Origin of the sequence: Staphylococcus simulans, assembly GCF_047037175.1 — a bacterium.
GTDB classification, from domain to species: domain Bacteria; phylum Bacillota; class Bacilli; order Staphylococcales; family Staphylococcaceae; genus Staphylococcus; species Staphylococcus simulans_C.
In genome coordinates this window covers 922,741-977,065 of the sequence record NZ_CP178241.1, presented here as the reverse complement: position 1 = coordinate 977,065, position 54,325 = coordinate 922,741, and the positions used below count along the sequence as shown (strand labels likewise).

78 protein-coding genes, 8 tRNA genes, 2 pseudogenes and 1 riboswitch (2 of these 89 running past the window's edge) are annotated in these 54,325 nt (G+C 35.2%); of the genes and pseudogenes, 79 read left to right on the top strand and 9 right to left on the bottom strand.

The annotated features are described in order from the left end of the window. The 10 genes from ACFCT9_RS04805 to ACFCT9_RS04760 all read left to right on the top strand — a co-directional run. Window positions 1–716: the 3' portion of a cysteine desulfurase family protein gene (locus ACFCT9_RS04805; RefSeq protein ID WP_412521296.1), read on the top strand. The gene continues 403 nt to the left of window position 1, outside the view; 716 of the gene's 1,119 nt are visible here — the last part of the coding sequence; its start codon lies off the left edge, out of view; its stop codon occupies window positions 714–716. After that, a complete protein-coding gene (locus ACFCT9_RS04800) occupies window positions 688–1,221 on the top strand; it encodes a transcription repressor NadR (protein ID WP_412521295.1) in 534 nt (177 codons plus the stop codon). The genes ACFCT9_RS04805 and ACFCT9_RS04800 overlap by 29 nt, the downstream gene beginning before the upstream one ends. 407 nt (window positions 1,222–1,628) lie before the next feature. Further along, a tRNA-Met gene (locus tag ACFCT9_RS04795) sits at window positions 1,629–1,702 on the top strand. 19 nt (window positions 1,703–1,721) lie between these two features. Beyond that, a tRNA-Asp gene (locus tag ACFCT9_RS04790) sits at window positions 1,722–1,797 on the top strand. A gap of 10 nt (window positions 1,798–1,807) precedes the next feature. Continuing rightward, a tRNA-Phe gene (locus ACFCT9_RS04785) sits at window positions 1,808–1,880 on the top strand. Window positions 1,881–1,902: 22 nt separating this feature from the next. Beyond that, window positions 1,903–1,978 (top strand) — tRNA-His (locus ACFCT9_RS04780). 11 nt (window positions 1,979–1,989) lie between these two features. Beyond that, window positions 1,990–2,063, top strand: a tRNA-Gly gene (locus tag ACFCT9_RS04775). Window positions 2,064–2,076: 13 nt separating this feature from the next. After that, window positions 2,077–2,151: transfer RNA gene (locus tag ACFCT9_RS04770), tRNA-Asn, on the top strand. Between the two features lies 1 nt (window position 2,152). Beyond that, a tRNA-Glu gene (locus tag ACFCT9_RS04765) sits at window positions 2,153–2,224 on the top strand. A gap of 48 nt (window positions 2,225–2,272) precedes the next feature. Beyond that, window positions 2,273–2,361: transfer RNA gene (locus ACFCT9_RS04760), tRNA-Ser, on the top strand. A gap of 62 nt (window positions 2,362–2,423) precedes the next feature. Here the strand turns inward: ACFCT9_RS04760 and ACFCT9_RS04755 are convergent. From ACFCT9_RS04755 to ACFCT9_RS04735, 5 genes are all read right to left on the bottom strand, one after another. Further along, window positions 2,424–3,470, bottom strand: a complete 1,047-nt coding sequence (locus ACFCT9_RS04755; protein WP_412521293.1) for a tyrosine-type recombinase/integrase — start codon at window positions 3,468–3,470, stop codon at window positions 2,424–2,426. A 65-nt stretch (window positions 3,471–3,535) separates the two neighbouring features. Then, a complete protein-coding gene (locus ACFCT9_RS04750) occupies window positions 3,536–3,844 on the bottom strand; it encodes a hypothetical protein (protein WP_412521291.1) in 309 nt (102 codons plus the stop codon). Between the two features lies 1 nt (window position 3,845). Beyond that, a complete protein-coding gene (locus ACFCT9_RS04745) occupies window positions 3,846–4,361 on the bottom strand; it encodes a hypothetical protein (RefSeq protein WP_262583318.1) in 516 nt (171 codons plus the stop codon). 35 nt (window positions 4,362–4,396) lie between these two features. Next, window positions 4,397–4,966, bottom strand: a complete 570-nt coding sequence (locus tag ACFCT9_RS04740) for a DUF5067 domain-containing protein (protein WP_412521290.1) — start codon at window positions 4,964–4,966, stop codon at window positions 4,397–4,399. Between the two features lie 16 nt (window positions 4,967–4,982). Then, window positions 4,983–5,621: a S24 family peptidase gene (locus ACFCT9_RS04735; protein WP_107543911.1), complete on the bottom strand. Its 639-nt coding sequence runs from the start codon at window positions 5,619–5,621 to the stop codon at window positions 4,983–4,985. A gap of 193 nt (window positions 5,622–5,814) precedes the next feature. On the opposite strand from ACFCT9_RS04735, the gene ACFCT9_RS04730 reads away from it, so the two are divergent. From ACFCT9_RS04730 to ACFCT9_RS04695, 8 genes are all read left to right on the top strand, one after another. Next, window positions 5,815–6,063, top strand: coding sequence for a helix-turn-helix transcriptional regulator (locus ACFCT9_RS04730; RefSeq protein ID WP_070848526.1), 249 nt, complete (start codon window positions 5,815–5,817; stop codon window positions 6,061–6,063). Between the two features lie 12 nt (window positions 6,064–6,075). Next, window positions 6,076–6,522 (top strand): hypothetical protein, encoded by a 447-nt coding sequence (locus ACFCT9_RS04725; RefSeq protein ID WP_412521288.1) that lies wholly within the window; start codon window positions 6,076–6,078, stop codon window positions 6,520–6,522. Between the two features lie 13 nt (window positions 6,523–6,535). After that, window positions 6,536–7,309: a phage antirepressor gene (locus tag ACFCT9_RS04720; RefSeq protein ID WP_107547634.1), complete on the top strand. Its 774-nt coding sequence runs from the start codon at window positions 6,536–6,538 to the stop codon at window positions 7,307–7,309. Then, window positions 7,310–7,537 (top strand): hypothetical protein, encoded by a 228-nt coding sequence (locus tag ACFCT9_RS04715; protein WP_412521286.1) that lies wholly within the window; start codon window positions 7,310–7,312, stop codon window positions 7,535–7,537. Window positions 7,538–7,583: 46 nt separating this feature from the next. Beyond that, on the top strand, window positions 7,584–7,802 hold the full coding sequence (locus tag ACFCT9_RS04710; protein ID WP_412521285.1) for a DUF2829 domain-containing protein: 219 nt from the start codon (window positions 7,584–7,586) through the stop codon (window positions 7,800–7,802). A 135-nt stretch (window positions 7,803–7,937) separates the two neighbouring features. Beyond that, window positions 7,938–8,138, top strand: a complete 201-nt coding sequence (locus ACFCT9_RS04705; RefSeq protein WP_412521283.1) for a hypothetical protein — start codon at window positions 7,938–7,940, stop codon at window positions 8,136–8,138. Between the two features lie 53 nt (window positions 8,139–8,191). Then, the gene (locus ACFCT9_RS04700) at window positions 8,192–8,392 is read left to right on the top strand and encodes a hypothetical protein (RefSeq protein WP_412521282.1); all 201 of its coding nucleotides are present in this window, start codon (window positions 8,192–8,194) and stop codon (window positions 8,390–8,392) included. 32 nt (window positions 8,393–8,424) lie between these two features. Then, the gene (locus tag ACFCT9_RS04695) at window positions 8,425–8,619 is read left to right on the top strand and encodes a hypothetical protein (RefSeq protein ID WP_107587057.1); all 195 of its coding nucleotides are present in this window, start codon (window positions 8,425–8,427) and stop codon (window positions 8,617–8,619) included. 16 nt (window positions 8,620–8,635) lie between these two features. On the opposite strand, the gene ACFCT9_RS04690 is transcribed toward ACFCT9_RS04695, so the two are convergent. Then, entirely contained in the window at window positions 8,636–8,812 is a 177-nt protein-coding gene (locus tag ACFCT9_RS04690) for a hypothetical protein (protein ID WP_158257394.1), read from the bottom strand. A gap of 57 nt (window positions 8,813–8,869) precedes the next feature. Here ACFCT9_RS04690 and ACFCT9_RS04685 point away from each other — a divergent pair, with 57 nt between their 5' ends. The 56 genes and pseudogenes from ACFCT9_RS04685 to ACFCT9_RS04410 all read left to right on the top strand — a co-directional run bounded on the left by ACFCT9_RS04685 (window position 8,870) and on the right by ACFCT9_RS04410 (window position 46,875). Further along, complete coding sequence (locus ACFCT9_RS04685) at window positions 8,870–9,133, top strand: hypothetical protein (protein ID WP_412521281.1); 264 nt, start codon at window positions 8,870–8,872, stop codon at window positions 9,131–9,133. A gap of 13 nt (window positions 9,134–9,146) precedes the next feature. Beyond that, window positions 9,147–9,518, top strand: coding sequence for a hypothetical protein (locus ACFCT9_RS04680; protein ID WP_412521280.1), 372 nt, complete (start codon window positions 9,147–9,149; stop codon window positions 9,516–9,518). Between the two features lie 13 nt (window positions 9,519–9,531). Continuing rightward, complete coding sequence (locus tag ACFCT9_RS04675) at window positions 9,532–9,744, top strand: hypothetical protein (protein WP_262546334.1); 213 nt, start codon at window positions 9,532–9,534, stop codon at window positions 9,742–9,744. Between the two features lie 5 nt (window positions 9,745–9,749). Next, window positions 9,750–9,965, top strand: a complete 216-nt coding sequence (locus tag ACFCT9_RS04670; protein ID WP_107567898.1) for a hypothetical protein — start codon at window positions 9,750–9,752, stop codon at window positions 9,963–9,965. Window positions 9,966–10,051: 86 nt separating this feature from the next. Then, window positions 10,052–10,300 carry a hypothetical protein gene (locus ACFCT9_RS04665; RefSeq protein ID WP_412521278.1) on the top strand — a complete coding sequence of 83 codons (249 nt, stop codon included), beginning with the start codon at window positions 10,052–10,054 and terminating at the stop codon, window positions 10,298–10,300. A gap of 18 nt (window positions 10,301–10,318) precedes the next feature. Next, on the top strand, window positions 10,319–10,930 hold the full coding sequence (locus ACFCT9_RS04660) for a hypothetical protein (protein WP_412521277.1): 612 nt from the start codon (window positions 10,319–10,321) through the stop codon (window positions 10,928–10,930). A gap of 12 nt (window positions 10,931–10,942) precedes the next feature. Then, entirely contained in the window at window positions 10,943–11,707 is a 765-nt protein-coding gene (locus tag ACFCT9_RS04655; RefSeq protein WP_412521275.1) for a DUF1351 domain-containing protein, read from the top strand. Window positions 11,708–11,721: 14 nt separating this feature from the next. After that, a complete protein-coding gene (locus tag ACFCT9_RS04650) occupies window positions 11,722–12,357 on the top strand; it encodes a hypothetical protein (protein WP_023015309.1) in 636 nt (211 codons plus the stop codon). A gap of 17 nt (window positions 12,358–12,374) precedes the next feature. Next, window positions 12,375–14,108, top strand: a complete 1,734-nt coding sequence (locus ACFCT9_RS04645; RefSeq protein WP_412521273.1) for a hypothetical protein — start codon at window positions 12,375–12,377, stop codon at window positions 14,106–14,108. A gap of 23 nt (window positions 14,109–14,131) precedes the next feature. Beyond that, a complete protein-coding gene (locus ACFCT9_RS04640) occupies window positions 14,132–15,988 on the top strand; it encodes a DUF5906 domain-containing protein (protein WP_412521271.1) in 1,857 nt (618 codons plus the stop codon). After that, window positions 15,985–16,170: a hypothetical protein gene (locus ACFCT9_RS04635; protein WP_412521269.1), complete on the top strand. Its 186-nt coding sequence runs from the start codon at window positions 15,985–15,987 to the stop codon at window positions 16,168–16,170. The genes ACFCT9_RS04640 and ACFCT9_RS04635 overlap by 4 nt, the downstream gene beginning before the upstream one ends. Further along, window positions 16,164–16,559: a helix-turn-helix domain-containing protein gene (locus ACFCT9_RS04630; protein ID WP_412521267.1), complete on the top strand. Its 396-nt coding sequence runs from the start codon at window positions 16,164–16,166 to the stop codon at window positions 16,557–16,559. The genes ACFCT9_RS04635 and ACFCT9_RS04630 overlap by 7 nt, the downstream gene beginning before the upstream one ends. Before the next feature lie 472 nt (window positions 16,560–17,031). Then, window positions 17,032–17,223: a hypothetical protein gene (locus ACFCT9_RS04625; RefSeq protein WP_412521266.1), complete on the top strand. Its 192-nt coding sequence runs from the start codon at window positions 17,032–17,034 to the stop codon at window positions 17,221–17,223. 12 nt (window positions 17,224–17,235) lie between these two features. Beyond that, window positions 17,236–17,751, top strand: coding sequence for an SA1788 family PVL leukocidin-associated protein (locus ACFCT9_RS04620; RefSeq protein ID WP_412521264.1), 516 nt, complete (start codon window positions 17,236–17,238; stop codon window positions 17,749–17,751). Further along, window positions 17,752–18,183: a DUF3310 domain-containing protein gene (locus ACFCT9_RS04615; RefSeq protein WP_412521263.1), complete on the top strand. Its 432-nt coding sequence runs from the start codon at window positions 17,752–17,754 to the stop codon at window positions 18,181–18,183. Next, window positions 18,184–18,360: a hypothetical protein gene (locus ACFCT9_RS04610; protein WP_412521261.1), complete on the top strand. Its 177-nt coding sequence runs from the start codon at window positions 18,184–18,186 to the stop codon at window positions 18,358–18,360. Next, complete coding sequence (locus ACFCT9_RS04605; RefSeq protein ID WP_412521260.1) at window positions 18,360–18,563, top strand: hypothetical protein; 204 nt, start codon at window positions 18,360–18,362, stop codon at window positions 18,561–18,563. Before ACFCT9_RS04610 ends, ACFCT9_RS04605 begins: the two co-directional genes overlap by 1 nt. Further along, window positions 18,550–18,792: a hypothetical protein gene (locus ACFCT9_RS04600; protein ID WP_412521259.1), complete on the top strand. Its 243-nt coding sequence runs from the start codon at window positions 18,550–18,552 to the stop codon at window positions 18,790–18,792. The genes ACFCT9_RS04605 and ACFCT9_RS04600 overlap by 14 nt, the downstream gene beginning before the upstream one ends. Beyond that, on the top strand, window positions 18,793–18,927 hold the full coding sequence (locus tag ACFCT9_RS04595; RefSeq protein WP_412521258.1) for a hypothetical protein: 135 nt from the start codon (window positions 18,793–18,795) through the stop codon (window positions 18,925–18,927). Between the two features lies 1 nt (window position 18,928). Continuing rightward, on the top strand, window positions 18,929–19,189 hold the full coding sequence (locus tag ACFCT9_RS04590; RefSeq protein WP_106421045.1) for a hypothetical protein: 261 nt from the start codon (window positions 18,929–18,931) through the stop codon (window positions 19,187–19,189). Beyond that, window positions 19,186–19,467, top strand: a complete 282-nt coding sequence (locus ACFCT9_RS04585) for a hypothetical protein (protein ID WP_412521256.1) — start codon at window positions 19,186–19,188, stop codon at window positions 19,465–19,467. The genes ACFCT9_RS04590 and ACFCT9_RS04585 overlap by 4 nt, the downstream gene beginning before the upstream one ends. Beyond that, window positions 19,460–20,023 (top strand): dUTPase, encoded by a 564-nt coding sequence (locus ACFCT9_RS04580; protein ID WP_126498119.1) that lies wholly within the window; start codon window positions 19,460–19,462, stop codon window positions 20,021–20,023. The genes ACFCT9_RS04585 and ACFCT9_RS04580 overlap by 8 nt, the downstream gene beginning before the upstream one ends. 106 nt (window positions 20,024–20,129) lie before the next feature. Beyond that, a complete protein-coding gene (locus ACFCT9_RS04575) occupies window positions 20,130–20,264 on the top strand; it encodes a helix-turn-helix transcriptional regulator (RefSeq protein ID WP_412521617.1) in 135 nt (44 codons plus the stop codon). A 49-nt stretch (window positions 20,265–20,313) separates the two neighbouring features. Beyond that, a complete protein-coding gene (locus tag ACFCT9_RS04570) occupies window positions 20,314–20,568 on the top strand; it encodes a hypothetical protein (RefSeq protein ID WP_412521253.1) in 255 nt (84 codons plus the stop codon). Window positions 20,569–20,585: 17 nt separating this feature from the next. Then, window positions 20,586–20,762, top strand: a complete 177-nt coding sequence (gene rinB / locus ACFCT9_RS04565; protein WP_412521251.1) for a transcriptional activator RinB — start codon at window positions 20,586–20,588, stop codon at window positions 20,760–20,762. Further along, complete coding sequence (locus tag ACFCT9_RS04560; RefSeq protein WP_412521249.1) at window positions 20,762–21,199, top strand: hypothetical protein; 438 nt, start codon at window positions 20,762–20,764, stop codon at window positions 21,197–21,199. The genes rinB and ACFCT9_RS04560 overlap by 1 nt, the downstream gene beginning before the upstream one ends. Before the next feature lie 3 nt (window positions 21,200–21,202). Next, the gene (locus ACFCT9_RS04555) at window positions 21,203–21,406 is read left to right on the top strand and encodes a hypothetical protein (RefSeq protein WP_412521248.1); all 204 of its coding nucleotides are present in this window, start codon (window positions 21,203–21,205) and stop codon (window positions 21,404–21,406) included. 182 nt (window positions 21,407–21,588) lie between these two features. Next, window positions 21,589–21,987 (top strand): helix-turn-helix domain-containing protein, encoded by a 399-nt coding sequence (locus ACFCT9_RS04550; protein WP_262583351.1) that lies wholly within the window; start codon window positions 21,589–21,591, stop codon window positions 21,985–21,987. A 216-nt stretch (window positions 21,988–22,203) separates the two neighbouring features. Further along, window positions 22,204–22,515: an HNH endonuclease gene (locus tag ACFCT9_RS04545; RefSeq protein WP_412521246.1), complete on the top strand. Its 312-nt coding sequence runs from the start codon at window positions 22,204–22,206 to the stop codon at window positions 22,513–22,515. Window positions 22,516–22,663: 148 nt separating this feature from the next. After that, window positions 22,664–23,047, top strand: coding sequence for a hypothetical protein (locus ACFCT9_RS04540; protein ID WP_057510411.1), 384 nt, complete (start codon window positions 22,664–22,666; stop codon window positions 23,045–23,047). Next, window positions 23,034–24,701: a terminase TerL endonuclease subunit gene (locus ACFCT9_RS04535; protein WP_107593869.1), complete on the top strand. Its 1,668-nt coding sequence runs from the start codon at window positions 23,034–23,036 to the stop codon at window positions 24,699–24,701. The genes ACFCT9_RS04540 and ACFCT9_RS04535 overlap by 14 nt, the downstream gene beginning before the upstream one ends. A 19-nt stretch (window positions 24,702–24,720) precedes the next feature. After that, the gene (locus ACFCT9_RS04530) at window positions 24,721–25,899 is read left to right on the top strand and encodes a phage portal protein (RefSeq protein ID WP_412521244.1); all 1,179 of its coding nucleotides are present in this window, start codon (window positions 24,721–24,723) and stop codon (window positions 25,897–25,899) included. After that, the gene (locus tag ACFCT9_RS04525) at window positions 25,862–26,575 is read left to right on the top strand and encodes a head maturation protease, ClpP-related (RefSeq protein ID WP_119599334.1); all 714 of its coding nucleotides are present in this window, start codon (window positions 25,862–25,864) and stop codon (window positions 26,573–26,575) included. Before ACFCT9_RS04530 ends, ACFCT9_RS04525 begins: the two co-directional genes overlap by 38 nt. Before the next feature lie 11 nt (window positions 26,576–26,586). Continuing rightward, window positions 26,587–27,795 (top strand): phage major capsid protein, encoded by a 1,209-nt coding sequence (locus ACFCT9_RS04520; RefSeq protein WP_412521242.1) that lies wholly within the window; start codon window positions 26,587–26,589, stop codon window positions 27,793–27,795. A 17-nt stretch (window positions 27,796–27,812) separates the two neighbouring features. After that, the gene (locus ACFCT9_RS04515) at window positions 27,813–28,100 is read left to right on the top strand and encodes a phage gp6-like head-tail connector protein (RefSeq protein WP_412521240.1); all 288 of its coding nucleotides are present in this window, start codon (window positions 27,813–27,815) and stop codon (window positions 28,098–28,100) included. Further along, a complete protein-coding gene (locus ACFCT9_RS04510; protein ID WP_412521238.1) occupies window positions 28,084–28,452 on the top strand; it encodes a hypothetical protein in 369 nt (122 codons plus the stop codon). The genes ACFCT9_RS04515 and ACFCT9_RS04510 overlap by 17 nt, the downstream gene beginning before the upstream one ends. After that, a complete protein-coding gene (locus ACFCT9_RS04505; protein ID WP_107596105.1) occupies window positions 28,442–28,831 on the top strand; it encodes an HK97 gp10 family phage protein in 390 nt (129 codons plus the stop codon). The genes ACFCT9_RS04510 and ACFCT9_RS04505 overlap by 11 nt, the downstream gene beginning before the upstream one ends. A 5-nt stretch (window positions 28,832–28,836) precedes the next feature. Further along, window positions 28,837–29,247, top strand: a complete 411-nt coding sequence (locus tag ACFCT9_RS04500) for a hypothetical protein (protein WP_412521236.1) — start codon at window positions 28,837–28,839, stop codon at window positions 29,245–29,247. A 12-nt stretch (window positions 29,248–29,259) separates the two neighbouring features. Beyond that, window positions 29,260–29,883, top strand: a complete 624-nt coding sequence (locus ACFCT9_RS04495) for a major tail protein (RefSeq protein ID WP_412521234.1) — start codon at window positions 29,260–29,262, stop codon at window positions 29,881–29,883. 20 nt (window positions 29,884–29,903) lie between these two features. Continuing rightward, window positions 29,904–30,083, top strand: coding sequence for a hypothetical protein (locus tag ACFCT9_RS04490; RefSeq protein ID WP_057510402.1), 180 nt, complete (start codon window positions 29,904–29,906; stop codon window positions 30,081–30,083). Between the two features lie 67 nt (window positions 30,084–30,150). Continuing rightward, the gene (gene gpG, locus ACFCT9_RS04485; RefSeq protein ID WP_057510401.1) at window positions 30,151–30,522 is read left to right on the top strand and encodes a phage tail assembly chaperone G; all 372 of its coding nucleotides are present in this window, start codon (window positions 30,151–30,153) and stop codon (window positions 30,520–30,522) included. Window positions 30,523–30,581: 59 nt separating this feature from the next. Continuing rightward, window positions 30,582–30,725, top strand: a complete 144-nt coding sequence (gene gpGT / locus ACFCT9_RS04480; protein WP_199219585.1) for a phage tail assembly chaperone GT — start codon at window positions 30,582–30,584, stop codon at window positions 30,723–30,725. A gap of 16 nt (window positions 30,726–30,741) precedes the next feature. Next, window positions 30,742–31,755: pseudogene (locus ACFCT9_RS04475) on the top strand (phage tail tape measure protein); the annotation flags it as partial. 293 nt (window positions 31,756–32,048) lie between these two features. Next, entirely contained in the window at window positions 32,049–36,242 is a 4,194-nt protein-coding gene (locus tag ACFCT9_RS04470) for a phage tail tape measure protein (RefSeq protein WP_412521232.1), read from the top strand. Window positions 36,243–36,248: 6 nt separating this feature from the next. Beyond that, window positions 36,249–37,082, top strand: a complete 834-nt coding sequence (locus ACFCT9_RS04465; RefSeq protein ID WP_412521231.1) for a phage tail domain-containing protein — start codon at window positions 36,249–36,251, stop codon at window positions 37,080–37,082. A 13-nt stretch (window positions 37,083–37,095) separates the two neighbouring features. Further along, window positions 37,096–38,217, top strand: coding sequence for a hypothetical protein (locus ACFCT9_RS04460; RefSeq protein WP_412521229.1), 1,122 nt, complete (start codon window positions 37,096–37,098; stop codon window positions 38,215–38,217). Next, a complete protein-coding gene (locus tag ACFCT9_RS04455) occupies window positions 38,214–39,446 on the top strand; it encodes a hypothetical protein (protein ID WP_412521227.1) in 1,233 nt (410 codons plus the stop codon). Before ACFCT9_RS04460 ends, ACFCT9_RS04455 begins: the two co-directional genes overlap by 4 nt. Window positions 39,447–39,458: 12 nt before the next feature. After that, window positions 39,459–41,684, top strand: coding sequence for a phage tail protein (locus tag ACFCT9_RS04450; protein WP_412521226.1), 2,226 nt, complete (start codon window positions 39,459–39,461; stop codon window positions 41,682–41,684). A gap of 11 nt (window positions 41,685–41,695) precedes the next feature. After that, window positions 41,696–41,974 (top strand): hypothetical protein, encoded by a 279-nt coding sequence (locus ACFCT9_RS04445; protein ID WP_107596089.1) that lies wholly within the window; start codon window positions 41,696–41,698, stop codon window positions 41,972–41,974. Window positions 41,975–42,010: 36 nt separating this feature from the next. Beyond that, window positions 42,011–42,433 (top strand): hypothetical protein, encoded by a 423-nt coding sequence (locus tag ACFCT9_RS04440; RefSeq protein ID WP_412521224.1) that lies wholly within the window; start codon window positions 42,011–42,013, stop codon window positions 42,431–42,433. Next, window positions 42,417–42,812, top strand: coding sequence for a hypothetical protein (locus ACFCT9_RS04435; protein ID WP_107603752.1), 396 nt, complete (start codon window positions 42,417–42,419; stop codon window positions 42,810–42,812). Before ACFCT9_RS04440 ends, ACFCT9_RS04435 begins: the two co-directional genes overlap by 17 nt. A 42-nt stretch (window positions 42,813–42,854) precedes the next feature. Beyond that, entirely contained in the window at window positions 42,855–43,277 is a 423-nt protein-coding gene (locus tag ACFCT9_RS04430; RefSeq protein ID WP_412521222.1) for a phage holin, read from the top strand. Between the two features lie 275 nt (window positions 43,278–43,552). Then, window positions 43,553–44,245, top strand: coding sequence for an AP2 domain-containing protein (locus ACFCT9_RS04425; RefSeq protein WP_412521221.1), 693 nt, complete (start codon window positions 43,553–43,555; stop codon window positions 44,243–44,245). 114 nt (window positions 44,246–44,359) lie between these two features. Then, a pseudogene (locus ACFCT9_RS04420) lies at window positions 44,360–45,703 on the top strand (SH3 domain-containing protein); the annotation flags it as partial. Between the two features lie 708 nt (window positions 45,704–46,411). Further along, window positions 46,412–46,612 carry a type II toxin-antitoxin system Phd/YefM family antitoxin gene (locus tag ACFCT9_RS04415; protein ID WP_412521219.1) on the top strand — a complete coding sequence of 67 codons (201 nt, stop codon included), beginning with the start codon at window positions 46,412–46,414 and terminating at the stop codon, window positions 46,610–46,612. A gap of 182 nt (window positions 46,613–46,794) precedes the next feature. Next, entirely contained in the window at window positions 46,795–46,875 is an 81-nt protein-coding gene (locus ACFCT9_RS04410; RefSeq protein WP_412521616.1) for a type II toxin-antitoxin system YoeB family toxin, read from the top strand. A gap of 162 nt (window positions 46,876–47,037) precedes the next feature. On the opposite strand, the gene ACFCT9_RS04405 is transcribed toward ACFCT9_RS04410, so the two are convergent. Then, entirely contained in the window at window positions 47,038–47,550 is a 513-nt protein-coding gene (locus ACFCT9_RS04405; RefSeq protein ID WP_412521217.1) for a hypothetical protein, read from the bottom strand. A 179-nt stretch (window positions 47,551–47,729) separates the two neighbouring features. Between ACFCT9_RS04405 and ACFCT9_RS04400 the strand changes: the two genes are divergently transcribed. The 3 genes from ACFCT9_RS04400 to menC all read left to right on the top strand — a co-directional run bounded on the left by ACFCT9_RS04400 (window position 47,730) and on the right by menC (window position 50,939). After that, entirely contained in the window at window positions 47,730–48,422 is a 693-nt protein-coding gene (locus ACFCT9_RS04400) for a hypothetical protein (protein ID WP_412521216.1), read from the top strand. A gap of 115 nt (window positions 48,423–48,537) precedes the next feature. After that, window positions 48,538–49,926 carry an o-succinylbenzoate--CoA ligase gene (gene menE, locus ACFCT9_RS04395; RefSeq protein ID WP_412521214.1) on the top strand — a complete coding sequence of 463 codons (1,389 nt, stop codon included), beginning with the start codon at window positions 48,538–48,540 and terminating at the stop codon, window positions 49,924–49,926. 2 nt (window positions 49,927–49,928) lie between these two features. Beyond that, window positions 49,929–50,939 (top strand): o-succinylbenzoate synthase, encoded by a 1,011-nt coding sequence (menC, locus tag ACFCT9_RS04390; RefSeq protein ID WP_412521213.1) that lies wholly within the window; start codon window positions 49,929–49,931, stop codon window positions 50,937–50,939. Here the strand turns inward: menC and yidD are convergent. Then, window positions 50,930–51,181, bottom strand: coding sequence for a membrane protein insertion efficiency factor YidD (gene yidD, locus ACFCT9_RS04385; protein ID WP_412521211.1), 252 nt, complete (start codon window positions 51,179–51,181; stop codon window positions 50,930–50,932). The genes menC and yidD overlap by 10 nt on opposite strands. A gap of 75 nt (window positions 51,182–51,256) precedes the next feature. On the opposite strand from yidD, the gene ytkD reads away from it, so the two are divergent. Beyond that, window positions 51,257–51,748, top strand: a complete 492-nt coding sequence (gene ytkD, locus ACFCT9_RS04380; protein ID WP_412521209.1) for an RNA deprotection pyrophosphohydrolase — start codon at window positions 51,257–51,259, stop codon at window positions 51,746–51,748. Further along, the gene (locus tag ACFCT9_RS04375) at window positions 51,714–52,487 is read left to right on the top strand and encodes an alpha/beta hydrolase family protein (RefSeq protein ID WP_412521207.1); all 774 of its coding nucleotides are present in this window, start codon (window positions 51,714–51,716) and stop codon (window positions 52,485–52,487) included. Before ytkD ends, ACFCT9_RS04375 begins: the two co-directional genes overlap by 35 nt. A gap of 46 nt (window positions 52,488–52,533) precedes the next feature. Here the strand turns inward: ACFCT9_RS04375 and pckA are convergent, their stop codons facing one another. Beyond that, the gene (gene pckA / locus ACFCT9_RS04370; protein ID WP_412521206.1) at window positions 52,534–54,129 is read right to left on the bottom strand and encodes a phosphoenolpyruvate carboxykinase (ATP); all 1,596 of its coding nucleotides are present in this window, start codon (window positions 54,127–54,129) and stop codon (window positions 52,534–52,536) included. 162 nt (window positions 54,130–54,291) lie between these two features. After that, a riboswitch (SAM riboswitch) is annotated at window positions 54,292–54,325 on the top strand (it continues 82 nt past the right edge of the window).

The following is a 54,325-nucleotide window of genomic DNA, read 5'->3' as shown; positions in this document are numbered from 1 at the left end:
CTGTTTTGATTATTGCCCAGCATGTGAATTCAGAAATGGGATATATCTTACCTGTACATGACATTGCGCAATTAGCACAATCGTTTAACATTCCATTTCATGTGGATGGGGTACAAGCGGTTCAAAAGATTGAAGATAAAGCAATTCAAGCTTTCACCTCTTATTCATTCTCTGGACATAAATTTAAAGGAACTAAGGGTGTAGGTGCATTATTAATTGAACATAAATCTGTGAGACCTACGAATGTGCATTATTTCCATGAAGAAGGTACACGAAATGGTACGTTAGATGTTCCAGGTATCTTAGCAATGACTAGAGCATTATCATTAGATGCTGAACAGGACCATTTAGTACAGTTGCACAACTATGCGACAGAACGTGCTGTAGCATCTGGTTTTGGCGTATTGAAAAACGAGCAACAAGCACCGCATGTTATTGGCTTGTTAACACCGAAATTTGAGGGCCAATATATTATGCAATCACTTTCTAGTCGCAATATATGTATCTCAACTGGTACAGCGTGCGGTCATGGTTTATTATTGAGTGACGGTTTAATTGAAAAGATTAAACAAACAAAATATGAAGCGGATCAATATGTTCGTATTTCATTTTCCAGCAGTTCAACTATAGATGAGATAGACACATGTTTTAATGAAATAGATAAAATATTAGAAGGAGCGGCTGCCCATGAGTCAAGCGGATCAGCGACGAACTGAAATCGTTGAACTTTTACAAACATCAACTAGACCTATTAAAGGTTCAGAACTGAGTGAACGTTTTGGTGTATCAAGACAAATTATTGTGAAAGACATTTCACATTTAAAGACAAAAGAATATGCGATCAGTTCAACGAGTAAGGGATACTTTATGGATATTGCGCCACAAGGTAAATCTTGTAAGCGTGTTGTGATGTGTCAACATGACTATGAAGAAATGGAAGCAGAATTACGACTTATCGTAGAAAATGGTGCAATGATTGATGATGTTTCTGTAGAACACCCAGTTTATGGCAGTATCCGTGCTGAATTGATGATTGAAACTGAAGATGATATTCAAGTCTTTGTAGAAGAAATGAGACGTTTTAAAGGTACGATGTTAGCGAAATTAACAGATGGTATTCATCTGCACACATTGTCTGCAGATACGGAAAAGATTTTAGATAATGCGATTGATGATTTAGATCAAAAAGGATTTCTCGCAGAAAGTGAAGAAATGGTATAACCACAATTTAGACAAGAACATCTTCAACAATTTAAAAGTTGGAGATGTTTTTTACTTAAAAGGGGAGAAAATACATAGCTATAGACTTGATATCAATCGTCAACTTAAAGAAATTTACAAAAGAGAAGTCTGTAAAACGCTAAATCTCTAATAAAAAGAGACCATTTGCACTCTAAATATAAAAATTTATAACAATTATATATTTATTACACTTATTTCTAACGAAAACTGGTTGACTCAAGGTATGGAAGTAGATATACTAGGTATTGTCTTGAAAAAAGAGGTAACAAATTCGAAACAACCTTAACGTTTCAAAAATAAAATTCATAAATTGTTAAAAAAGGTTTGACATTGATTAACAATTTGTGATATGATAAATAGGTAAGTCGCAAGATTAATAATATTACCGCGGGATGGAGCAGTTCGGTAGCTCGTCGGGCTCATAACCCGAAGGTCGGTGGTTCAAATCCGCCTCCCGCAATACATATCTTTTTTCGAGAGGTCCCGTAGTGTAGCGGTTAACACGCCTGCCTGTCACGCAGGAGATCGCGGGTTCGATTCCCGTCGGGACCGCCATTTTAATTAAGGTTCAGTAGCTCAGTTGGTAGAGCAATGGATTGAAGCTCCATGTGTCGGCAGTTCGACTCTGTCCTGAACCATTCTTATTGTATTATTTGTCTGGCGGTTGTGGTGAAGTGGTTAACACATCGGATTGTGGTTCCGACATTCGTGGGTTCGATTCCCATCAGCCGCCCCATAATCGTTAATGCGGGTGTAGTTTAATGGCAAAACCTCAGCCTTCCAAGCTGATGTTGTGGGTTCGATTCCCATCACCCGCTCCAAATTACTTATTATTCCACAGTAGCTCAGTGGTAGAGCTATCGGCTGTTAACCGATCGGTCGTAGGTTCGAGTCCTACCTGTGGAGCCACGGCTCCTTGGTCAAGCGGTTAAGACACCGCCCTTTCACGGCGGTAACACGGGTTCGAGTCCCGTAGGAGTCATTCAATCAGAAACGAATTATCGTTTCTGATTTTTTAATTTGTATACATGGAGAGTTGTCCGAGCTGGCCGAAGGAGCACGCCTGGAAAGTGTGTAGGCGCCACAAGCGTCTCGAGGGTTCGAATCCCTCACTCTCCGTAAATAACAGCTTATAAACGTTGATATATCAATGTTTTGTATTATCAAGTGTCAAATATGTGTCAAGAAAATAATTCTCTGACACGTTGGCCTTGCTCTTTTTTATGTTCATCAAGCAAATGTGAATATGTGTCAAGTGTGATTGATATATTGTAATGGCCTAAACGCTTGCTTATATATTCGATTGGAATACCTTTTGAAAGTAAATAAGATGTGTGCGTGTGTCTTAGTGCATAAGGTGTTATAGAATCGTCTTTCAAATTTATTTTTTCCTTAGCATGATTAAATGCTTTTTGAACAGCGTTATGACTTAATTTAAATAATTTACCATCAACACGCTTAGGCAAGTTAGCTAATTTAGATTTAATAAGCTTTATATCTTTTTGTGCTACCTCTACAAATCTATCGGCATTAGCTGTTTTAGTTCCACGCAAGTGTATGATTCCATCTTTTTCATTCAAGTCTATATCAACCATATTAATAATGTCACTATATCTAGCTCCAGTAATAGCTAAAATGTATAAAAAGATATAACTTTCTTCGTTTTTAGTTTTAAAATAATCAATCAAGTCAAGGTACTGTTTGATTGTCATAAATTTTGTAGATTCTTCTTTTGACTTTTTTGTTCCTTTAACTTCTACGTTATAAGTGGGGTCTTTTTTCAAATATCCGTCATACACTGCGTCACGTATGCAGCGAGATAAACAGCCATGTACTTTGCGTACAGTTTCATCCGTATGACCTTCTCCATAATTATTTAAAAACTTCTGGTATTCCGTTCGAGTAATGTTTTTAGTCAGCATACCGTTTCCAAAATACTCTTCAAATAGTTTTATAGCACGATCATACCAGTAAGTTTGTCGTTTAGATAATTTCCTCTTATTTTTAATTTCAAGCCATTCATTGTAGTATTCATTGAATTTTTTATCTTCCAATATATTGCCATCTTCTAAATCTCTAATTAACTGTTGTGCTGCATTAACTGCTTCGGCTTTAGTTTTAAAGCCAGATTTACGTTTCTTGCCGGATTTAAAAGACGGATGTTTAACATCGTATTGCCATGAAGTTGAAGTTTTATTTTTACGTTTTGTTACTGTAAATGATGCCATTTTACTCATTCCTCCTCAAAAAAGGTAAAAAATAATAAGGGTACGGTGGTGTACCCCTAGAATTATTAAATTATTCCAAACACTTTTAAGAAAGTGCCAATCAATGTAATTCCAATGCCTACGAACCACTTAGTTTGTTTTGCCTCGAATTTGCTAATTTTAGCATCCATTTTATCAGCCATTCTATCAGGTAAAGAATCTAATTTATCATCGATACGTTTCTCAAATTGTTCAAACATTTCTTTAGTAATATAGTTGCCGCTCATAATCCCACCTCCGGAATCATTTGTTCTTGACTCCATTGTATCATGTGCGTCTGGAATAGTTTTATTAAATTCATTTAAAAGTTCCTTATACTCAATTATTTCTCCCATTTTATTCCTCCGACTCTGGAATCATTGGTATTTTAGCGCATAATAGTTCATTATGATGTGACCAAGTCATCCAGTGTGATAAGGTTTCTTCGTCTAATTTTTCAAAATCAAACTTGCCAGGTAAAGTGATTATCTTAATTAGAGGATAGTTTAAATACATATCATATTTTCTCTTGACTAGATCTAAATATACTTTTGCAAGCGAGATTTTAAAGGTTTTATAAGAATCTTTCATATCTTTATCATTCAGTTCTACTGACCATAAATTATTTAGTTTAAAACCTGTTTGTCCAACTCTCTCGTAATATAATACAACCAGAGATATAGCGTTACTTTCATCATTTATATATATTCTATTCAATCCACTAACTGTAAACTCTATGCCTAGTTCAGAGCCGTCTTTCAATCTGTTGAAATCTAATAAAGGATTATCTTCTTCCTGTCCTGTTTGACCTATATAGAATTTAAAGTTACTTAAACATGGTCTTATTTCTCCATCACTATTTGGTGTTTTCATAAAAGTTCCTCCTTCGCCCCAGAGTGGAGGGGGGATTACTTTGCAATATCTTGAGTTAATGAATAGTCTTCTCTTTTTAAATCATCAATTTTAATACGTTTTTGACCTAGATCTTTACCGTTAACACCTTGTTTTGCTTTAAGTAAAACATCGTTCTTAGTTTTTAAAGTGTAGGTAATAATTCCTTTAGCTGAACCATTCTCTTTAATTGTGTCCATAGAGTGTTCGCTCCATGATTCATATTTGCCTGTATTAGGTGTAACACCCACTTCTAATTTACTTTCTGTATCCTCATCATCTTGTATGGCTTCGAAAGCAGCAATCCATACATTGAGAGGCGTGATTTCTTGACTGTCAGATTTGTTTTTGACTTCATACTTAAAAGCTAATAAATCTTCATTAGCGTCTTTGTCATGAACAATAGATATATCTTCAATTTTTAAAGTGGCTTGGTCCAAAACTAAAGTATTATCCTTAAAAGTAGGTTTGTTTTCATTAACTTTACTTACTTTGTTATTTTCCTCTTTTTTATTATCCTCTTGTCCACATGCTGTGAGTAATAATGCAGATGATAATGCTAATGTTCCTAATAGTTTGATTTTCATTTTTTGTTTCTCCTTTTTATTCAAATGTTTGATAGTTATAAATCACTTTTCCAATTACTTCTATTTCATCAATAGATTCTAAGTCGAATGAATTTGTCTTAAATTCATCTGAATAACTTACTGGATCTAAATGCAGCTTTGTTTCAGTTCGTCTAACACGCTTTACTGTGTACTCTCCACCTAAACGTAATACTAAAATATCGTTACTATTTAATTTGTAATCTTGATTAATTCTATAATCGTGTACGACTATGTATGAACCATTGGCAAGTATTTTATTCATACTGTCTCCATTGATTTGCAACGCGATACATTCGCTTGGTTTACGTCCATTGAATATAGAAGAAGGGGCTTTAATTTTAGATGATTCAACTGCTACTTCTTCAAAATTACCAGCAGAAACTTTGCCATAATACGAAAGTTCAACATCTTGTTCAAATTCAGGCAAAGCTACGCTATCAATTTCACCTAAAAGATAGCCTTTAGAAACATTAAACAAACTTGAAATCTTTTCCACCATACCCATTCTAGGTTCATTCTTGCCATTTTCCCACATTCTTATGGTACCTTCAGAAACATCTAGTTTCTTTGCCATTTCAACTTTTGAAAGTTTATTTTTAAGTCTGATTTCTTTGATGGAATTTTTGAAAGCCATTTTAATTACCTTCCTTATATGTGATATTTTCGACACCTTTATTATACTATGAAAAATCGTAATTGCAACACTTAAAATACGTTATTTCGAAATTTATTTACGAAAAAGTTAAAAGTTTTTACAAAAAACACTTGAAAACGTATTTTAAATACGATATACTTTGGTCAGAGCTTGAGAGAAAGAGGTGACAAACATGACAGAACTTACGTTGAAAGAATGGAGATCTAGAAAAAAATACACACAACCAGAACTAGCTAAAGTTATTGGTATTTCTCCATCAACATATAATATTTGGGAAAATAATCCTGAAATGATTAAACCTAAAGATGCTTTTAAAATAGCGAAAGCACTTAACGTCTCTATTGATGAGATTATTTTTTTAAAAGAAGAATCGTATTTTAAATACGTTTTGGTAGGCGATAAACAAAAAGTATCAACTTAATAGGAGGAAACCATGGAGCAAATCACATTAACGAAACAAGAATTGATTGAAATTGTAGAACGCGAAGTAAGTAAAAGGTTGGATGGTAAGAAAACAATTAAACCAATCTCAATTTTTAGTGAAGTAAGAATTGAAGAAGACGATATAACGAACATCAATGAAGACTTTAATTTTACAAAGTTTATAAAACCTCCATTTAGAGGGCATCATTATAGACCATTGGCTTTAAAAAAATATCCTATGGGAAACAACAAACACTTTAATGGAAAAGTATATGATGATCAAATTCATGACCTCATTAGAAAGTTAAGTTTAGCGGTTTTTGGCATTAGTAAAAACTCTGATTTAAGCGAAAGTGAATTTGAAGATGTTGTAAAAGTTTACAGATACTTTAAGGACATGTACTTACATCTGTACAAAAAACGTCTTTCGAAACTAACTATTGAAGATTTTGAGTAGAGGAGGAAATCACATGCAAAATTTAAAAGTATTTCAAAACTCACAATTCGGAGATTTAGAAATTTTAACTATCGATAACAAAGAGTATTTTCCAGCAATCAAGGTAGCGGAAGTTCTCGGTTATACAAATCCGCGAGATGCTATCTCAAGGCACACAAAAAAACGTGGGGTCGTGAAACACGACGTCATCGATTCGTTAGGTAGAAAGCAAGTTAAAAAGTTCATTGATGAAGGTAATTTATACAGATTAATCTCACGTTCAAAATTACCTCAAGCAGAGCAATTTGAAGAATGGATCTTTGATGAAGTTCTACCAGCAATTCGCAAACATGGAATCTACGCAACGGACAGTGTGATTGAACAAACGATACAGAATCCGGATTACATCATTACAGTGTTGACTGAGTATAAGAAAGAAAAAGAACAAAATTTACTTTTACAACAAGAAATCGGAGAACTAAAACCCAAAGCAGACTATGTTGATGAAATATTAAAGTCAACTGGGACATTGGCTACAACACAAATCGCAGCAGACTACGGTATTTCAGCGCAAAAGTTAAATAAGTTGCTGCATGAAGCTAGATTACAACGAAAAGTGAACAAACAGTGGGTTCTTTACTCAGAGCATATGGGCAAAAGCTATACAGAATCAGACACTATACCAATTGTGCGCTCTGACGGTAGAGAGGATACGGTTTTACAAACCAGATGGACTCAAAAAGGTAGATTGAAAATACACGAAATCATGACTGACTTCGGTTATGAAGCTAATTTAGGAGGAGTATAAATGACACCAGAACAAAAAGAAAAATTAAATGACATTGTACTGACTTTGTATGTTGCTAAGCAGGATAAAGGTCCAACATTTCTACATGGCGACACAACATCTGTTCGAGGGATAGGAACTATCGAACACACATATGAAGTAGACAGAGAGCAACATCTTGAATCAATGATCGAATGGGCGATTGACCAAATCGGACAACATTTTGATTTAGATGGAGAAGATGATTAACAACACCCTACCCACAATCGAGCGGAATTAAAGGAGGTGAAACAAAGTGAACATTCAAGAAGCAACAAAGTTAGCAATGGAAAAAGGTAAATCTATTTATAGAAAAGATTTAAGAAATGAAGGTTTAAGAGGAGAAATATTACCCACAAATGACTCGTACCACGGCATGTTGTACACCATCCCAGATAAGAAGTCCTATAAGCAAAGATGGCAACCATTGGCAGAGGACTTAATATCTGATGAATGGCATGTTGTAGGAGAATAATCAAGCGCCCGTTAGTTTTTTTAAGTCTATTAAAAATGATGTAAAACAAAATTCGCTTCGTTTGTAAGCACAATATCACCTCCCCAGGTGATTATACCAAATATTGAACAAACAACTTAATAGGAGGGACAAATAATGCAAGAAATAAAAAGAGTAGTAAATCCGCAACTTCGTAGCATTGAAACAGGTAACAATTTGCTTAACAAAGAACAAAAGTTACTAAAAAAAGGATTAAACGAAGAAATTAAAAACGCTAAACTTTCATACGCTGAAATAAATGAGATTCTCTACCTAATTGATAGAGAACAACATTACCTAGCTAATTATCGTCGCTAGGTTGAAATATACCAAAAACCACAATCGAGCGGAATTAAAGGAGGTGAAGAGAAATGGAAGACTCAAAACTAAGCCTTGAAGAAGCTGCATTTGAACGTAAAGTATATCAATTAATTCATGAATACAGTTTATCTTACGAACAAGTCAGAAATGTATTCGATTTAATTGATACCAAATTATTAAAACACATTAAGAATACTGAAATTTCAAAAGGAAAAAGACCCCTTGATTTAACAAGAGGCCGAGAAAATTAAATATATCAAACAAGTTAACAGGAGGAAAGCAAATGAAAGATATTAAAAAAAGAGTCGCTGAAATTATTGAAAAGGCAATTGATGACGCTGCGGCTGAGAGTGAAACGTATGAAGAAGTAAGAAGAAAGCTAATTGCAGATACTGATATATACCCAGGAAGTGTAGGATGTCAACTCGTTGAAAACTATGTTATCAAACGTGCTTTATCACAAAAAATAGAGCGCTAAAAAGCGCCCATGGAGATTACATCAAGCGAGTCTCATTATCAATCTTTAGCTCCTTGATAAACTGCTCGCCAACCTCTTTTGAAAAATTTCTGTCATGTGCCAAATGAGTGAAGATTTCAGAAAGAGCATTGGCTAAATTCTCATCATCAATAGAATTGTCTTTGAGAATTTCTAAAATATAATTTTTATTCATAATCTCACCTCCTTTCATTAGGAGATAACAACATTATACACGAAAGGGCTTATCACAATGATAAACAAAATAAAAAAACTCATTACCAAATTAACCAGAAAACATTTATTAGTGATCAAAGTAGAGAATGTCAACGCACCACCAGTAATCATTTATAAAGGTAAAAAGATTCAAACAATAAGTGAAGTTGATTTTAGTTGGGAAACACACAGCGAATTTGTAGATGGTTATGATTTTTCAGTCAAACACTTAGTTAATGAAGACAAGTTACCAGCAATTGAAAGAACTGGGTTTACAAGCCCAAGCAGAGAACAATTTTAGGAGGAAATAAAAAATGAAAAAAAGCAAAGCAAGAATCGAATTGAGTAATGAAGGTATGAAGATTATCGATAGCAATGGCAGCGTTGTATTAGATGCAACAGGTAAAGAAGTGAAGTTTTATGGAGGAGATTCGGCTATTACTTCTGACGGTATCCAAGCAGATGAGATTATAGGAAGTTTCAAGGAGTCAGAGGTACCACTAAATCAAGATTCAAAAGATACAGAAAATAATCGTATCGATCTTAAACCACTAATTGAATCTCCAGTTCGTGCTTTGCGAATCCCAGCACGTATGATTCAAGTTTTGAAATTTTTTGAGGATAACCATATCAGCATTGAAGAACAAAAAGATATCGTTCGTATGTTAAACAGTTATTACGATTAAGGAGGAGACCATTATGGAATATATCGGCTTTGCAGATGCCAAAACGTTTGTACAAATAAGCGGTGTTTCTAAAGACGATTTAGAAAAACATGTGTACTCAAACACAGATTTTCAACAACAATGTATGTATCGTTTCGGCAAGAATCACAAACGATATATCGACATTGTTCCTGCAATCAAATTTATTAGAGAGAAAATTTTAATCAAAGAAACAGAATTGAGGTAATATAAATGAAATCATTCTGGATCGCATACGCATTCTGCTTTGCAAGCACATTCACACTGACACTTATCACACAAGATTTCATCATATCCGCAGCGTGGTCATTGCTTTTATCGTTAGCAGTTTTTCTGTTCTTTGATGTCTGGTACTTCGAAGAAGATGAAACAGAGGAAGCAGTCGATGACGGCGAAGAATATATTACGTTATTTACGATTAAGTATTAAAAAAGACTGCTAGCAACGGCAATTGCTAACAGTCAGAGATGAAATGAGTCACTTTCATCATAACAAATTTTTACAGGAGGTACTACATGAACCTTAAAAAATATTCACATGAATTCATCGACATGTTAGATGAGTCCGATGTACAAGGTACGATCGAATACTCTAATTATGATAAAAAGCAAACACTAGTACTAACATACAGAAAAGACTTAGACGTCCAACATGTGATTGTAGGGACTGATAACAGCGCAGAATACCAGAAACACTGCATTGAAACTATAGAGCAAATATTGGCCGGTGAAATTAAAACCACCGATGACATCTGGAATATTTAAAACAGGAGGATGTAGAGATTGAACTATCGAATCATAGCATCAGGTTCTAAAGGCAATGCTATTCTAATCAATGACGTACTGGTAGATTGCGGTATTGCGTTTAGTAAACTTAAAGATTATTTGTATGATGTGAAAGTTTTGTTACTCACACACATACATTCTGACCATATTAAACCTTCGACATTAAAAAGAATCAAACAAGAATTCCCACATATTAACATCGTAGGTAATTATGAGGTCGCTCAAGTGTTCGGCGTAGATCACATCATCAATGTAGGTTATCCATTGGAACTTAAAGATTATGTATTTGAAGCTTTTGAATGCAGTCACGACGTCTTGACCTACGGTTATGTTTGGTCTTTTGACAACTGCGAAATCATTTACGCGACAGATACGAACTCATTGGATAACGCACCAAAGAAAAAATATGATTTTCTATTTTTAGAATCTAATTACGACGAAATTAAGCTAGAAAAAGCGAGAGGTAAAGTTAAAACTTACGGATATGACCCTTACGCTTCAGGGCTACGGCATTTGAGCACTAAAGATTGTAAAACATTCTATTATCTCAATCGACGAGACAGAGGTTCAGAGTTAATAGAATTACACAAATCTGAAAGATTTTATTAAAGGAGTGATCACATGAACGATTTAACAAAACATCATGAGTTCAACATTACTACAACTCAAGGGAGTGTTGCATTTGAAGAATATGACGAATTACTAAGCCAAGCTCAAAACTTAGCTGAGCATGTTAAAGACGTTGAAGTTAATGAAGACAATATTAAAGAAGCTAAAGACTTAATGGCTCAGATGAATAAACGTGTGAAAGAGATTGAAGACGCTAGAAAAGATGTCAAAAAAACAATCTTGCAACCATATACTAACTTTGAATCGCAGGTTAAAACAATTAAGCAAATCATCGATGAAGCTGTTAACCATGTCAGAAAACAAGAGCGTGAGTTAGTAGAAAAAGAACGAGAAGATAAGAAAAAAGCTATCGCTCAGATTTTCGACAAAAGAATTCAACATTATGATTTTGAAAAACTGTTAGGGTTTGCTGACTTCATAAAACCACAACATTTAAACAAATCATACTCTATGACAAAAGTCGAAAAAGACTTAGTCGATTGGCTAGAAAAGAACAAAAGAAACATAGATATTATTCGCAAATCTGATGATTATGAAGATTTAATCATAGCTTACCAAGATACTCAAGATTTATCGATGTCTTTTGAAATCGTCAATAAGCGCAAAGAAAGAGAAAAGAAACTATCTGAACTTGAAACAAAGAAAGATGAAGTAAAATCACATCACGTTTTTACAATCGAAGACGATAAAGACGCTCAAATTGTTAAGTTACTTTTAGAGCAAAATAATATTGAATTTAAATATAAAAAATATTAAAGGAGTTTTTAATTATGACAAACAATACTGAAGTAAGACATTCATTACCATTAGAAGAAGTTGAATATAACGAAGGTGTAGCAACATTAACATTCTTAGACAAAGAGCAAGGTCAAATTCTACAAGTTAAGTTGTTTAGTAAAAAGTTCGATAAAGACGCTAAAAAAATGGTCGAAGACGCTGAACAAGCAGAACGCGCTGAAAAACATGCTCAAGATTATTTCGGCGTAACTTTCGAAGATTTGAACAAAGCAGTAGGTCAAGAACATGATATTTACGTATACGATCGCTTCTGTTCTTTATGGGAAGTAGATGTAGTCGAAAAACTAAATAAAGACATGGAAGGAGACATCTTCCAAACAACTATTGAAGAGGTTAAAGATGACGGTAAAGGGATTCGAATCAGATTTAAACATGAAGGAAAAACGTACGAATCTAAAATGATGTATTCAGACTACAAAGAAAGCTTAGGTCAATGGTTTGTAAATCCTAATAAACAAAATGCTCAATACAGTAAATTTGAAGATAAATTTGGCGTGACTATCGATAATGCTGAAGAAATTGTAGGCAACGACATTATGGTAGAAGTCAAAGTAGCATTCGGTAAACATGCGTACGCAGAGATTAAAAAACCAAAATGGAATAAATAATAGAACAGGTGATTTGAATGGAATCAGCAGCAGTTAAAGATGAAGATTTATTGTTTTATGATATTGAAGTCTTTAAACACAACACTTTTGTTGTGTTTAAGGACATTAATAAAAAAGAAGTAGGTTTGTTTCACAATGACTTTAACGGCATAGCAGAATTAATAAAAAATAAAATCTTAGTCGGCTATAACAACCATTTCTACGATGACAAAATTCTAAGCAATATGTTAAACGGTTATACTCCTGAAAAAATTAAACAGATAAATGATGAAATCATTAGTGGTAAAAGACACGCTTATCGTAACAATCTATTACCTCGAACACTTGATACGTTCCAACAAATCGATGTTAGTAAACCTTCACTTAAAAGAGTCGAAGGCAACGCCGGTAAGATGATTTTAGAATCAAGTGTTGACTTTACAATCGATAGAGCTTTGACACCTGGAGAACTTAAAGAAGCGATTGATTATTGTAGATATGACGTTGATGTAACTATAGACATTTACAAAAGAAGAAGAAAATCATACTTCATGCCTAAATGGTCACTAGTAGATAGATTGAACAACCCTAAAGCAGATAGATGGAATACTACAACTATAAGCGCAAATGTGCTTACAGACAGACCTTTGCACAAATGGTCAAGTATCCGTTTGCACAAAGATGTAAATAAGTTAAACCATGAAAAAAATCTAGAAATGTTGTCTTTAGTACCTGAAAAGGTTCAAGAATTATGGTTGAACAAAAACAAAGGAGCTGTAACAATCGACGAGTTCGGTTGCAATATTGAGTTTGGATTTGGAGGACTCCATGGAGTCAATAAGACTAAACAAGATGTAAAGAATGTAAAACTTTTAGACGTAACTTCGATGTACCCTTCAATATTAATCAATATCAACGGTCTAGAAAGTGCTACTAAGATTTATAAAGACATTTTACAAGAGCGTAAAGAAGTGAAACATAAAGATAAAACCCTATCAGACGCCTTGAAACTTGTTTTAAACAGTGTGTATGGAAATTTAAACAATCAGTATTCACTTTTATACGATCCTAACAAACAAAAATCAGTGTGTTTCTACGGTCAAATTGCACTGTATGATTTGTGCAAACGATTGTCCAAGTCTTGTGAGATTATCAATATCAACACTGACGGTGTTGCGTTTATTACTGACAGTGAAGAATACAAAGACGTTTGGCGAGAATGGGAACAAGATTTCAAATTAACACTTGAAGAAGATGAATTTACCCACTTTATACAAAAAGATGTGAATAACTATGTAGCCTTAGAACCGTCAGGAGTTATTAAAACTAAAGGCGGAGACGTGAATAACTATCACGATAACAATTGGTTTAAAGCCAACACAGCTAGAATTATAGATATAGCAATTACAGACTATTTATTATTCAAGAAAGACCCTAAAAAAACACTAATTGAAAACTTAGACAATCCTATTTTATATCAATATATCTTACAATCATCACGTAAATTTGCAGGAACATTTGATCAATATGATAAAGAGTACCAGCGTATTAATAGAATTTTTCCCACAAAAAAAGAAAGTGTAACATTGGTTAAACGCAGACTTGACGGAGGTATTACAAAATTTCCAAACACACCTCAAAACATGTGGGTGTTCAATGACGATTTATCAAAACTTGATATCGACGAGTTCAAAAGAAATATCGATTTGAACCATTATTTAGAGATTATCATAGATAAATTAACAAAAGGTTGGAACGCTTGGTCAAGTTAAACCAAAGGTTAGATTAGAAAGAGGTGAACAATTTGACCTTTGTTGAATACGAAAAAGGCAAGAAACATGCAGGCAAGAATGCTGACGAATCGGAAACATCAGATAGTTTTGAGGATTGCGGTATCAAACTTACTGATAAAGATTTAGTAATTGATATAGATGATGTGCCGAAAGAGGTTATTCACGCTATTATTCAATTCTTCAATATAGAAACACAAACAGTCTGGACAGACAGAGGTGTACATTTTTATTTTAAAAAACCTGAAAACTTCAAAGGCGCTAACGGAATAAGTGCTTTAGGTTTTCCTATCGAATACAAACACATTAAAAACACAAAATCAGTAACAGTCAAACGTAACGGAATTTTAAGACAAATCGACAACGAAGGTGTCAGAGAGAACTTACCTGAAATCTTTCAAGTGAACAGGAAGATTAAAAACAACTTGTTAGGCATGGGTGAATCAGATGGTAGAAACGATGCGTTATATAAGCACAAAATGGCTATCTATTCGCTCAAAGATACTGTAAAGATACTGAACTTCATAAATGAGTTTGTGTTCGCTGACAAGCTTCCTAACGATGAAATAAGTACTATTGCAAGAGACGAAGCGATAGACACTAAAGACATGAGCTTTGATACTATCGCTAAATCTTTAGTCAATCAATACTACGTAAGATTTTACAACAACGTTCTATTCTTTAGAGATGATGAAGGTAAATTTATTAATGATGAAAACATGTTAAAACGAAAAATACACCAATTTTTAGATCAGAAAGACAGTAGAAATGTTGAAGAAGTCTACAAACAGCTTCTGCTCATAGCTCCTATCATAACACTAGATGACGATGAATCTTTTGAAATTCACTTTAATAACGGCTATCTTCACGAAGGTAATTTTTACGAAATGGAAAGTAAGACGTTTACACCTTACCACATAGATATTGATTATCACTATGACGCTGAACCGGTAAAAGTCGTAGACGATTACTTAAACCATTTGAGCAACAATGATGAAGAATATAAGAAGCTGATTTTAGAAGTTTTAGCACACACATTGATTATCAATAAAGAGTTCAAACGTATGTTAGCAAAATTCTTCATATTTGTCGGCGACGGTGGAAACGGTAAAGGAACTTTATTAACCATTATAAGAGCAATATTGAATCGTAAAAACTGCAGCGGTTTATCTATCGGAGATATGGCCGATGAACGTTATTTTGTCACAATGCAAGGTAAATTAGCCAATCTTGGCGATGATATTCAAGATGAACCTATCAATAACAAGCAAATGAAGGCTTTAAAAAACATAAGCACTTGCGACTTTGTAAGTACACGTCAATTGTTTCAACAAGCAACAGAAGTTGAAATGACGTTGAGCCTGATATTTACCAGTAACCATATTTTAAAATCTTGGGAAAAAGGCGATTCATATAAACGTCGTGTCATGTGGCTACCTATTTATACTAAACCCGCTAAAAAAGAAAAGAACTTTATTCAGAAACTGACTACTCAAAAAGCACTAGAGTATTGGATTAGGTTAATTATCGAAGCTTATAAGAGATTGTATGAAAATGAAAGGTTTACAACATCTAAAGTCGTTGAGAAGTTCAACGATCAATATCATGAAGAAAATAATAACTTCTTATTATATCTTCAAGATTTCGAACGCAACGATTTCCTTCACATGAAACCTAAGCAGATTTATGACGAATACGAAGCATGGGCAGAAGAGAATGATTTAAACGCACAATCTAAAAAGCAGGTCAAAGACACCATAGAAAAAAATTACGGACTTGTTGTTAAAGGTAAAAAAATCAACGGCACAACACAAAGGGTTTATGTAGAAATAGACAAAAATGATGAGGAGGTGCAATCGTGACTCAAGAAGAACGCTATTACGATACAAAATGGAGATTTGAAAATCACTTCGGCGACGAGATGAAAGACGATCTGATTAAAGATTCGGCTGAGTATATTCATTATCTTGAACAAAACAACCGTGAGCTTTTATTGAAAATTGAAGCAATGGAAGATGAGATTGAGGAGTTGAGAGTATGTTAACTAAAGAAGAAAAAGAATATCGCGTAGCTTTAGGGCAGACGTTGAGAAGATATAGAGAAATGATGGGTTTATCAATGAACGACGTCAACAATACATTAGGAATACACAAAGGAGCCTTGCACGGTTATGAAAAAGGAACAAGAAAAGTACCTTTAGAAAAAATCAATCAACTAGCAAGACTGTATAGAATGAAACCTTCCATTATTTTCCAAGACGCTTACGACAGAATTGATTACGGTTATACGTTAGATTGGAATGATTTTTTAAAGATACAGTTCGGGGACAATAGAAACGAGTTGATAATTAAGTCAAAAATGAACAAGCAACAAGAAGTTATACAATTATCTCATCAAAATATACATTTCATAGAGACGAAATTTAGAGTGTAGTTTTGTAACTCTGTAACACTTATCTCCCCTAAAAATGAATTTAATCGGTGTTACATGTTTTCAAAAATGACGATTTTCAAAAAATCAAAAATCCCGTCAAATCAACGTTTTGAGTTACGTTTTTTTCAGAAACGTAACTAAATGTAACTAAAACGTAACTGGGTTGAGCCTTACTCTCCGTTACGTTTTCAGCTTTCGGTTACAAAGTTCAACTTTATTTCTATAAAAGTAGTATATATATTGGTTTCTTTTAAAAATATAACGTAACCTGTCTCGAAAAACAAAATGTGCTATTTTGCAGGAGAATGAGCAAAGTGTAATGTAACTCATAACCTGAATGGCAAATCCTTTGAGAGAGTAAGGATAAGCCGGTTACATTTTGAATTTTAAAAACGTAACCAAAATTGAACTTGTAACCGCATAAATATGCAAAATAACATGAAAATTATGTATAAAAATAGAAGGTGATTAATTGAATATCGACTATGACGATGTAGAAATGCAATTCAAATGCACAGTGACGTTTACAGCTAAAGTCAAAGATACATTTCACAAACACGAAAATACACAAGCTATGGAAAATAGTTTGATCAATAAAATTTATGAAGAACCAGAAGCCTACATGGATGATTTAGAAGTCACAGATGTAGAGCGGTTATTGTAGGAGGTTAGAGTAATGTCTAGAAATACAATCTATGTAAATAATAAAGCGGTAGCGTTGACACCAGAAGACATGCGTCAGATTAAATGCAAAGCTTTGAATTTATTGCTGGTTGAAAAACGTATGAACCACGGATGGAGTAAGGAAGAAGCAACTACCTTACGTAGAGATTATATAACTAAATGGGGTTCTATCTATTGGAGAAGAGATTTTCCGGATGTAACTTTATATGTACCTTTGAATGAAATGCAGAGAATCAAGATTGAAAGATATCAAATCAATAAAAAGTACCAAGAAGGCAAGAGCTTTGAAGAAATCATAGGAGACGACTTTGAATACTATCTTGAACAACACAAACCGACATTTAACATAGAAGAAGTAGAAAAGAAAAAGAAGTTAGCAGAACAAGCAGAAGCACGTAAAAGAAAAAAGCGTCCTTGGTTATACGACGGTACACCGCAGAGTGTAGAAGCTGATCCTTGGTACTTGCACCTATGTGAAAATGATTTAATGGTAAAGGTGGTGCGTTAAATGAATGAGATTAAAGATTTAACAAGAGATGATCGTATTATCTTATGGCAATATCGTGGATTGAATGTGCAGGACGGTCATGCAGGTGTTGTTATTCGAGAAGTCGATAGACTTGGCAAACAATCAGTAATGGTTCAGTTAGATGGTATCGATGACCCGTTCGAGTTAACAGATGTGGATTACTTTGACAGACTGCCAATATCTTTCAAGAAAGATGAACATTTTGAAGATTGCAAAAACATTCCTGCGCATTATTCTGGTCAAACAGATGTAATTGAATTTACGCGTCAACAATTTACCAAAAATGAATGGATTGCGTCTATGAAGTTTAACATCATCAAATACGCCACAAGGCTGGGTCGTAAAGACGCATTAGATAAAGAGTTGGATAAAATCATCGATTATGCGCAACGTCTCAAGGAGGGGCTTTAAATGACCTTAAAAGAGGAGTTTAAATACGCAAACGCGCAATTGAATACATGCACAGGAGAGTTATATGTGGACAACATGCGTGAGTTGCATGCAAAGTTGTGTATCAAGAGAATTGTCGAACAATTAGAGCAAGGGCAATCACTAAATCATAAATTCAATGATGAAGGAATTTTGTAATGGCTGGCAGAGAACTTACAAACACAATTAAACAGCGTTTCAAATCAGACACACGAGGACGTAGTTTAACACTACTAGAGCAAGAGTTACAAAGCAGAGGTGTAAAAGGGTTTGTGATTGATGCAAGCCCTTCACGTATCACTGCGATCGTTGCTAGAGAAGATTATTTGAATAACAGGAGGAAGTGGAATGAAATCACGTGATTATGAAAAAGCTTGGCATGTGTTGAAAGAAAAGATGTTGTCAGACTATGTGAAAACACACAAAGAAGTTGAAAAGGTTATTAAGCCTAATAGTCAGTACCACTTATTCCAAGTAGCCAATGCAATGGTGGGCAAAAATGAATTGCGAAGATTGTTAAAACATATGGATAACTTAGACGGCACACGTGAATTTGCTAATTTACTGCACGATTTAGAGAGGGGCAAATAAATGACTTATAAACACATGGAAAAGCAAGTAGAAGGTATTTTATGTGAAGTATGTGGCGGATTGACTATCGAAGAAAATGAGGAAGTACCTGGTCATCCAGTAACTTGTGAAGATTGCAGAAGAGAGGTTGAATAAAATGGTCACAATTACAACAAAAAAGATATTGGACTTTGCAGAACTTGTACAGTGGGCTTGGTACAAAAATAAGACAGACGTGACTTTTTACAGTGACAATGGAAGTTATGTATATTTTGACGAATATGGATATATTTCTAAGGTTGAAAACATACAAAAAAAGGACTTGTTCAGAGTAGAATCAGTTAGCCAAGCTTTCCGAGAAATCAATCCAGATGGCAGTATAACGTACATGTGGTCGGAAAAGGAGGAATTGGAATGAGATACAAATACATGGAAAAACAAGTAGAAGGTGCTAAAGCGTTGGCGGAACAATACCCACACATGCAAGCACATCAAGACATTTACAAAGAACATGTAGAGGTGCTGGAAAAGGCAAAGGCGTTTGATCGCATTAAAGAAATGGTAGAGGCGCTGAAGAAAGCACGTGCGTTTGATGAAGTAATTAAAGCAAGTCAGAAAGAAAAAACATATGAACAATTAGGTTTTACGACATCAAGAATAGCCAGTGAATATTGGAGGGATAAAAGCAATGACTAACACAATCACAGTAGAACAATTAAAAGAGTTATTACAAATACAAAAGGAATTTGATGATCGCATTGAAAGCAAGACTTCACTCAACAGATACAATGCATATGTTGTAGAATTTTTTGAATGGTATAACACCATTGAACCTTTCAAAGATTGGAAAAAAAATAAAGGTAAACCACGTGAAGAACAATTAGATGAATTATCGGACATGATGGCGTTTGCATTAGCACATTGGTTACTGGACGGAAACTGGTGTGACAATACTCAATTTTCACATATGCCTAAAGAAAGTGATTTGTATCGCTTTGTTGCAGACGAAATTGATTTAGCTAAAGAAATGAAATTTATTAAAGAAAGAGATCCTAACAGAATTGATACATTCAGCAAGTTGAGCGTGAATCAAATAATGAAAAAACTCGAAAATGTAAGTTTATTATTCGTATTTAAGATTGCAATAGAATATTATTCTGTGCCAGAACTCATTGAAGCATACAAAAAGAAAATGCAACGTAATCACGATAGACAAGACGGCAAAGCAGATAAAGACAAAGGATATGTGTAAGGCGGTTCGTCCGCCTTGCTTTTAGGAGGTAGAAGATGAAGTTTGGTCAAAACATTAAACAAATTAGAAAGCGTATGAACATCACCCAAAGTGAGCTAGCAACAAAATCAAAATATCGCGTTCTTATTTAAGTGATATTGAAAATGGAAATAAAAATCCAAGTATAAAAACAGTTAAGAAATTAGCGGACAGTTTAGGGTTATCAGTCACAGATTTATTCAATGACGATACAACATTTTAGGAGATAACATGAACGCTAAACAAGTAATGCAGGAAGAGGAGTGAGTAGAATGGAAAATTTTTTATTAATATTAATCATAGCATTAACACTATTTCTTTTGTTTCCCGTATCTATTTTTATAATTATTGTCAGCTATGCTATCAAAGAAAAACGAGAGCTTAATAAAGAGTGGGAACAAATGGAAAGAAGACATCAAGAATTTAATGAAAAGGTTAATAAAAGGATGGAAGAAGAACGCAAATATTTAGATGAGAGAAAATGGAAAAGACACGTTAGTAAAGGATTAGATAGACATTTTAAATAACACAGGAAGTGATACTAATGATTAAACCAATACTCAAACTAATCTTAACACTTACGCTATACGAGACAGCTAAATACATCACTGAACAGCTTATCATTTACGAAACACAGAATGATGATGTGGAAGCACCTGCAGACTTCGATATACACGATCATATACATCTTAATGATTTAAAAGCAGAGGTGAGTGAATAATGGGTTTAGTATATTGGCTATCTGTAATCATTTTAATACTTACATGGGCCTACACATTATATAAATGGATAAAGACAAATAGAGAATTAAATCAATCTAGAGAAGAAATTCAACGTTATCGAGAAGAGAAAATAAAAGATGAAAATAATTTATTAAATGATTTAAAATTTAATAAATCAATAATCCAAGAATTTTCGGAAGGAAATGGGTCAATGCCAATCAAAGTGTCATTTGTATTAAAAAGTAAAAATGGTAGATATTTCCAAGAAGTGTTTAAGATGTATGTAAATAACGAAAACCTAATAGAAAAAGTAATGCAGACTACTGATGATATTTTGAAAGCAAAGGAATATCGTACACATAGAGAAGCTAGTGAAGAAGCAATAAAGTATGATTTTAAAGTTATGGCACTTAATACTTACGTAAAGGAGTTGTAGCAAGTGATAACAAATACTGAATGTTTATCTGGTTTGGGTATTGCTATTGATGGTGTAACCTATGATAATTCCAATGACTTAATATACTATTTAACCCGAATTAATAATACGCATACCAATTTATCATCTGAACAATGGCGTACTATTTTAGTGTTGGCAATTGAAAATTTAGCTATAGGATTTAATGAGGAAAGGAATGGCAAATGATGTGGATAGCACTAACCATTCTCTTCGCTCTCCTCTCTCTTGTGCTTTACATGGCGAATAGAGAGTTGAATGAAGAGTTGGCAGTTAAGGATATGATTATAACAATTTTAAGGCAGAAGGGTGATAACTAACTCTGGAAATTAAGGTATAATTAAATCAATAATACCTATAGGGGGTATACGATGTACACTAAACAAGAGATACACGAAATGATAGAAGGCTATAAATGGATGAGCAATGTAATAGATAGTCAAGTGTATGATTATGACAGCACTTCTATTTCACAGTATGGTTACCAATCTGCAATGCCTAAAGCACAAGGTGGTACGAGTGATAAAGTGTTAGTAAAGGTTATAAACAGAAGTAAAGCTAAAAGACGAAACCAATTAATTATGGATAAGTTAGCGTTCATCGATACTTATGAATCTTATATAACTAATGAGAAAGACTATCATATCTTACAAATGTTAAAGCAAAGAGAGAATCACAAAAGGATTATGGCAATACTAGATATGAGTAGAGATACTTTTTATAGACGTGTTAAGGATATTGTTAACATTCTATATCATGCGCAACATTAACTCAGGTAATCGTACACATCGTACACATCGTACACATCGTACTGATTTTGGTTATACACATCTTTAATATTATAATTGAGTTATAACGATAAGTAAGAACTACGCTTACGACACGATCAATACTATATTATCAATTTGCAAGGAGAGACTTTGTGTCTCTTCTTTTTTTATTAATGAGAATGAACCACATACATATTAGTAGGGAGTAGGATGTGTATGGATATAAAGTATAGCGATGTGGATGATAGGAAAAGATTCTATAAGACATCGGAGTGGCGAAAGTTAAGACAACAAAGGTTGTGTATAGATAATTACGAGTGCCAATGGTGTAAAGAAAAAGGTAAAGTAGTGACCGATAAAGATACACGTCTTGTAGTACATCACAAAAAAGAGTTAAAAGATAGACCAGATTTAGCACTAGATATAGACAACTTAGTAACAGTTTGTTTTGAGTGTCACGAAAAACATCATGATAGAAATATTTATAAAAAAGAAAAAAACAAATGGTCAAACGATGAATGGTGGTAAATTATAAAAAAAAATATAATACCCCCCCTCAAAATATTTTTGAAAAAATAAAAACTCTGGGGAACGGGGCGGGGAATCTTCTCCCGAGATTTATTGTAAAATTCTCACGTATAACCCCCTGGGGGTATAATTGAAAGAGGTGAAGTACATGGAACGCAACGAAGAGCAAATTAAACAACATGAAGCACGTGTGAAAAAGGAGAAAGTTAGGCTAGATAAAATTTTCAAATCTATCCCTGAAGATAAAAAACGAGTGGCTCAAGGTCTTATTGTTCAAGCTGCGCGTATGCGGATTCTTCTGGATGATGCGTGGTCCGACATACAAGAAAAGGGGGATTATGAATTATTCACTCAGTCTGAAAGCACGCCAGCTTATGAGCGAGAACGACCTATTGCCAAATTATTCAACTCAAGAGATGCTGCATATCAAAAAATAATTATGCAATTATCAAAATTACTCCCCGAAGATGTCGACGTAGTCGTGGATAAAGAAACGGGAGGATTGAGGAGTATGTTGAATGGAGATAAATAAACATGTCAAATGGTATATTGACAAGTACAAACATGGAGAAATTAAACTTAATAACGATAGAATAAAGTTGATTGACCATCTAGAAAACAACATCTTATATAGAAACGATCTATACTTTGATAACGAACAAATTGAACTATGTATAGCTTTTATTGAACGGTTTTATTTCAAGTTGCAACCCTTTCAGAAATTTTTAATAGCATTTGTATTTCTCTTTGATGAGGAAGATGAACTTTATTTCGAACAATTCTTTTGGCTTGTTGCACGTGGTGCTGGTAAAAACGGTCTAATAAGTGGATTATCGACATATTTCATTAGTGAATTGCATGGTATTGATAATTATGATGGTACTGTTGTAGCCAATACAGAAAAACAGGCCAAAACATCATTTGAAGAAATGCATAGAATGATAATCAAACATGGATTATATGAAGGTAAAATCAACGACGTAGAAGGTGAAGGTGTATTCGACCTTACAAAACTTAGAATAACTTCTACTAAAACGCAAAGTAAGTTTGAGTATGCAACAAGTAATGCTGGGAGTAAAGACGGTGGTCGTGAAGGTTTTATCATTTATGATGAGGTTCATAGATATGAAAATAATGATATTGTAGATGTATTCTCTAGTGGCTTAGGTAAAGTGAAGCACCCTAGAGAATTTTTTATTGGTACAGACGGATTTGTACGTGAGGGGTTCTTAGACAAAATGAAAGAACGGTCTAAAGAGATTTTAGAAGGAAGAGCGACTGATGACCGTTTATTTCCATTTATCTGTCGGTTAGATCATAAAGATGAGAAGGATGACCCTTCTAAGTGGTCTAAAGCAAACCCTATGTTCGAAGAACCTATGAGTGACTATGGTAAACGTCTTTATCGTAAAGTTTTAAACCAATATAAAGATTTGAAGCACAGCCCGAGCGGTTACGAAAATTTTATGACTAAGCGAATGAATTTGCCAGAAGAAGATTCCAGTAAAATTGTTGCATCACGTGATGATGTTTTAGCTACAAGTCGTGATATTCCGCCACTAAAAAATAAAACTGCAATCGGTGGTGTTGATTATGCTAGTATTAAAGATTTTGCGGCTGTAGGGTTGCTGTTCAAACAAGGTGATAACGTTGTTTGGCTATCTCATTCTTTTGCACGTAAAGAATACCTTGACCAAGCTCAGTTGAAGCCTCCAATCAAGGAATGGGAAAGACGAGGTCATTTGACAATTGTGGATGAACCATCAATTAACCCTGCGCATATAGTAAATTGGTTTATAAAAATGCGTGAAAAGTACGCTATTCAAAAAGTAGTTGCAGATAATTTCCGCATGGATTTAATGCGTCCTTTATTTGAAGAAGCTGGATTTGAAATTGAAGTATTACGAAATCCAAGAGGTGTACATAGTAAGTTAGCGCCTAGAATTGAAACATTATTTGCAAATCATAGAATTATATTCGGAGATAACCCTTTAATGCGTTGGTACACAAATAATGTTGCAGTTCACGTCAAAAAGGATGGTAACAAAGAATTCATCAAGAAGGATGAACATAGACGAAAAACTGATGGGTTCCATGCTTTTTTACATGCGCTCTACGCTGTGGATGAGATACAAGAAATCGATTTAGATAAAGCATTTGATTTATTAGATCAACTTAATTTTTAGTAATAAAGGAGGTGGTTAATTGGGCTTTCTGGATGCAGTATTTAAACGTAATTTAGAATTAAGAGATATGCTAGATTTAGATTTAGCAAACGACCCTGCCAATCGTTCATATTTGAAGCGAATGGCTATTGAAACTGTAATTAATTTTATATCACGGACATTCAGCCAATCTGAATTTTGGGTTAAAGATGGTCAAGAACTAAAGCAAGATAAATTGTATTATAAGCTGAATGTAAGACCTAACACAGACTCAAGCGCTACTGATTTTTGGCATAAAGTTATTTACAAATTGGTTTATGACAATGAGGTTCTAATTATTAAAAGCGACTCAGATGACTTATTGATTGCTGATGATTTTTATAGAGAAGAATTTGCTGTTTACGAAGATGTTTTTAAAGATGTTATTGTAAAAGACTTCAAATTCGAACGTTCTTTTAGGATGAATGAAGTTATATATTTAAATTATAACAACGATAAGTTACAAAGATTTGTTGAGAGCTTATTTGCAGATTATGGGGAACTTTTCGGACGCATGATGGATACGCAACTTCGTAAAAATCAAATCAGAGGGATTGTTAGTGTCGATTCCGGCGGTGGAAATATCGATAATGTGAAAATGACAAGATTGCAAAAATATATTGATAAAATTTATAGTCAATTTAAGAATAATGGTGTTGCGCTCGTGCCTCAAGTACCAGGATTCGAATATAAAGAACTGTCGAAAGATAGCACAACCGGTAACGATAATGGCGGAGAGAATTTACAAAAAGTCAAGCGTATGATTATTGATGATGTTGCGAAAATTGTAGGGATTCCATCGAATTTAATACATGGAGATGTTGCTGATTTAAGTAATGCTATGAGTGCATATATAGATTTCTGCATTAATCCTTTAATTTCAAAAATCGAAGATGAATTGAACAGCAAATTTTTTACTGAAAGCGAATTTTTAAGTGGTAAACGTATAAAAGTTGTTGGTATCAATACGGTAGATCCAATCAAGAATGCAGAAAAAGTAGACAAATTAATATCATCAAGCGCAGCTAAACAAAATGAAGTTCGTGAAATGCTCGGTCTTGCACCTGTTGAAGGTGGAGACCGTTTTATTTTGACTAAAAACTATCAACCTGAGGATGAATTGAAAGGGGGTGAGAATAAAAATGAAGACGAAACAAGAGCTAATGAAAGCAACGTCTAAATATGCTTTTAAAAACGAAGTGAAAGACGATAAGGTTGTTCTCACTCTTAGCGGACCGGTGGCTCAATCTTCTATCTTTGCTGATGAAACCATTAACAGTCAAGATATTGCCGAAGCATTAGATGGTGTGGATAAAGATATTGTAATTCGCTTAAACAGCCCTGGTGGTGACGCCTTTCAAGGAATTGAAATTTATAATTATTTAAAAAACCACTCTTCGCACATCACAATTGAAGTTACTGCTTTGGCCGCAAGTGCGGCATCTATCATTGCAATGGCGGCCGATGAGCTTATTATGAGCAAAGGTGCTTCGCTGATGATTCATGAAGCAGCGACTATCGCAATTGGTAATAAGGCGGACGTTAAGAAGACGCTAAACGCTTTAGAAACAGTGGATGCATCTATTGTTGAAGTTTATAAGGATAAAACAGGACTTGATAATGAAGAGATTGAACAACTCATGACTGATGAAACTTGGTTTACAGCAAAAGATGCCGTAGACAAAGGTTTTGCGGACAAAACGAAAGATAAGGTTGAAACACCTAAAGAATCTAAAGAAGATGAGGAAAACAATAGTGAAATGATTGCTATGAAGAATGAAATCGAAGGGTTAAAAATTCAATTAGCCAATTTTAAAAATAGTAATAATAAACCAAAGAAAAAACGTTATCTATAGGAGGAAAAATTATGACAATGAAATTTAAAGATTCAATCAACAAAGATGTTGAGAATTTAAAGAATGAATATTTCGAGGCAGTACGAAATGACGCTGACCCTGAAACGATTGAAAATAAATATGCGGAATACATGGCTGCTTTCTCTTCTAATTTGCAGAACGAAGTGTTAAAAGAAGCGCGTGAAGAAGTTTATAACACTTCGACTGATAAGCAAGTGCGTATGAATCGAGGGGAAAACATTCTTACTGCTGAGGAATCACGTTTCTTTACTAACTTAGTAGAAGATGAGGCAAACTTAGACACTTACAAAGAAGAGGTTGTTTTACCGGAATCTACAGTATTACGTGTGTTTGAAGATATGCAGAAAGCACGACCTCTATTATCTAAAATTAATTTTCAGATTGCTGGAATCAAAACGCGTTTAATCGTTGGAGATCCTAAAGGCGCTGCTGTTTGGGGAGAAGTATTCGGTAAGATTCAAGGACAAATTCAAGCGAATTTTAAGGAATTAAATTTCTCACAAAATAAATTAACTGCATTCGCCATCGTGCCTAAAGATATGTTGGAGTTTGGCCCAGAATGGATTGAGCGTTATGTTCGCTTGCAATTAGCGGAAGCGATGGCACTTAAGTTAGAAGAAGGTATTGTTAAAGGCAATGGTGCAGCATCAAACCAACCTTATGGACTGACAAAAGATTTAACATATGATACGGACGGTGTAACTATTACTGGCGCGACTGATAAAGCATCAGCAGGGACATTGACATTTGCGGATGCTCAAACTACCGCTAATGAATTAGCACAAGCGCTTACGACACTTTCAACTAAAGAGAATGGAGCACAAGTAGACGTAAGTACAGGTGTAACACTTCTGGTCAACCCAGCAGATCAATTCTACGTAAAAGCACAAAATACTATGCAAACAGTAAACGGTGCTTGGGTAACGTCGTTGCCATTTAACGTAGATGTTGTAGCATCAGAATTTGTAGATCCTGATAAAGCTATTTTTGTTGTGGGAAGTCGTTATTATGCAGTCCAAACCGGCTCAGTAACAATCAAGTCATATGACCAAACGCTTGCATTAGAAGATGCTGATGTGTTTATCGCAAAACAGTTTGCACACGGTATGCCAGATGATAATAAAGTAGCTTTGGTTTACGACTTGGATATCGCATCAAAACCATCTGCTGACTCAGTATCACCTGATGTAGGCGCATAATTGAAAGGGGTGATTAAATGATCACTCAAAATCATGTTAAAGAAATGAAGCGACGATTAAAAATATTTCATACGTTCGAAGATAAGCATATACAATCATTACTCGAACAATCCTATGAAGATATTAAATATCGTTGCCAAGAGTTTGATATGAATGAGAATAATCGTGGAGCTGAGCTTGTGTATGAGCGTACAAGGTACGCTTATAATGATAGTTTAGAGTTTTTCCACGATAACTTTCTAAGCCAAATCACCTCTTTCGCACTTGAAAATATGAAGGAGGTAGATTATGAACAAGAATTATAAACCACCTAAAATAAGTAGTGGAGACTTACGAGTACCCGTTACTTTTTTTCGTATGGTAGAAAATGACGGTCCGTTTCCAGGAAGTAAAAAGAAAAAAGAAGCGTTTACGACGCTATGTGAAGTTTATGAAAGTTCTACGAAAGATTTAGAAAAAACAAACAGTATAACTGGTGTTCATAAAATTACGATTAATTTTAGAAATCCCCATACTGATTATCAAATCAATCACTCAGATACGTTCGAACTGATTTATGGATTGTATGAAAATTCTACATTTAAAATAATCGACTTTGCGCCTAATTCAAGTAATAAAGAAATGATTAAAGTAGTAGGTGTAGCAAATGGCGATTAAATTAAAAGGTATGAAGGAATTGGAACGCGAACTTGAAAATAGATATGGTAAAGCAAAAATGAAACGTATTGTGGATGAAGCTTTAGTTGCTGGTGGTCATGTAATTGTTCAAAAAATCAGAAGCAACTTTGAAAGCTTTAAAGACACAGGCGCTAGTAAAGCTGAAGTAAAATTATCTAAACCTTTCACTTTAAATGGCGTTCGAACTATTAAAATACATTGGAGAGGTCCTAAGGAGCGCTACAGAATTATTCATTTAAATGAATTTGGTACGATCAAGAACCCTAACCCCCGAGGAAAAGGTGCGGTAGAACGTGCTTTAAGAAGTGGTCAAAAGACTTATTTCCAAATTGTTAAACAAAGGTTGAAAAGGGGTTGATACGATTGAGAGATATTTTAATGGAAATTTACAATGTTCTTATTAAGGATGCGTTAGTACAAAAATATGTTAGCAATCGTATTAAGTTTTATGAGTACCCCGAACCGTCAGACATGACAAAACCTTATATTGTAATGAGTGAGATTGATGACACATTACCTGTCGAATATGCTGATAACGATAACCTTGCATTAAGTTATCTAGTACAAATCGATGTATTTGTGCCTGAATCTGAGGAGTATCAAGCATATTTTTTAAGGAATAAAGTAAGCTATCACATTTCACGATTAATGAAAGAACAATTGAAAATGGAAAACACATCAAATGCAAAACCGGAATACGACGAAGAATTAAAAATGTACAGGTCCGCTCGAAGATATGAGGGGACCTTTTATCGTTCTGAATTAAATTTATAGGAGGAATTACAAATGGCAAAAAAATATAATTCATTTACAGGTATTACAGGATTTTACTATATGCCTTTGAATACAGAAGAGGTTTCAGGTGTAACTGACCCTGAACGTATTAAATACTTACAAGAAGTTCAGGTATCAAAAGAACAATCTATTGAAAAAGCATATGGGGATAATAGTGTTGCTGAATTAGCAGTTTCAAATGGAACTGTTGAATTAGAATCTACATTCCACCACTTACCGATTGAAGATAGAGAAGTGTTATTCGGTTTAGATAAATCTGATGATGGTGTGATCGGTGTAGGTAATAATACACCGCCATATGTTGCAGTTATCTTCGAAAAAACAACAGAAACTGGCGCATCTGAATATGTTGGATTGCTTAAAGGTATGTTCACATTCCCTGAAGTTAGTGGACAAACTAAAGAAGATGGTGTCGAATTCTCTCAAGACCAATCTACAGCTGAGTTCATGCCTACAGAAGTTGAAGGCTTTGATAAAGAACAAACAATGCTTCTAGGTCGTGATGAAAAAGGTGTAACTATCATGCGTGATGCGATTTGGAAAAAGGTATTCGGTAAGCCACACCCTAATGCGGCTGTTTCTGAGGAACCTGTTTCATCTGATATCGGAGCATAAATATAAGGAGGATTTAATTAATGGCTAAATATGAAGTATTAAAAACTTTTAAAGATTTACAAGATAACGAGAAATTATACGAAAAAGGTAAGGCATTTCCACGTCCTGCCAACAAAAAAATTGACGAAGAACGTATTCTTGAGCTTTCTTCAAACGACAATCGTCAACGTAAACCACTGATTAAAAAGATTGAAGACTAATTTTGAGGGCATATAGCCCTCTTTTTATTTGCAAATAAAAATTATTATATTAAAAGGAGTTTTACACATGAGTAAAAAAATTAATTTCATTAAACTAGTAGTATTAGATAAAGAAGGTAACGCTAAAGAAGATAAAAATGGTAATTTTGAGGTTGAGACATATTTCACACCTAACTTTATTCCGTTCCGTAAAATTTATGAAGCGACTGACATTATGGAAGGTACTTCTGAAGACGGCAACGAATTAACAGAAAAAGAAATGTTCAAACGTATGACTGATTTTGTAGTAGATGTATATAACAATCAATTTACTAGTGATGATTTGTTAGATCGTTTACATGCACCTGATGCAATTGAAGAGATTCAATCACAAGTACAATTTATTGCTCAAGGTCAAATGGATGAACAAAGAAAAAAGCAATTAGCGAAGATGATTTAAAGAATAAAGTCATCACATGGGCTGATCATAAACAAAATTTAAAAAAAGTAGCGTATGACATGATGAAAGAGGGCGGAAAAGATATCAACGATATCTTGGACATGCCCTTTTCTTTTTTTATGGATGTTATTGAAGATGGCAGGAAGCCAGCCAAATCAGTTGACAAAAAAGACAGCATGTTAGACGCATTCACCAATTTATAAGTAAGGAGGTGGAAATATGGCAGAAAGAATCAAAGGTTTGCAGATTGACCTATCGATGCAGGATATGGGTATTGGCTCGACATTAGCTGGCATTAGGCGCAGCTTTAGACAATTGAATTCTGACTTGAAATTATCAAGTAACAACTTTAAATACTCAGAAAAATCTATGGCAAGTTATAAAAGTAGAATTCGTGAGTTAGATGCTGCGACAAAGCAACAGAGAAATAATGTTAAAGAACTGCGTAATCAATATATTCAAACTGCGAAAGAGCAAGGTGCAAATAGCGCAAAAGCGGTTAGATTGAGAACTGAATATAATAAACAAGCTGATACATTAAATAGACTCGAACACGAGTTAGAACAAACTGTAGATGGTTTCAAAAGATTTCAAAAAGAAGCCCAAGAAGCAGCTAGAGTCTCTAATAGTAGTTTTGGTCGATTAGGTCAAAAGTTTACTGATATCGGACCTAAACTTAACAGTGTTGGAGAATCGATGAAAAATGTCGGTCGTTCCATGTCTATGTATGTTACAGCTCCTATTGTAGCTGGGTTCGGCCTTGCGGCTAAAAAGAGTATTGATTTTGATGATTCAATGCGTAAAGTTAAAGCGACATCGGGCGCTACTGGTGGCGAGTTTCAACAATTAAGAGACAAAGCACTTGAAATGGGTGCTAAAACTAAGTTTAGTGCTAGTGAATCTGCTGACGCTCTGAATTTTATGGCCTTGGCCGGCTGGGATACCAAAGATATGCTAGGTGGTATCGATGGTGTCATGCAGTTAGCAGCTGCATCAGGTGAAGATTTAGGTGCAGTAAGTGACATCGTTACTGACTCGTTAACAGCATTTGGTATGAAAGCTAAAGATAGTGGACGATTTGCAGATGTATTAGCACAGACAAGTTCTAAAGCTAATACCGATGTACGTGGTTTAGGTGAAGCGTTCAAATATGCTGCTCCAGTTGCAGGCGCGTTAGGCTACACTGTGGAAGATACATCAATAGCTATTGGCCTTATGAGTAATGCGGGTATGGATATGCTCGAACACACAGTAATGTGTGCGTAGAAATCGGTGAATTCGGTAGAGGTTAAGGTGATAAAACACTATATTAATACCGAGCCAAGCGTGTGAACGTTCAAATAGTAGCACGAAGGTCTAGAGACTAGATGTTGAGTTAGAACAAACAATAACACATCCACGAGCGCCGATTATCCTAAGGGATAAAGATATAGTCCGACACTCAAAGGAAACTTTGAGATTATAGGGTAAACTCCTATAAATAACTGTTGATAAAAGGTGAAAAAGCTGGTACAGCATTACGTACTATGTTTACAAACTTAGCTAAACCAACAAAAGCTATGCAAAACAAGATGGAAGAGCTAGGTATATCTATTACTGATAGTAACGGTAAAATGCTTCCTATGCGTGACGTAATGGATCAGTTGCGCGGTAAATTCAAAAACTTATCAAAAGACCAACAAGCAAGCGCAGCTGCAACTATCTTTGGTAAAGAAGCAATGAGTGGTGCATTGGCTGTTATAAATGCTTCAGATGAGGACTACAAAAAGTTAACTAAGTCTATTGATAACTCAACAGGTGCTTCTAAACGTATGAGTGACGAAATGGAAGGTGGCATTGGCGGTTCGATTCGAAAAATGAAGTCAGCTATCGAATCAATGGCGATTAGTATAGGTGATGTTCTAGCACCACATATACGTAAAGCCGCTGATTTTCTTGCAATGTTGGCCGATAAGTTCACTAGTATGCCTGGTTGGGTGAAAACCGGAGTAGTAGGATTAGGTATATTCGCTGCAGCTTTAGGTCCTTTAATCTTAACCACAGGGGCGTTTACCGCAGCACTAGGAAGTATTATGACTACAATAGGTCCTGTGATGACAGGTATCACAAAAGCTGGCGGTTTAATGAATTTCCTAGGAACCAAAGCACCGTTTGCTGCTAAAGGTTTAACTTTAGTAGGCGGCGCGTTTAAATTCATGCTTGGTCCAGTAGGCTTAGCAATAGCAGCAATAGCAGCAATCGGTACAGCATTTGTAATTGCTTATAAAAAATCAGAGACATTTAGAAATATTGTTAATGCAGTTATCAATCCAATTAAAAATGCTGTCATCTCTTTGTGGAATGGTATCAAAGATTTTGCTACAGGTATTAAAAATGTATTCAGCGGAGATACCGCAAGTGGATTTAATATATTCAAAAAGATATTACCAAAAGAAGCTGCAACACAACTAACCAGCACTTTGTTAATGATTCGTGGTGCTTTTAGAGAATTCTTCACATTCATAAAAAACACTGCAACAATTTTCGGCGCAGTAATGAGTGCATTTTGGCAACAACATGGTTCGACTATTATTAATGTTTTTAACACTATCAAAAGCGGTGTAGGTTTTATACTGAATGCTTTATTTAATAACATTATTAAACCAGTGTTAACCGGAATCGGTAATATTTTCAAAATAATTTTCGGCGGATTAAAAGCTATAGTTATAAATGTATTTACTGCAATTAGAATGATTGTACAAGGTAACCTTACTGCTATCAGCGGTATCATCAATGTTTTTAAAGGTTTATTTACTGGTAATTTCCGATTAATGTGGGAAGGAATCAAACAAGTATTTAGCGGTGCATTAACCTCTATATTAGGTGTATTCCGCTTAACCTTCGGAAATATATTGATATTCCTAAAAACAAACGGTTTACTGATACTCAATGCTTTAAAAACGGTATGGACGATTATAAAAAACGTAATTGTTGGTTTGGTAACCTTACTAATCAATAGTATAAAATCACGTTTTACTGCTTTGAAAACGATACTGACTGTTATATTTACTGGTATTGCTAACATAGTACGTGTGATATGGACTGGTATAAAATCAGCAGTGTTGTTTATCGTAAATGCTTTAGTTAACGGTATGAAAACTATCTTCAACGGCTTAAAAACTTTCTTCACTAATTTATGGAACGGTATTAAATCAGTAGCGATCACCGTATGGAACGTAATCAAAAATGCAGTCTTAGCTATCATCAGAGCATATGTTAATACTGCTAAAGCCATTTTTAACACGCTTAAAGTTGCGATTGTCGCAATTTGGAACACTATAAAAAGTGTTTCTATTTCCGTGTGGACAGCAATCAAAAACACGGTTATTTCAATTATTAGAAGTTTATCAAATACAATTAGAGCTATTTTTAACGCGATCAAAGCATTCACAAGCGCAGTTTGGAGAGCAATAAAAACAACTGTGATAAGTTTAGCTAAAGGACTTTACAACGGTGTTAAAAATGCATTCAACGCGTTAAAATCAGCAATCACATCAATTTTTAATGCGGTCAAATCGTTCTTATTCAGAATTTGGAGCGCTATTAAATCGAAAATTTCAAGCTTAGTACAGGCTTTGAGAAACTATGTTGTAAATAGGTTTACGAGTCTAAAAGAAGGCGTGACAAACGCAACGAACAGAGCTAAATCAGCACTTATCAACGCTTGGCAGACAATCAAGTCTAAAATCAGCGGCATTGCACAATCCTTAAAAGATAAAGTCATGGGTACTTTCAATAAAATGAAAGATGGATTGTCAAACATCATCGGAAAAATCAAAGGTTTTATCGGTGGTATGGTTAAATCAGTCAAAGAAGGTTTAAACAAGCTGATTAAAGGTGTGAACTGGGTCGGCGATAAACTCGGCATGGATAAATTGCCGGAAATCAAGTTATCAAGAGGTACAACATCAACACATACACGTAATGTTGTTACTAACGGTAAAATCAATCGCCCTACTTTAGCTACAGTTAATGATAAAGGACCTGGTAATGGTAGCGGACCTAATGGTCACAGAGAGATTATCAGACGTGCTAATGGTACAATGTTCAGTCCTAAAGGAAAAAATGTCACAATGCCGCTCAACAAAGGCGATAGCGTATTAAGCGGTCGTCAAACGCAAACTTTACAAAAAATGGGCCATGTACCTCAATTCAGTAAAGGTACTGGTTTAGACTTAGTCGCCGGCGGTAAGAAAGCGAAAAAACATAAACATAAAGAAAATATCTTCGGTGACGTAGCAGACGGTGCAAAAGCTGCAATGGGTAAAGTTGTAGACGGCGGTAAAGCGGTTGTCAGTACCGCACTTCAAAAAGCAGGTCAAGGTACAAAATGGCTGAAAGATAAAGTCGGTGATGTACTTGACTGGATAGATAAGCCAGGTAAATTATTAGACCATGTTTTAAATGCATTTGGCGTTAACTTTGACTTTGTTAAAGGCGATTTACCTAAAAAAATGATGGGCGCGATGTTCAAAAAACTGAAATCTGCAGCTATTAAAACGTTTGAGTCATGGTTTGAAGAATCCGGCGGCGGTGAAGGCGGTTGGGTAGACATCAGCAAAGGTGTCAACTTCCCGTTCAGCCCAAATGGTAGAGCGCCAGGTTACCCATTCCCTTATCCACATATGGGTGTTGACTTAAACTATGTGAATGAAAAACTTTACTCTACACATAGCGGTACAGCAACAGCTAAGACAGGATATAACGGCGGATTCGGCAACATGGTATCTATTATGTCCGGCATTTATGAGATTATCTATGGTCACATGAGCAAACACGCTTTTAGCGGTAGTAAAAAAGTTAAACCAGGTACTTATCTAGGTATGTCTGGTAACACTGGTATGTCATCTGGTCCCCATCTGCATTATGAGATGCGTAAAAACGGTAAACCTATCGACCCTATGCCTTTCCTTAGAGGCCAAACAAAAGGCGGCGGTAAATCAGGAGGTTCACGCGCGGCAAGCAAGTGGAGACCTGAAATAGTCAAGGCTTTAAAAGCTAACGGTTTACCTACAAGCAGTAATTATGTGAACGCTTGGATTAGACAAGTTCAATCTGAGTCCGGTGGTAACGCAGGCGCAAGACAACAAGTTCAAGATATAAACAGTGGTCCGAACGCAGCTAGAGGATTATTACAAGTTATACCGACAACGTTCGCTGCAAATAAGCTGCCTGGTCACGGTAACATTATGAATGGTTTAGATAATGCAATGGCTGCTATCAACTATGCTAAAAAACGTTACGGCAGAACAGGTATGTTGCAAGTAATCGGACATGGTCATGGTTACGCAAGTGGCGGATTGATTAACACAGAAGGTTGGTACAACTTGGCCGAAGGCGGTTATCCAGAATGGGTAATTCCTACTGACCCTAGCAGACGTAGTGACGCCATGAAATTATTAGCACTTGCAGCGCAAGACATTCAAAGCGGACGAAGCAATAACAAACGTCCTAATAATTTAAAAACACCAAGCACTAACAACAGTAGTGACAACACAGAATTGTTACTACAAATGATTGAGAATCAACAGAAACAAATCAATGTTTTAATGCAGATTGCACGCAGTAATAATGATATTGCTAACAAAGACATGAATGTACAATTAGATGGACGTTCATTAAACCGTAACAATAACAAACAGCAAGCAATCAATATGCAGACGCAATTAATGAGAGGGTGATAAGTATTGGGATTTAAATTATACGACCCTGATATGAATGAACTAAAATTTCCAGTCGGCGTAAAGCCACTGGATTTTTTAGTTTCATCAATTTCAAAAGAAAGAATAACTGAAAAAGTAGAAGGCATACCTGGGCAAATCGATTATGGTTTTAACTATTCAGACAGAGAGGCAAGCATGACTTTTTGGTTGAGACATTATCACGCTGAACATGATTTTTTACTGCTAGTCTCTGAATTAAACGAATTTTTGGATAGTCAACCATTCTTTTATGTAGCGCATAATTATCTGCCGACAAGAGTCATCAAAATAACAGTAGATGAAAATTATCAACCGGACAGGATACTTGGCAGTATGTACGCTAAGTTAGAAGTTAAATGTAATGTTTCTGGCTTGCCTTTTTGGAGAACGCAATACACAACACAAAACTTACAAAAAGATGGATATAACGCGGTTGTTAAAAAGTATGGTTTAGCAGACGGTGTTCACATTGATTATTTGAACTATACCCCAACAACAAACGAATTTAGTATTTGGAACGGCGGTAATGTAACAATCGACCCGCGTAATATGTTTTTGAATATCAGATTTTTATATGCAACTAGTAATGGTACTGTAACTTTAGAAAATTTGACCACGGGTGAAAAATTTGAATTTTATCGACAATTTTCTAACACACATCTTAATTTATTCGGTGCAAAAGTGATGTTGGGTACAACTAACTGGCTGAGGGAGAGCAACAGGAAATTCATTAGTCTAGTACCAGGTGAAAATAAATTTAAAGTTTCAAATGTAACACATCAAGGAATCTCATTCGAGTTTCCTTTTTATTTTAAATAAGGAAGTGACATAAATGAATTTAAAGCGTTCTGACGTATTTTGGGATAGAACGAATTTGAATAATATCAATGATAACTGGGCGACAATCGAAAAATTGCTGACAGATTTTCAAATATTTATAGATAGTATGAATAATAAAATGGCTGAACCAACAGACGGTTCAGTGACAACAGGTAAAATTGCTGATAAATCTGTAACTTATAATAAATTAGTAGATCAATACAATTCGGCAAGAGTGCTGCAATCAGGTGAAGATGTAACTAAGATAAATCAAGAAGGTTTATATTTTATTTCTTCAAACACATCTTATGTCGGTGTCCCTGATGCGGTCAATACTGCAGTGTTCAGCGGTATATTGAGAGTTTCCGCGTATAGTCAATATCACTATGCTCAAGAGATTCATGATTTAAATAACAATGGTATTGTGTATACACGTATTGTAAAAAATAATGTCAATACAGCATGGAAAGCATACTCGGACGATGAAAAAGTAAAGGTATTATCTAATGAACAAACCAATAATAAATTGATGTACAACTTGAATGTTTTTGAAAAGTATGCGAATGAAGTTATACCAGACAAAAATATCGCTTACGCTAATGCTATACAAGATATTAGAGTGGAAGGTATCGACCCTAAAACACCTGTTAAAATTTGGACGCTATCTCGAGCGTTTGGCGCATGGAATTATAGAATTATCTTAGGTAAAAAAGAAGATGGTGTATGGTCTACATTGCTTGATACAGGAACAAACTTTACAGTGACAGAAAATCCTATAGGTGCTACAGATGTGGTCTATGAGAAAAACGGTATTAAATTGACTGCTAGAATCGACTATAATGTTATTCCTGAGAATGATAGAATTTTAGACCACTCCGCAGTGACAAATGAGCCTTACTTTATTATTCGACCGGAAAAAGTCGGCAGTGTTGCAACTGGTGGCGGTACTGCTTATAATCAATCTCTAAATACAACTGACAATGTACAATTTGCAAGTATTAAGACAGATGCATTAGATGTAACTGGCACTATGCCTTCAGGTACATTATCTGCACCACCTTCTGTAAATAAAGGCGATATGTGGTTAGATACTACTGATTCTGCTACACACCCGACTGTGAGAGTGATGCTATGATTTACAAAGGTGTTAAAAAATATCCTGAAATGATTAAAGCAGTTACACCTACACAGCACAAATACGGTGCAGATTTAACTTGGTCTTCACATACGGATACATTCAGACCTACTTTAGATGGGCATGGCATAGATTTTGAAATAAATGCTTTTAAGTATAACTTAAATGGCACAATGTTACTTAATCATCAAACAGATAAGATTTATGAAGATGAAATCAAAAAAACATTAGGTACTGGCGTATTAGACGCTGGTGCTTATTTTAGAGCAGCAGAAGAATTACAACCTCAAATTGATTGGTTAGTAAAAGTGTTAGGTAAAAAACCGTCTTACTGGAGTTACGCATATGGCCAACGTGATCATGATGATTTTGTTTTAGCAAATGGATTAGTTTCAAGATTATCCAGTGATAAAGGTTTCAGTTACGATTTCAACGATAGACTGGGACATCCTAATTCGTCGCTATTTAATTACAATATCAGAGATTTAGATATGGCTACTGCATTAAACAACAGCAAAACTAACTTACAAAAAGCAATTGATATCAAAGGTTGGTTCAATGATTTTAGTCATTGGCATTGGGCAGAATTTTATGGCGATAAAAACCAATGGGCACAGTTTATGGAAAATCAGAAAGCATTATTAAATAACGTGAACTATGTATCTTTAGGCGCAAGTGAAGCAGTTGAGTACATGTGGCTACGTAAACAATTCAAACGCGGAGGTTTATATGAAGATAATGGCGAGTTAGTTTTATTATGCGAAACAATCAACGCTGAACAACTACCTTATCAAAGTATAGACACTACTTTAAGCGTGGAAGTTGATACGACAGGTACAGTTTTAGAAGGTAAAGACATCACAAGCAATACACAGATATTAAAAACAGGTACAAATCAATATATTGTGCAAGTACCGTACAAGAAGATGAGCGGTTTCAGTGCAGTCAGATTGAAAGCAACAACCACACCTGAATATACAACAAGGGACATACCGCAAGTTTTGACTAAAACGTTAAGCGGAACAATTTTGACAGTCACAACAGATATAAGAACAAAACTAGCAGTGTTTACAACTGCGACAGATGCAGAACTTTATACTGCAAGTGTTGCAGGAAGAAGCAACAACTTAAAAACAACACACACAGTAGATATTGGTGATGTATCTGGCAAAGATGTCTACATTGGTGTCAACAGTTCAACGAAGCAAAGCGCATTAATTAAATTGTAGGGAGGTGTCAGTTTGATTAACACCTATATCAGAAGCAATTATGAAAACATTTATGTAGATGGTGAATCAGTTGGTGATGGTTGGTATCCAGACGGTGCTGCAGGAACATGGGTAGCAAATGACAAAGTTTATACAACAAAACCTAAACGTACTGATTATTTAGTCGGAGGATTTTTGACAATCCGCAATTATACGACTAATTCATTTTATATGACTTTTTGGGATGTAAACGGTAATTTCATTTCTACACGAACAGCATACGTAACAAATGGTTTATATTATTTTGACTCTATACCGACAAATGCAAATGACGTATCATTCACTTTTTGGAAAGATACGTCAGGTATTGAAATTAATAAAATAGGTAAAAGTTATGCCCTTGATGCTGCGCTAAAACATGAACAGGAACTTAACGGGGATGAACGAATTGATTTAGAGATTGAATATACTGAAAATAATGCAGAATTTTTATCTCAAAATATTGATTTGAATATGTGGATTATTGAATATGATAATAAAGAGTATGTCATTATCAATGAAGAGAGACAAGGTTACGGACAACATCAAAAGGCAAGTTGTACAGCGATTTTATATCAGTTGTTCAGATTAAATACAGACAGAGTTTATCAACGTTATGACGAAAGTTTGACCACTACAGAAGCATACAACATTGTATTTTCGGCGACACCTTTTACTTATGTAGTTGTTGATGCAGCACCTTCATCAAGATTTGAAGGATTAGGTGATGGCGACAGTAAACTCGAAGTATTTAAAAAATTGATTGATCGTTACGGACATGAATTTAAAATTGTCGGTAACGTGTTTTATTTATACTCAAAAATCGGAAATGATACGAATTTTGAATTTAGATATAAAATCAATGCAAGCAATATCAAAAAAAGTATCAATGCAGAAAATATGTACACATACATCAGAGGTTATGCAGATTTTTCAGATGATAATGAGGGCGAAGGCAGTACACCTATTTCAGAAAAAGCGAAAATTAAACGGGAATATATCTCTCCTCTCGCTAAATTCTTAGGTAAATTGCACGCGCCTATGTGGCATGATGGACGTGTAAAATATGCAAGTGTTGTCGATAAAACGATTAAAAAAATTGTAGATGATTCATTGGAAATCTCATTCACAGCAGACATTGTCGATATGAGCGAGCAAGGATACGATTATCAGAATGCGCAAGTCGGGGACAGAGTGTTTTTAGTTGACGAACGTATCGGATTAGATAGAGAAATCAGAGTTGTAAAGATTGTGAAAGAAGTTGATGCCAACGGGAATCTATTAAAATTTGATATTACGTTCGGCACTGGAAATGTCACAGATAAGTACGAATCTAAGTTAAGTACAGCAGTAAAAGACATCAACGATATTATGGAAGGCAATAAAGCGATTCCGTTTTTTGCTTTAGGTGATATTGCACGTTCTATGGTTACAAAAATAAGCAATACATCAAGTGAATTAGTATTTGATACAAATGGTATTCATGCCATTGATAAGACCAATCCAAACAATATAGTCACTATGAACAGCAGTGGTTGGTATCTCTCTACTGACGGTGGTGCGACAGGTAAAACTGCGTTAACTGCAGAAGGTATTGTTGCAGATACAATTACAACAGGAAACCTTTTAACATCTATGGTCAACATTGTTGGTCGTAACGGCTTAATGTACATGGATGGCGATGAGTTTGTTGCAAAAAGTAATGTAGATAAACGTAAAACAGTAATCAGTCCTAGCGGTATAACAATCACTCGTCCTGACGGTGCTGCATGGGTTGAAAATGGCATGTTCAAATCAGCTATGGATATTCAAATGGCAATGCCTCAACCTATTTCTGCAGGTGTAGAAATAAAAGGGAGTTATTATGTTACGGCAAATACAGAAAAATCTTATGTTGAAGAGTATTTCTTTCAACACAAAGCACGTTATTTACACATACTAGGACGTGCTAAAATGAAACATTCAACTTCTTCTAAATATAATGGACAAGTGTTTGTAGAAAACCCTTCTGACGGCGGTGTTGGTATTGTAGGTACGCAAGTTGTGCCTGGAACAGATGTAGTAAGCGACAGTGGAAACGAAGCCGGTACTTTAATTGATATCACAATTGATCTAGGCGTACCGACGTATGGATATAAACACTTTTATATCTTAATAAAATCAGCAAGCGGAAATTCAGAAATATTCTTCAGACGCTCGCTTGTTGAATTAAAAGATTAGGAGGAAGATATATGTGGGTTTTATTTTTGAAAATGATTAATGGACAATATGAAGTAGTACAAGGCGGATATAATATTGTTCCTACACAAGTTTATGATAAAGTATTGCCGACCACAGAAAGAATTGCGAAACAATTGGAAAAAGTTTACTTTGATGGCGAAAGATTGAGAGTTAAGGATGGAGAAGAGTTGTTGCCTTTGGAATCGTTAACTATAGAAGCACCAGAAACTATAGCGACGGATAAAATTGCAACAGAAATATATGATATTGAGGAATCGCAGTCGCATTGATTGCGGTTCTTTATTTTATAGAAAGCAGGTGAATCAATGAAAAGAACAGACTTAGGAGAATCACTCGCTTTTGTGATGATTGCGGGGTTTGCAATTTTTACGTTTATGAGAGGGCTTTTCTGGTTTGTCGAATCAGAAAAAGTAATCTCGGATTCAGAATTTTATTCAGCTTTGAATGATGTGATGCCTATTTGGATATGGGGGTTATTGTTAATGATTGTCGCAATAATTCTATTCGCGGCAGCATGGTTGATACCGAGGTATCGTTTGACGAACACATGCCAAATATTTTTAATTGTGGGCGGTATCGGTGCATCGATTATTTATTTTTTAATGGCAAGCGCAAGTATATACAATGCAATAAACTGGTTGACATGGGCGCAATTTGCGGTATTGACTGCTAAAAGCGGCGGTATGGCGTTTATCGGAGGCATGATGCTCAATGGCAAACGCAAATGAATATCTGGCAAAACATGAATTCGAAGCTGCTAAGAATAAGATATACGAACGCATCAATGATAATGACCGTAAGCATACAGAAGCAATCAACACGTTAGAAAAGACGGTCAATCGGCAAATATCCTTACAAGAGCGCTCTTTCGAATCACAAGAGCGTTCTGAGAAGCATTTAGAAAAGCTGAGTGGAACAATGGAACGTTTAGGCGATGAAGTGATTGATATTAAATATAAAGTCAAATCACATGATGACACCTTGCATAATGTCCAAAGCGTCATTTCTGAAAAGCAAAAAGGCAACACACAGATAGGTGTCGCAATTATATCAGGCGTAGTTGCGGTTATCGTTGCGGCATTTGGATTTGCACAAGTATTTTTCTAAGTCGGCGCACTGCGTCGGCTTTTTACTATATGGAGGGATTTTATGAATTGGAAATTAAGAATTAAAAATAAAACAGTATTAGGTGGGTTAATCGGCGCTTTACTATTATTCATTAAACAAGTCACAGAACTATTCGGATTAGACTTGTCTACACAATTAGAACAAGTGAGTGCCTTAGCGGGTACAATTATTACTTTACTTGTCGGTTTAGGTGTTATTGTAGATCCGACAAGTAAAGGTATAAAAGACAGTGGTATTGTACAGACATATACAAAACCTAGAGATAGTAATAATACAGATGAGATGGTTCAGTGGCAGAATCAAACGCATGTACCTGAAGTGCAACAATTTCAGCCTAAAACATACGATACAACACAGCCTTTCACCGATGATTTGGATGAAATCGGATTTGATGTGAATGAATATGAACATGGAGGTGTTTCAAATGACAGCAACACTGACTAAGAACGAAGCAATCGCTTATATTAATGAATTAAAAGGCAAAGGGTGGGACTTCGACGGCGTTTATGGATTAACTAACTAGTCCATGTAAAAGCCTTTGAATTGCTGGAAAACCCTAACGTATAAGACGAGGGCAATCAGCAGCGAAGCCTATATGGTAACAGTATAGGAACGTTCAACGACTAAGTATCGCTAATTGGCGGACAGCGGAGGCTATTCCTGATGACTTAGCTTTATCCTTATAGTATAATTAAGATAACTCATATAGAAAGGTTGTTTTGATTATAGGAGGAATTAGAGCGAAAGTCGGCGAAGTTTATAATGGTATTGAAATATTGGAGTTTTCTCATGTTGATAAAAATGGGAAACGGAGATTTAAAGTTAAATGTCCGTATTGCGAAAATGAATTTATTACCTTAGGTACAGTTATCGTAAAAGGTAGAACAAAATCTTGTGGATGTTTAAGTAAAAAACTAGCATCAGAAAGATTAAAAAAACATGGCTATTCTGGAACTCATATTCATAGAGTTTGGAAGGGTATGAAGTCGAGATGTAGAGATAAATCTTATCATGCATACGATAGATATGGTGGCCGCAATATAAAAGTTTGTGATGAATGGGATAAAGATTTCATGAATTTTTATAATGATATGGCACCAAGTTATTTTGAAGGTGCGGAGTTAGATAGAATTAACAACAATGATGATTATAAACCTTCAAATTGTAGATGGGTAACACATAAAGAAAATAGCAACAATAGAGCAAAATACAACAATAATAGTGGTTATACTGGTGTTCATTTTGGAAAGAAAAACCAAACCTATCAAGTGAATTTAAGCCATAACAGAAAAATTATTTATATCGGAAGTTATAAAACTTTAGAAGAAGCAGTTAATGCAAGAAAAAAATTCATTATTGAATTTAATGCTAAGCACAATACCAATTATAAATATGAAGAATATCAGGGATAATGATATAGTCTAGTCTTGCGTGAAAGCGTAAGGCTCTTTTTTAGAGCTATTTAATGTTATACAAGCGTAGTAAGAAATTATTACAGGGAAAGGCATTAAATATAATGTAACGGGCAATGTTTTGATCTAGCTAATATGTACTGGTATAAATTATTCGGACATGGTCTTAAAGGCATCGGTGCTGCGGACATTCCTAACGCTAATAATTTTGATGGAGAAGCTGTCATTTATCCTAATACACCTTCATTTAAAGCAGAACCAGGGGACGTTGTTATTTTCAATAGAAGTTACGGCGGAGGTTATGGTCATGTCGCTATTGTTACGAACGGAAATATCGACGGCAACTATAATACTTTTCAATCACTCGACCAAAACTGGTGGGGCGGCGGTATGGCCAAAACAGAAGTCGCTCAGCATATCAATCATAATTATGACTTTCCTATGTGGTTCATCCGCCCCAATTTCAAAACGGCAACAGCAACACGTTCAGCACAATCACCTACACAAAGTATTAAAAAAGCTAATTCTAAAAAGAAAGCAAAACCGGTTAAATTAAACATTGTCAAAGATGTAGTAAAAGGGTACAACTTACCTAAGCGTGGATATAACCCAAAAGGGATTGTCATACACAATGACGCAGGAAGCAAAGGGGCAACTGCACAAGCGTATAGAAATGGCCTAGTCAATGCGCCATTATCGAGACTTGAGGCAGGTATTGCCCACAGTTATGTCTCGGGAAATACTATTTGGCAAGCGTTAGATGAATCGCAAGTCGGTTGGCATACTGCTAACCAATACGGCAACAAAAATTATTACGGTATTGAGGTCTGTCAGTCAATAGGAGCAGATGATAAAACGTTCTTAAAAAATGAACAAGCCACTTTCCAAGAATGTGCAAGACTATTGAAGAAGTGGGGGTTACCTGCTAATAGAAATACTATCAGACTACACAATGAATTTACATCTACATCTTGCCCACACAGAAGCGCCGAGCTCCACACAGGGTTTAATCCAGTCACGCAAGGGTTATTGCCTAAAGATAAGCAATTGAAGCTTAAAGACTACTTCATTAAGCAAATCAGAGCTTATATGAACGGTAAAGTACCTGTTGCTACAGTTACTCAAGGTACAAGCGCATCAAGCAACACGGTAAAACCAGTTGCAGGCGCTTGGAGACGTAATAGTTATGGTACTTATTATATGGAAGAAAAAGCGCGGTTTACGAACGGTAACCAGCCGATTATGGCGCGAACTGTCGGTCCATTCACAAGTTGTCCACATGCTTATGACTTCCAACCTGGCGGATATTGTGATTATGACGAGGTGATGCTGCAAGATGGTTATGTGTGGATTGGCTATGACTGGCAAGGACAGCGATATTATTTGCCAATCCGTACATGGAACGGTGCAGCACCGCCAAATCATGGAGTAGGCGACCTTTGGGGTAGTATTAGTTAAATAAATATGTTATTTTAAATACATGTTGTTATTGTTATTTGCATGAATTGATACTATATTATGAGTTCATGGATTGTGATGTCCATAATTGAGGGTTGCCTATGGGTAGCCCTCTTTTTTATGCAATTATGTTGTTTTTCTTTGACCTAAGTGATAAAATTCGTGAAAAGTATAACTTAGGTTGTCAAAAACCGGAGTATATGTATAAGTTTTTCGCTATAATATAAGTACAGAAATAACCTTTAAGGTTGTAAGTCTTGTGTAAATACATAAGACTGAGTTGTTACATGAAAGAACAAGACCCACCTGTTAAGTTAGGTGGGTTTTTTCTTTTGCACGTGTCAAACGCGTGTCAATTTAGTTCTGTTTCTTTCGTTTTCGTTCTAAAATAAAACGCTACAAATGCGATAGTTCTGGGATTTTCGGTCACCTTCTAAAATGTGTAAATTCCCTCACTCTCCGTTTTAACTCAATATAGCTGCTTTATTTTACTCTAATTTCTTGGATATCAAGGGGTTAGAGTTTTTTTGTTGAAAAATCTTTTTATTTTAAAGATTAGCATGAGGTAAAAGGGTCCTATGTATACTGTTTGAAAGCGCTCATGACTGTATTTTTGGCATAAGGAAATAATGTTATAATATATACAATATAAACATATAGTTTTCTTTGATAGTAGGGGTGATAACCATTTTTAATAAATTATATTCAATGAATCATGCAAACAAAAATGATGAAGCTCATACGATTGCACCGAATAATAATGACGTTGTTTTGATGTCTGAATCTGATCAAAGTGCAATCAACGAAACACTTTATTTACAACAGAATCCTGCCAACGCGGCACATTTAAAACAATCAATGGAACAATTGGAAAAAGGACATGCAGTACAGTTGAAATTTGATGAGTAATTGAAACATAACCTTTCTTATGCATCATTTGAACTTTATAAGAATTGGAAGCGCAAGATAAAAAGATATGGAAAAAAATCAATGTATTGATTAAGCGTATTGAAAGAGATGGCATGTTAGATGGAATGGGGGGTTAGGCTAAAAGGTTAAAAGGACAATTCCATGGTTGGTATAGTAGACGAATCACACAAGAGCATAGATTAGTTTATAAAGTGTCTAGTGAATCTATATTAGTTGCTTCTTGTAAATATCATTATGAATAAAAGTAGGAGTATTCATGCCTATTCAAGTTGAATGATTCAAAAGGAGAGTTCATGCCTGTTAAAAGTTGAATATTTAAAATAAAGCGGTCTTAGTCGTATTGTCTATGACCGCTTTTTTATGTCTGAATTAAAAAATCCACTCCGTAATGAAGTGGATGCAACTTATGATTTATTTTCTTTTTCTGTTGTATTAATTTCTGAATGATTGATTTCATCAACACTTTTTTGGCTGAAATGATAAATCTTGACCATTGCTGGTTTGGATAATGCCAGGAATGATAAAAATGTCGCAAGGAATGAAAAGTGTGTTACGTTTAATACGAATAACATCGGCACAAATATTAAGACAAATAGTGCGATGAATAATATGAATGGCAGTATTTTGATTAATATATGTTTAACTGTACCTTTAGTCAGACGTGTTAGAATGAATAAAATGATTCCGATTAAAAATAATGGAATGATGATAGTCGTTAATGTAGCGACATAAGCTTCAGCGTATCGATTCCAATCAAGATGAATAATATAATACATAGAAGAGTCGGTAGGAATATCTAGTCTGAATAAATTATTGCCGTAGTTTTTATATAAATAATATACGATTAGTATGAGCAGTAGGATTGAACTGCAATATTTCATGACAGTTCGTGTCATAGGTTGGGATGATTGACGCAAAACAGATACCTCTTTTCCAGCAATTTCTATTATTATCGTATAATTCTATATTGAATACAATAGAGGTATAGAAATAGATACGACTTTTATACGAGGTTAGGGATGAATACGCGTGGTACAATAGTGGTAAGAGTAATATAAGAAAAACTTTAAAATTATTTTGAAATAAGGTGATAGACATGAAACGCTCAGATAGAAATCAACCTGATTATGACCGCTATAACCGTGATCCGCGTGATCCAAGAGAGGGTCATGATCCACGTTATCGTGATACACGTGAAGAAGAATACCGCAGACGTTCTGAAGAAGATGGCCGTTATTATAACGAACGTGATTATAGACGTGAACGTATGTTAGAAGATGAAAATCGCAAGAACAGCAAGTGGAAAAAAGGATTGGCAGCTATTGTTGTTATTCTATTGATCGTCGTTGCTATCTTTATTGTTAGAAATATGATGCAACCGAAAGACAGCACAGAAACCGCAAATCAAAATGCGCAGACGCAACAAACGCAACCTAACAGTTCACAATCACAAAAACCCGTAACAAATAATTATAAAGAAATCATTCGTGAAAAAGAAACGGTGATTAAAGAAAAAATTGAGAGTGCTAAAAATAACATTCAAAATGGCCAAAACAGTCAAAATGCGATTGAATCAGCACAAAATGAAGTAAATCAATTAAAAGATAAAGCTTCTAATGCAACGGATCAAAATGTTACAGACCAATATCAAAATGCGGTTGATAAACTAAAACAAGCGAATCAAGCACAACAAAATGGTGAAAACCAATCTAAAGTAAATGGCTTGTTAAGTGATATTGATAGTAAACTTCAAACTATTAAAGACAAACTCAGTCAGCTTTTCAACTAAATAACACATGAAGAGAGGGTGCATTGTGCATCCTCTTTTTCAATTCGAAAATTAAGGGTAAGTCATTGAATTTTGTTATGATAGATAGGTAGAGATTATAGGAGGAAGAAAGAGTATGGATTTTTGGTTAAAACAAAGTGCAGCGCAAGTGCCTGAAAATATTGCCTTAGATGATGGAACAACACAACTGACATACGCGAATGTATATGAATCAGCGAAGCAATATGCCTATGTATTGAAAGAATTGAATCAAAAAAGAATCGCTTTTTATATAGATAATCGTGTGGATGCTGCATTAATGATATATGGCGCTTGGTTAGCGGGCATAGAAGCAGTAATGATTAATACACGACTTACATATAAAGAAATTGAAGCACAACTTAAATCTGTACACACAGAAACAATTATTGCCACATTGCCATTAGAATTAGAAGGGTTCACAATTCTGACATGGCGTGAGATAGAACGACGCCGTTCAACACAAACATATGAGACTGAGTTAGATTTGAATCGTATTGCTTCCATTATGTTTACTTCAGGTACAACAGGACCGCAAAAAGCAGTACCGCAAACATTCAAGAATCATTTAGCCAGTGCCAATGGCTGTAGAGAAAGTCTAGGATTTAATCGTACGACGAAATGGTTATCTGTCTTACCGATTTATCACATTTCAGGCTTAAGTGTATTACTTAGAAGTATCATTGAAGGTTTTACGGTTAGATTGATGCGTAAATTTGAAACACAAGCCGTTTTAAAGGCCATACAAACTGAACGTATTACACATATTTCACTTGTGCCGCAAACTTTAGGGTGGATGATGGAAGCTGGATTAACACAGCCTTATCATTTAGAGAAGATATTACTTGGCGGGGCAAAACTATCAAATGATTTAATTGATACTGCTTTAAATGCAGAATTACCGATTTATAATTCATTTGGGATGACAGAGACTTGTTCACAATTTTTAACTGCTTCTCCAACCATGCTAAAACAAAACCAAAACACAGTAGGGAAACCGAGTCCTAATGTCCAAGTTAAAATCATCAATCCGAATCATGAGGGACATGGTGAACTGTTATTAAAAGGTGATAATGTGATGGATGGCTACTTATATCCTGAAAATCTTAAAGATGTATTTGAAGCGGGTTATTTTAAAACAGGGGATATCGCAAGCATTGACATGGATGGTTTTGTGATGATTTATGATCGCAGAAAAGACTTAATTATCAGTGGCGGTGAAAATATTTATCCATATGAAATTGAGACAGTTGCGAAACGCTTTGATGGTATCAAAGATGCGATGTGCTATGCGCAAGAAGATAAGGTTTGGGGTCAAGTCCCAGCGCTTTATTATACAAGTGAACAATCTATTGATCATCAAGCATTGGAAGCCTTTTTAAAACAATCGCTCGCAAAATATAAAGTGCCGAAACACTATCAACAAGTGACATCGTTACCTTATACGTCTACTGGTAAATTAAAACGTGGAAAGCTAGAGGATTAATGATGCGCTTTGAATCCATTCAATTTTATACGTATGATGCACCTTTTAAGCATCAGATAAAAACACCTAAAGTAACATTAGATACGAGAAAAGTATTAGTTATCGGTTTAGTTAATCATCAAGGACAAACCTATTTTGGAGAATGTAATGCTTTTGAAACGAATTGGTATGATACAGAGACCATTGAAAGTGTGTATCTTGATTTAAAACATTGGTTTGATGAAACGTTAAAAGGTATCGATATTGATACTTTCGAAACAGCTATTACATTGTTAAATCAGTTAAATCAAGTACCTGCTGCACGCAGTACTGCGGCTATGGCATTATATCAAGCCTTTCACACATTACCCTCATTTGAAGTGCAATATGGCGCAACCATTAGTGGATTAACCACTGAAAATTTTCAACAACTAGAAACAACCCAACCGAAGCGAGTTAAATTAAAATGGTCTGAACATGTGGTGAATGATTTACGTAAGCTGCACACTTTACCATTTAAACCGAGTATAGCTTTAGATGCGAATGAATCTTTAACTGCAGATGATTTAAATACTTTGGAAAAGGTTCAAAATTCAGCCAATATCCTTTATATTGAAGAACCCTTTAAAGATTTAGAGGTTTTAAATTCAGTATCAAGCGCTATGATTCCACCTGTCGCATTAGATGAGAAAGCAAGAGATGTGATAAGTATCGTAAATATAGCGAAACAATATCCGATTGATACGGTGGTGTTAAAGCCGTTTAGACTAGGCGGCATCGACAAAGTATTAGAGGCCATAGAATGTCTGCATCAGCACCACATGCATGTGGTGATTGGTGGCATGTATGAGTATGGTTTAAGTCGTTATTTTACTGCTTACCTCAGCCAATATGCGGATTATCCTGGAGATGTAACGCCATATGGTTATTATTTCGAACGAGAATTTACGCAGGAAAACGGCATATTAAAAAGGGGACACTTATACTTTGTGCCCCCTGAAATAGATGTAACGCAGTTAAAAACTTATTCGTGATTATGATGACAATGGTGATGTTTGTCGTGTTTTAAAGGTACGGGATCAAAGCCGCCTTTATGAAGCGGGTGGCATTTAGAAATACGTTTGATACCGAGCCATGTGCCTTTTATCGGCCCATGGATTTCAATGGCTTCTTTCGTATAATTTGAACATGTAGGGTAGAAGCGGCAAGTGGGCGGTGTCAACGGTGAAATAAAACGTTGATACACCCATATTAAGCCAAGTAAGAGCTTCTTCAAATGAATCCCTCCAACTGATTAATCTCAATTCGTAATGAATCTATTTTAGCATATATAACAAGGATGTGATAGAACGTGATTATACATGATCAATTTGATAAAGAAATATGGTTAGAATTTATGAATGCAGAAGACAAACCAAATGGGGAACACGTTCTTGGCATCGCATTTTACGATCATCGCTTTCTTTTAACCAGACATAAGCAACGAGGGATAGAATTTCCTGGTGGGAAAATAGAAGCGGGTGAAAGCAGTGAGGATGCTATTGTGCGAGAAGTGTTTGAAGAAACGGGAGGAATCGTCTCTGAAATGACTTATGTTGCACAGTATACAGTCTTTCATCCTGACGGCACAAAATGGTTCACAAAAGATGTCTTTGCAGTACAGGTAGATACTTTGAAACATAAAGCGGATTATTTAGAAACAGCAGGACCTGTTTCATGTCAGGATTTAGAACAGATTTCTGAGGATGACAAGAGTTACTTATTAGAAGATGAAGCAATATTAAAATGTGTGGAAAGAGTGATGGAACTTGGACTTTATCAAAAGAAAGAAGATGCCGATTGATCTAACTACGCATAAAGGTGAAGAAGTCACGTATCTTGTTGATGATTTACGTGTGAAAGGGCTGATGGTGACCCCTATAAAGTCTGTTAAGCGTATTGTCGTGTATTTACGTGGCGGTAAAGGAAAAGTGGGCCGTGTCAGAACAGGTCGTTTATTACAGTTTGCGAATGACTATACGCTGGTTTTCGGTCCTTATTATCGCGGTAACAACGGTAGTGAAGGTAGAGATGAATTTAGTGGTGATGATTTGCATGATGTGACACAAGCGATTCGCATTTTAAAAACTTTATATCCAGATGCATTTGTTCATATTATCGGATTCTCTCGTGGCGGTTTACAAGGTTTGTTAACGTTCCAGGATTTACCTGCAGAGAGTTACATTACTTGGGGCGGTGTTTCGGATTTACATTTAATGTATGAAGAGCGTGTTGATTTAAGAGGCATGTTGCGACGCATGGTGGGGCACCCTAAAAAAGATTTAGCTGCTTATCAAGAAAGAGAAGCCTTACAATATATTGATGACAAGAGTCCGCCGATTTTAATTGTTCATGGTGGAGAGGATATACAAGTTGGCATTCATCAAGCATACTATTTGGAAAATTATTTGAATCAAATAGGCCATCATTATCAAACATATTATCAGCCGAAAGAAGGGCATGTACCTAGACCGACAGCATTAAAAGAAGTTTTACAAGTCATTCATCAATGGATGGATGATGTTGAAGCGGGTAAGATATAAAAAATCCGAGAAAGGAATTTCCTCTCTCGGATTTTTTTGATGCCTATTATTTTTCTTGGAAGCCGCCTTTTTGCGCAATTTCTTCGTTTTCTTCACCGAATTTCTTAAAGTTTTCAATGAAACGTGATTTCAAGTCGTTTGCTTGTTCACGATATGCGTCTTTGTCACTCCAAGCGTTGATTGGTTGTAAGATAGAATTTGGCACGTCTTCAATCGCTGTTGGGATACTTAAACCGAATGCTTCATCTTTTTCAAATTCAGCATTTTTTAAGTTACCTTTAATCGCAGCATCTACCATGCGACGTGTATATTTCAAGCTGATACGACGACCTACGCCGTATTTTCCGCCAGTCCATCCAGTATTTACTAAATAAACATCTACTTCATGTTTATCAATTAATTCACCTAATAGTTTTGCATAGACTTTAGGGTGTAATGGCAAGAACGGTGCACCAAAGCATGTTGAGAATGAAGGTACAGGCTCTGTAATACCGCGTTCAGTACCTGCTAGCTTAGATGTGAAACCACTTAAGAAATGGTAAAGCGCCTGTGCTTTATCTAATTTAGAGATTGGCGGTAATACACCAAATGCATCTGCTGTAAGGAAGATGATTGTATTTGGATGTGCAGCTTTTGATGGTTTAGCAATGTTTTTAATGTAATCAATCGGATAAGCAGCACGTGTATTTTCAGTATGCTCATTATCGTCAAAATCAACTGTACCATCATCTGCAACAACAACGTTTTCTAAAATTGTTCCATAACGGATTGCATTGAAAATTTCTGGTTCTTTTGTTTTTGAAAGGTTGATGGCTTTTGCGTAGCAGCCGCCTTCAATGTTGAAGATACCATTTTGGTTCCAACCATGTTCATCATCACCGATTAACTTACGATCAGGAGCTGCAGATAATGTTGTTTTACCTGTACCTGATAAACCGAAGAATAATGCAACATCGCCTTTTTCGCCAACGTTTGCTGAGCAGTGCATACTCATGATGTCTTGTTGAGGTAATAAATAGTTCATCACTGAGAAAATACCTTTTTTCATTTCACCAGCATATTCAGTTCCACCGATTAAAATAATACGGTGTTTGAATGAAACGATGACGAATGTTTCAGATTTTGTACCATCTACTTCAGGGTTTGCTTTAAAGTGTGGTGCTGAAACAATTGTAAAGTTTGCTTTGATTTTTTGTGCTTCTTCTTTAGAAGAAGGGCGAATGAACATGTTTTTCGCAAATAAATTATGCCATGCCATTTCGTTTACTACTGTTAAACGTAATTGTGTATCTTCGTCGCTGCCTGCATAACCATTGAAGACATATAATTCATCTTTTTGATCTAAATAGTCTAAAACTTTGTCGTAAAGTCTTAAGAATGTGTCTTCTTCAATAGGTTGGTTGATTGAACCCCAGTCAATCGTATCTCTATAAGAAGGTTCATTTACAATAAATTTGTCCCCAGGTGAACGTCCAGTGTATTGTCCTGTAAGTGCATTAATCGCACCGAGTTCTGTAAGTTCACCTTCATTGTTTTCTTGAATCTTATTGTACAATTGTGTGGTTGTGAGTTGGAAAAGTGATGAAGATTTTCCAATCAAATGATCCAACTTTTTACGGTTAGTTTGTGCATCTACTGCCATTTTTAAAAACCCCTCCAGCGCGTAAGTATTAATAGTAAGTGTAAGCCTTTACATTTTCATAGTATAACATAAGATAGCGATTATTCCATAACAGATTTAAGATTTTAAGCACATGGAATTGACAATAATAAAGAGTTTGGGTAGTATTGTGAGTAACGGATTCTCTTATCCTGAGTGGCGGAGGGACATGGACCCA

Excerpts from the sequence above, each read along its gene's own strand:
- ACFCT9_RS04755 (WP_412521293.1), bottom strand. The coding sequence starts at position 3,470 with ATGGCATCATTTACAGTAACAAAACGTAAAAATAAAACTTCAACTTCA.
- ACFCT9_RS04525 (WP_119599334.1), top strand. The coding sequence starts at position 25,862 with ATGAAGACGAAACAAGAGCTAATGAAAGCAACGTCTAAATATGCTTTT.
- ACFCT9_RS04735 (WP_107543911.1), bottom strand. The coding sequence starts at position 5,621 with ATGGCTTTCAAAAATTCCATCAAAGAAATCAGACTTAAAAATAAACTT.
- ACFCT9_RS04515 (WP_412521240.1), top strand. The coding sequence starts at position 27,813 with ATGATCACTCAAAATCATGTTAAAGAAATGAAGCGACGATTAAAAATA.
- ACFCT9_RS04675 (WP_262546334.1), top strand. The coding sequence starts at position 9,532 with ATGGAATATATCGGCTTTGCAGATGCCAAAACGTTTGTACAAATAAGC.
- ACFCT9_RS04670 (WP_107567898.1), top strand. The coding sequence starts at position 9,750 with ATGAAATCATTCTGGATCGCATACGCATTCTGCTTTGCAAGCACATTC.
- ACFCT9_RS04725 (WP_412521288.1), top strand. The coding sequence starts at position 6,076 with ATGGAGCAAATCACATTAACGAAACAAGAATTGATTGAAATTGTAGAA.
- ACFCT9_RS04545 (WP_412521246.1), top strand. The coding sequence starts at position 22,204 with ATGGATATAAAGTATAGCGATGTGGATGATAGGAAAAGATTCTATAAG.
- ACFCT9_RS04490 (WP_057510402.1), top strand. The coding sequence starts at position 29,904 with ATGGCTAAATATGAAGTATTAAAAACTTTTAAAGATTTACAAGATAAC.
- ACFCT9_RS04730 (WP_070848526.1), top strand. The coding sequence starts at position 5,815 with ATGACAGAACTTACGTTGAAAGAATGGAGATCTAGAAAAAAATACACA.
- ACFCT9_RS04570 (WP_412521253.1), top strand. The coding sequence starts at position 20,314 with ATGGAAAATTTTTTATTAATATTAATCATAGCATTAACACTATTTCTT.
- ACFCT9_RS04445 (WP_107596089.1), top strand. The coding sequence starts at position 41,696 with ATGTGGGTTTTATTTTTGAAAATGATTAATGGACAATATGAAGTAGTA.
- ACFCT9_RS04415 (WP_412521219.1), top strand. The coding sequence starts at position 46,412 with ATGAATCATGCAAACAAAAATGATGAAGCTCATACGATTGCACCGAAT.
- ACFCT9_RS04600 (WP_412521259.1), top strand. The coding sequence starts at position 18,550 with ATGAAATCACGTGATTATGAAAAAGCTTGGCATGTGTTGAAAGAAAAG.
- ACFCT9_RS04550 (WP_262583351.1), top strand. The coding sequence starts at position 21,589 with ATGTACACTAAACAAGAGATACACGAAATGATAGAAGGCTATAAATGG.
- menE (WP_412521214.1), top strand. The coding sequence starts at position 48,538 with ATGGATTTTTGGTTAAAACAAAGTGCAGCGCAAGTGCCTGAAAATATT.
- ACFCT9_RS04400 (WP_412521216.1), top strand. The coding sequence starts at position 47,730 with ATGAAACGCTCAGATAGAAATCAACCTGATTATGACCGCTATAACCGT.
- ACFCT9_RS04700 (WP_412521282.1), top strand. The coding sequence starts at position 8,192 with ATGGAAGACTCAAAACTAAGCCTTGAAGAAGCTGCATTTGAACGTAAA.
- ACFCT9_RS04680 (WP_412521280.1), top strand. The coding sequence starts at position 9,147 with ATGAAAAAAAGCAAAGCAAGAATCGAATTGAGTAATGAAGGTATGAAG.
- ACFCT9_RS04620 (WP_412521264.1), top strand. The coding sequence starts at position 17,236 with ATGTCTAGAAATACAATCTATGTAAATAATAAAGCGGTAGCGTTGACA.
- ACFCT9_RS04590 (WP_106421045.1), top strand. The coding sequence starts at position 18,929 with ATGGTCACAATTACAACAAAAAAGATATTGGACTTTGCAGAACTTGTA.
- ACFCT9_RS04615 (WP_412521263.1), top strand. The coding sequence starts at position 17,752 with ATGAATGAGATTAAAGATTTAACAAGAGATGATCGTATTATCTTATGG.
- ACFCT9_RS04535 (WP_107593869.1), top strand. The coding sequence starts at position 23,034 with ATGGAGATAAATAAACATGTCAAATGGTATATTGACAAGTACAAACAT.
- ACFCT9_RS04605 (WP_412521260.1), top strand. The coding sequence starts at position 18,360 with ATGGCTGGCAGAGAACTTACAAACACAATTAAACAGCGTTTCAAATCA.
- ACFCT9_RS04740 (WP_412521290.1), bottom strand. The coding sequence starts at position 4,966 with ATGAAAATCAAACTATTAGGAACATTAGCATTATCATCTGCATTATTA.
- ACFCT9_RS04505 (WP_107596105.1), top strand. The coding sequence starts at position 28,442 with ATGGCGATTAAATTAAAAGGTATGAAGGAATTGGAACGCGAACTTGAA.
- ACFCT9_RS04470 (WP_412521232.1), top strand. The coding sequence starts at position 32,049 with ATGTTTACAAACTTAGCTAAACCAACAAAAGCTATGCAAAACAAGATG.
- ACFCT9_RS04750 (WP_412521291.1), bottom strand. The coding sequence starts at position 3,844 with ATGGGAGAAATAATTGAGTATAAGGAACTTTTAAATGAATTTAATAAA.
- ACFCT9_RS04720 (WP_107547634.1), top strand. The coding sequence starts at position 6,536 with ATGCAAAATTTAAAAGTATTTCAAAACTCACAATTCGGAGATTTAGAA.
- ACFCT9_RS04800 (WP_412521295.1), top strand. The coding sequence starts at position 688 with ATGAGTCAAGCGGATCAGCGACGAACTGAAATCGTTGAACTTTTACAA.
- ACFCT9_RS04585 (WP_412521256.1), top strand. The coding sequence starts at position 19,186 with ATGAGATACAAATACATGGAAAAACAAGTAGAAGGTGCTAAAGCGTTG.
- ACFCT9_RS04430 (WP_412521222.1), top strand. The coding sequence starts at position 42,855 with ATGAATTGGAAATTAAGAATTAAAAATAAAACAGTATTAGGTGGGTTA.
- ACFCT9_RS04560 (WP_412521249.1), top strand. The coding sequence starts at position 20,762 with ATGGGTTTAGTATATTGGCTATCTGTAATCATTTTAATACTTACATGG.
- pckA (WP_412521206.1), bottom strand. The coding sequence starts at position 54,129 with ATGGCAGTAGATGCACAAACTAACCGTAAAAAGTTGGATCATTTGATT.
- ACFCT9_RS04495 (WP_412521234.1), top strand. The coding sequence starts at position 29,260 with ATGGCAAAAAAATATAATTCATTTACAGGTATTACAGGATTTTACTAT.
- ACFCT9_RS04540 (WP_057510411.1), top strand. The coding sequence starts at position 22,664 with ATGGAACGCAACGAAGAGCAAATTAAACAACATGAAGCACGTGTGAAA.
- ACFCT9_RS04455 (WP_412521227.1), top strand. The coding sequence starts at position 38,214 with ATGATTTACAAAGGTGTTAAAAAATATCCTGAAATGATTAAAGCAGTT.
- ACFCT9_RS04665 (WP_412521278.1), top strand. The coding sequence starts at position 10,052 with ATGAACCTTAAAAAATATTCACATGAATTCATCGACATGTTAGATGAG.
- ACFCT9_RS04655 (WP_412521275.1), top strand. The coding sequence starts at position 10,943 with ATGAACGATTTAACAAAACATCATGAGTTCAACATTACTACAACTCAA.
- ACFCT9_RS04440 (WP_412521224.1), top strand. The coding sequence starts at position 42,011 with ATGAAAAGAACAGACTTAGGAGAATCACTCGCTTTTGTGATGATTGCG.
- ACFCT9_RS04705 (WP_412521283.1), top strand. The coding sequence starts at position 7,938 with ATGCAAGAAATAAAAAGAGTAGTAAATCCGCAACTTCGTAGCATTGAA.
- ACFCT9_RS04580 (WP_126498119.1), top strand. The coding sequence starts at position 19,460 with ATGACTAACACAATCACAGTAGAACAATTAAAAGAGTTATTACAAATA.
- menC (WP_412521213.1), top strand. The coding sequence starts at position 49,929 with ATGCGCTTTGAATCCATTCAATTTTATACGTATGATGCACCTTTTAAG.
- ACFCT9_RS04745 (WP_262583318.1), bottom strand. The coding sequence starts at position 4,361 with ATGAAAACACCAAATAGTGATGGAGAAATAAGACCATGTTTAAGTAAC.
- gpG (WP_057510401.1), top strand. The coding sequence starts at position 30,151 with ATGAGTAAAAAAATTAATTTCATTAAACTAGTAGTATTAGATAAAGAA.
- ACFCT9_RS04595 (WP_412521258.1), top strand. The coding sequence starts at position 18,793 with ATGACTTATAAACACATGGAAAAGCAAGTAGAAGGTATTTTATGTGAA.
- ACFCT9_RS04520 (WP_412521242.1), top strand. The coding sequence starts at position 26,587 with ATGACAATGAAATTTAAAGATTCAATCAACAAAGATGTTGAGAATTTA.
- ACFCT9_RS04695 (WP_107587057.1), top strand. The coding sequence starts at position 8,425 with ATGAAAGATATTAAAAAAAGAGTCGCTGAAATTATTGAAAAGGCAATT.
- ACFCT9_RS04610 (WP_412521261.1), top strand. The coding sequence starts at position 18,184 with ATGACCTTAAAAGAGGAGTTTAAATACGCAAACGCGCAATTGAATACA.
- ACFCT9_RS04630 (WP_412521267.1), top strand. The coding sequence starts at position 16,164 with ATGTTAACTAAAGAAGAAAAAGAATATCGCGTAGCTTTAGGGCAGACG.
- rinB (WP_412521251.1), top strand. The coding sequence starts at position 20,586 with ATGATTAAACCAATACTCAAACTAATCTTAACACTTACGCTATACGAG.
- gpGT (WP_199219585.1), top strand. The coding sequence starts at position 30,582 with ATGATGAAAGAGGGCGGAAAAGATATCAACGATATCTTGGACATGCCC.
- ACFCT9_RS04690 (WP_158257394.1), bottom strand. The coding sequence starts at position 8,812 with ATGAATAAAAATTATATTTTAGAAATTCTCAAAGACAATTCTATTGAT.
- ACFCT9_RS04645 (WP_412521273.1), top strand. The coding sequence starts at position 12,375 with ATGGAATCAGCAGCAGTTAAAGATGAAGATTTATTGTTTTATGATATT.
- ACFCT9_RS04510 (WP_412521238.1), top strand. The coding sequence starts at position 28,084 with ATGAACAAGAATTATAAACCACCTAAAATAAGTAGTGGAGACTTACGA.
- ACFCT9_RS04460 (WP_412521229.1), top strand. The coding sequence starts at position 37,096 with ATGAATTTAAAGCGTTCTGACGTATTTTGGGATAGAACGAATTTGAAT.
- ACFCT9_RS04715 (WP_412521286.1), top strand. The coding sequence starts at position 7,310 with ATGACACCAGAACAAAAAGAAAAATTAAATGACATTGTACTGACTTTG.
- ACFCT9_RS04685 (WP_412521281.1), top strand. The coding sequence starts at position 8,870 with ATGATAAACAAAATAAAAAAACTCATTACCAAATTAACCAGAAAACAT.
- ACFCT9_RS04650 (WP_023015309.1), top strand. The coding sequence starts at position 11,722 with ATGACAAACAATACTGAAGTAAGACATTCATTACCATTAGAAGAAGTT.
- ACFCT9_RS04435 (WP_107603752.1), top strand. The coding sequence starts at position 42,417 with ATGGCAAACGCAAATGAATATCTGGCAAAACATGAATTCGAAGCTGCT.